Source organism: Saccharopolyspora sp. NPDC002376 (genome assembly GCF_053593195.1).
Genome location: NZ_JBSFBZ010000015.1, coordinates 56,759 through 113,352, shown reverse-complemented (window position 1 = coordinate 113,352; position 56,594 = coordinate 56,759). Strand labels below are relative to the sequence as shown.

Here is a 56,594-nt window from a genome sequence, read left to right as displayed (position 1 = left end):
TCCCGCAGAAAACCCGTTCCCACCTGCGCCACTCCCGATCGCCTCCCGAGCCTCGCGTGCCCGGTCAGGATCCCGGAGCCGGTGATCCGCTAGGTGACCAGCTGCGCAACGGTGCGCCAACACTTCCTCACGGGAGCCGGCGCCCGGTGAACATCGAGATTCCGGCCGCGACGATCGCGGTCAGCGTGCCCAGCACCAGCCATGGCTTGCTTGCATCGGTGTGCTTGGTCTCGTAGCCGATCTGCTCGCCCAGCGTGTCGTAGACCTCGCGGAGCTGCTCGGCGCTGGCCGCCTTGTGGAACTCGCCGCCGGAGAGCTTCGCGATCTCCTGCATGGCCTCGTCGTCGACCTCGACCAGCTCCTGCTGGCCCTGGATCTCGATGCTGCCGTGCCTGGTGCCGAAGGAGATCGTGGAGATCGGCACGCCGGCCTGCCGCGCTTCCTTCGCCTTCGTATAGGCGCCGCGCGGGGCGTCCATGTCGCGCGGGATGGTCTGACCGCCGTCAGCCATCAGCACGATCCGCGCAGGCGGCGCCCCGGCCGGACCGCCGACCATCTTGCCGAACGAGTCGATCGCCTGCATCGAGGCGTTGATCCCGTCACCGGTGGCGGTGGCCTCGGCCAGCTTCAGGCTGTCGATGGCCTGCTTGACGCCGGTCCGGTCGGTCGTGGGCATCACCAGCACGGTCGCAGTGCCCGCGAAGGACACCAGCCCCAGGTTGATGCCCGGGGTGAGCTTGTCGGCGAACTCCTTGGCCGCGACCTTCGCCGCCTCCAGCCGGCTAGGCTCGACGTCGGTGGCCTTCATCGACAACGACACGTCGATGGTCAGCATCACCGTGGCCCGGTTGCGCGGAATGCGCTGCTCAGCGGTGGGTCCCATCAGCGCGACGGTGAGCATGATCAGTGCCACGCCCAGCAGCGCTGGCGGCACGTGCTTCCACCAGCCCTGGCGCTTGGCCGCCACCCGGTCCAGCACCTCCAGGTTGCTGAACCGGATCGTGTCCTGGCGGCGCTTCCGCATCGCCCACACGTAGCCGCCGACCAGCGCGGCGACCACCAACAGCAGCAGGAACCACCACGGCGCGGTGAATCCCGACAAACTCAACATCAAGCTGCTCCTCCGGACCAACCGCGCTTGCGGGCCACCACGAACCGCACGACGTCGGCGATCCAGTCCGAATCCGTCCGCAACACCAAGTGCGCGCAACCGGCGCGGCGCAGCACCGCCGCCACCTCCTCGCGGTGCGCCGCGGCAGCCGCGGCGAACTCCTTGCGCAGCACAGGACTGGTGTGCACCTCACGCTGCTTGCCGGTTTCCGGGTCCGACAGCAGCACCGTGCCCACGTCGGGCAACTCCACATCGCGCGGGTCCAGCACCTCGATGGCCAGCAGCGAGTGCCGGGCGCCCAAGCCTCGCAGCGCGCGCTGCCAGTCCGTCGGGCCCAGGAAGTCCGAGACCACCACCGCTAACCCGCGCCGCCGCGGCGGACGCCGCAGGGACTCCAGCAACCCGCTGAGATCACCGCGCGTTCCTTCTTCCGCGCGCGGCGTTCCGGCAGCTTTTCGCAGCAACGACCGCGCGTGCGCAGCGCCGCCGCGTGCGGGCACCCGCACCGGGCCGGTGCCGTTGTCCAGAACGGCACCGATCCGGTTGCCGCCACCGCTGGTCAAGAACACCACCGCGGCCAGGGCGGCGACGGCCAGTTCACGCTTCTCGCAGGCCGCCGAACCGAAGTCCAGACTCGGCGAGAGATCCATCGCGACCCAGGTCTCCAGCTCCCGGTCGGCGACCGTCTGCCGGATGTGCGGCTCGGACATGCGGGCGGTGACCGCCCAGTCCATCCGCCGCACGTCGTCGCCGGGCTGGTAGACCCGCGCCTCCCCCGGCTCGGTGCCCGGACCGGGCACCAGGCCGAGGTGGTTGCCCTGCAGCAGGCCGTCCAACCGGCCCCGCACGCTCAGCTCCAGCGACCGCAGCGCGGCTTCCAACCGGCCGGTGTCCAGGGACGGGGGCGCCCAGTTCGGGCGGTCCCCATCCGGCTGTTGATCGGTTGCCGACACGCCCTCGCCCCTCACTGGTGCGGGTTGGGCGCGTGCGGCGGCTGCGCGTAACCGCCAGGGCCGCCGACCGGCGCGGGCGCGGGCGGACCGCCCTGCGGACGGGCCGAGACCTGCGGCAGCGGCACGGTCTGCAGCACCCGGTTGACGATGTGCTCCACCGGGATGCCGTCGGCCAGCGCGTCGTAGGACAGCACCAGCCGGTGCCGCAGCACGTCCGGAACCACGTCCACCACGTCCTGCGGCAGCACGTAGTCGCGCCCGCGCACCAGCGCCAGGGCACGCGAGGCGGCGATGATGCCCAAGCTGGCACGCGGCGAGGCACCGTAGGAGACCCAACTCGCGATGTCGGACAGCCCGTGGTCGTTGGGCAGCCGAGTGGCCACCACCAAGCGCACCACGTAGTCGACCAGCGCGTGGTGCACGAACACCGAGGCGGCGACCTTCTGCAGCCGGATCAGCTCGTCCGGGTTGAGCACCGGGTTCGGCTCCGGAGCCGCGACGCCCATCCGGTAGATGATCTCGCGCTCCTCCTCCGCGGTGGGGTACTCCACCGGGAGCTTGAACAGGAACCGGTCGCGCTGCGCCTCCGGCAGCGGGTAGACGCCCTCGTTCTCGATCGGGTTCTGGGTGGCCAGCACCAGGAACGGGGCGGGCATCGGGTAGCTCTCGCCGCCGATGGAGACGTGCCGCTCGGCCATCACCTCCAGCAGCGCCGACTGGACCTTCGCCGGAGCTCGGTTGATCTCGTCGGCCAGCACGAAGTTGGCCAGCACCGGACCGAGCTCGACGTCGAAGCGCTCGCTGCCCTGCCGGTAGATGCGGGTGCCGAGGATGTCCGCGGGCACCAGGTCGGGGGTGAACTGAAGTCGCGAGAAGCTGCCGCCGACGACCCGCGCGAAGGTCTCGACCGCGAGGGTCTTGGCCACGCCGGGCACGCCTTCCAGCAGGATGTGGCCCTTGGCCAGCAATCCGGTCAGCACCCGCTCCACGAGCCGGTCCTGGCCGACGATCACCCGCTTGACCTCGAACACGGTGCGTTCCAGCAGCTGCGCATCGCGCGCCGGGGTGCTCACCTGGTCCGCCGGACGCGCGGCGCCCCCGCTCTCACCGTTGCCGGCCTCGGTCAATTCTCCCAGCCTCCTGTCGTCGGTCCGGCCTACCCAGCCGCTCAAGATCCTGGCACGCCCCCACTGCGCAACGCCGAGGGGGCACTACCCCGAGCCCACCCAACCTCAGTCGCGGTGTGACCCCGGTAAAGCCGCCGGATCGAGGATTAGTTTCACTCAGCACTGAACATATCGAGCATGTTGACTAGATGTGGCGTTTTCAACCGAACAAGTCGGTCGAAAACCACTACCCCTGCGCGGTGCGGGCGTTGCGGAGGTCGTCCGGCGTATCCACATCGGATGCTTCGGACTCGATCGCCGGGATGCGCACCGGCGTGAGCGGGGCGAGAACAGCGCGGAGCGGGCGGTTGTGGACGTCGGCGGGCATCGCCTCGCGCAGCGCGCCCATGTCCCACACCCCCACCAGCCATTGTGGACGGTCCTGCGCATCGACGAGCACCGCTCCAGCGGACTCGGGTGTTTCACGCAGAGCGGTGAGCAGTCGGGCGATCGTGGCCGTCGTCAGGTACGGGTGGTCTCCGGCGAGGACTGCGACCGTGCGCGTTTCCGCCGGGAGTTGCGCCAGGCCGGCCCGGAGGCCCGCGAGCGGACCGCCGTCCGGCGGTTCTTCCGCGGTCCAGCGCACCGTCCGAGCCGTGGTGCGCGGCGGGCCGACCACGACCAGCGGGTCAGCCTCGGCCACCGCGTCCAGCGTGCGGTTCAGCAAAGTGCGCCCGCCGATGGGCAGCAGGACCTTGTCCACCCCGCCGAGTCGACGCGCCCGACCACCGGCCAGCACCACTGCCGCGAATTCCGCCACACCGCAATGCTTCCAGCCGCCCACTTCCCCGCTCCACCCAGTCCTCCGAACAGGACTGCGCCCCTGCCGCACAGGATGCGGCAGGGGCGCTGGAGCTGGTGGGTCAGAGCATGCGGACCGCGTACGGGGCGATGCCGCCGTAGCGGACCGAGGTCACGCGGACCCGGGAACCCGAGTACGGGGCTTCCACCATCCGGCCGTTGCCGAGGTAGAGGGCGACGTGGTGGATGCTGCCGCTGCTCTGCCAGAACAGCATGTCGCCGCGGCGCATCTGCGACAGCGGCACCCGGCGCCCGGACTGGTACTGGTAGCCGCTGTAGTGGTCGAGCTGGACGCCCGCGCCAGCGAACGCGTAGAGCATCAGCCCCGAGCAGTCGAAGCCGGTCTTGGCGTAGTCACCGTAGGAGTCGGCCACTCCCCCGTCGCGGATACCCCGCGTCGCCCCGCGCGAGTTGCCGCCGCCCCAGGCGTACTGCACGCCCAGCTGGGACAACGCCCGGCTGATCACGACCTCGACCGACCGGCCGCTGGGTGCCGGCGCCGACTGCTGCACAGGGACCCGGGAGCCCGTCGACTGCGACGCAGCCTGGGCTGCAGCCTGAGCAGCGGCTTGCGCGGCGGCCGCCTCCTCGCGCTGCTTCTCGTCCAGCCAGTCCTCGTACTGACCGCGCCGCTGCTCCAGGCCGGACACGTGCGAGCGGGCCTCGGCCAGCTGCGCCTCGACGCCGGACTTGTCCGATTCCAGCTGCCGCGCCTGGTCGGCCTGGGTGTTCTGGGCCGCGACCGCTGCCTGCTGGGCGGACTCTGCCGCGCGGCGTGCTTCGCCGGCAGCTTGCTGCTTGGCTTCGGCCGCCTCGAGCGCAGCCCGGGCCAGCGAGTCCTTGTTGACCTTCTCCACGCGGGCGCGCTCGAGGTCGTCCATGACGTCGAGCTCGGACTTGCTGATCACGTCCAGGAACAGCGCGCGGTCGAGCACGTCCTGAGGGTTCTTGGAACCGACGAACGCGGTGGCCGAACCGACCTGGCTGCCCTGCCGGTAGCTGCCCGCCACGAACCGGTCCAGGCGCTGGCGCTGCTGATCGATCCGCTGGCCGGCGACGTCGGAGGCGACCCTGGCCGCGTCCGCGACGCGGCGGGCGTCGTCGTAGGCGCCCTCGGCCCGGGCCAGGTCGACGCGCGCCTTGTTCGCGTCCTCCATCTTGACCTCGACCTGCGCCTGCAGGTCGATCAGCTTGGACTCCGCCTCGGCCAGCTGGTTCGCCAGCTCGCCGACCTGCCCGGCCACCTGCTGCGACTTGGCGCGACCGGCCTGGATCTCGGCGTCGCTGGGGTTCGGCGGTGGCGCCGGCACGGCCGAACCGACACCCGGCGTGGCCAGGCCTATGGCGACGAGCAGCGTGATAGCGGCGGCCCCACGCACACCACGACTTCCCGGCATGACCGTCACCTCCGCTGATACGCCCATTCGGCGGCCATTACTTGGGCCGAATGGAGTCACACGACGACTCCGGATCCTGCCACTTTCGTCCCGATCGCACCATTGATCTCAATCACGACATGCGCAACATCGACCACATGGGTCACAAAATTCCCAACGAATGGGACGACGAGGCGCAAACGGGATGATCAGGACCAGGTGCTCGGGTCGCCCCAGGTGTGCAGCGGGCGGGTCGGCTCGCTGAGCGGAGCGGCGACCAGGTCCGGCAGCACCTCGTCCAGCGGATCTCGCAAGACCGCGGCGGCCAGCTCGTCGTAGGGCGTCGGCTCGGCGTTGCAGATGATCAGCGTGGCGCCGGCCTTGACGGCCAGCTCGGCGAGACCCGCCGCCGGGTGGACCGTCAGCGAAGTGCCCGCAGCGAGGAACAGGTCGCAGTCCAGCGCGGCCCGCTGCGCCTCCCGGATCACACCGGGATCCAGGGGCTGCCCGAAGGAGACGGTGGCCGACTTCAGGATGCCGCCGCAGGAACGGCACGGCGGATCGGACTCCCCCGCGGCCACCCGCTCCAGCGCTGCGCTCATCTGACCGGTCGCACCGCAGTCCAGGCACACCGTCCGGTGGATCGTGCCGTGCAGCTCCAGCACTCGATCCCGGGCCAAGCCGGCGCGCTGGTGCAGCTCGTCGATGTTCTGGGTCAGCAACGAGCGGAGCCGCTCCGAACGGTCGAGGTCGACGAAAGCGCGGTGCGCCGCACTGGGCTCGGCCTTCCAGGCCGGGTGCTCGGCGCGGCTGCGCCAGGCCTGCTCGCGGACCTGCGGGTCGGCGACGTAGCTGTCGATGTCGCTGAGGCGCTGGGCCGCGGGGTTCTTGGTCCACAGCCCGTTGGGCCCGCGGAAGTCGGGGATGCCCGACGACGTCGACACCCCGGCCCCGGTCAAGGCGGTGATCCGGCGCGCTCCGCCGAACAGCTCTCGGGCCTGCTGCCAGTCGTCCATGCCTCGTTGCACCACGCCCACACGGTCCCACGAATCCCCGGACCGCCACGCCATCGCCCACCATGTAGCAGCTCACACCGCTCCGGTCCAGGTTCGTGAGGGCGGGTTTGCGGCGCGGTAACGCGGAACGCGTCCTGGTGAAACACCTGGTTCCTACGTTCGGTCCAACCGACGGAAGGAGCCGGGTTGACCGCGAGAACGCCCGCCGGCCGGGGCCGCTGGATCGAGGGGTGGAACCCCGAGGACGAGCAGTTCTAGGAGTCCACAGGCGAGCGCGTGGCGCGGCGGAACCTGTTCTTCTCGATCGTCTCGGAGCACATCGGTTTCTCCGTGTGAAACATCTGGTCGGTGCTGGTGCTGTTCATGTCACCGGAGATCGGCCTGCCGTTCACCGCGGCCGAGAAGTTCCTGCTGGTGATAACGCCGAACCTGGTGGGCGCCGCGCTGCGGCTGCAGCCCGCGCCCAGCACCGATCTGGCGCTGGTGCTGGGCCTGGTGCACATCGCGGTCGTCGACGGCTGGGCGGACGACGACTACGTCGACACCCGCACCACCGGATTCGAAGCGGCGTGGCAGCGGGCGATGACCTGGTGGCCGGAGTGGCCGAGCCGATCGGCGACCACCCGGCCGTGGTGGAGCTGATCGCACGCCGCTACCGGCTGGCCCTGCGCGAAGTGACCGCTGCTGGAAAACTGGCCTCCGCGTGATTCCTGGGAGTCCAACGGGGTACCCCCATTGCTACGGGATCGCGTACGAGGCCGCGACAACGCTTGGTCGCGGGTGTGTCAAGGGGGTTGTCCAGATGTCCAGCACGACGAGTTCCAGCACCACGCACCGCACCCGTCGCCAGCCCGCCAGCAAGGGCGGCCAAGCCGGTCCGACGATCCCCGTGCCCTACGTGACGGCGGAGCTGCACACCGCCAAGATCCCGCTCCCCGGCGGCAAGGACGTCTCGGCCGCGGTCGACACCGTGCGCGGCCAGCTGCCCTCGGCGGACCAGCTGCTGTTCTACGGCGGGTTGACCGCAGCCGCTGCCTTCAGCGTCATCGAATGGCCGGTGGCAGCGGCGATCGGCATCGGGAACGCACTCGTCCAGCGCAGCGTGCACAAGGAGGGCAGCGAGGCCTGATCACGAGGGAACCCCGATGCCACTGGGCTGGCTGCTCGCCAAAGCAGCCGAAGTCGCCGAACTGGTACTGCACGCTGCCCGCACCAAGGCGGCCGCTCCCGCCGGCCGACGGGTGTGGGCCGGTAGACGCCGCAGCCACCTGGAGATCCGCGGCATGCACGAGCCCGGCTCCGAGGCCACCGCACGCGCAGTCGAAGCCAGGGTCGGCGCCGTCGAGGGTGTGCGCAGCGCCGAGGTCAACGGCGTGCTCGGACGCGTGGTTGTCGAACACGATCCGGACGTCGTGGACATCGCGGCGTTGTCGCACCTGATCTCCGAGATTGAGCGCGAGCACGGCCTTGACGACGCGGCGATGTCCCCACGCAGCACCGCCCACCCCGCCAACACCGAGCCGGTGCTCCGCGACGCGGCGGCGCTGGTCATCAGCCTGGCCGGGCTCGGCTACTCCACAGCGGCCGCGCTGCTGCCGGTGCGCACCGTGCCGCCGCTGTTCCCGACCGTGGTGTCGCTGGTCGACTCCGTGCCGTGGATGCGCAGCGGTCTGGAGCGCAAGCTCGGCCGCGCAAAGGCGGACAATTTGCTCGCGCTCGGCGGTTCCGTCTCGCACGGGTTGTCCCGGAGCCCGCTCGGCGTGTTCACCCACTTGTGCGGCCGATTCTGCGCCTCGCGGGAGACGATCGCCCGGCAGCAAGCCTGGTTCGAGTGGGAACGGGGTTCGGTGCACCGCTGCGATCCGGTGGTCGTCGAGCCGCGTCCACAACCGGTTCCGGGCGGACCTGTCGAGCGGGTCGCGAGCGTCTCCGGCGGGGCAGCGCTGGCTGGTTACGGCACCGTGCTCACAGCCTCGCGCAACCCGCAGCGCGCGCTGGCCATGCTGGCGGCCGGGGTGCCGCGTCCGGCCAAGGCCGGGCGCGAGGCCTTCGCCACCCACCTCACCACCGCGGTCTCAGCACGCGGTGGGCTCGTCCTGGAGCCCGGCGCGCTACGCCGCCTCGACCGCGTCGACACCGTCGTGTTCGACGCCCCGGTGCTGCTCACCGGCCGTCGCGCGCTGGATGCCGTGGTCCCGCTGGACACCGAGGCCGACGCCGCGGAGCTATTCGCCCGTGCGAGCCAGCTCATCGATCCGCAGGACCCGACAGCTGAGCAGGTCCTCGGCGACTGGTCGACCGGTCCGGCGCCGGAACACCTCCCGGACGCTGCTCGCGGAGCCGCTGCGGAAGCATCCGCGCGCGGTGCGGCGGTGGTGCTGCGGCACCACGGCGATGTCGTGGCCCTGGCCAACGTCGTCGAGGAACTCGATCCGCTCGCCGAAGCGCTGGTCGAGACGGCACGGGCGAACGGGACGGCGGTGGTGGCCGGAGTCGGCAGCCACCTGGACCACCGGCTCCCGCTGGACCAGGTCGTGGCCGGGGGAAACCGGCTGGCCAGCTCGGTGCGGGAGCTGCAGGCCGACGGCGCGGTGGTCGCGGTGGTCTCCTCTCGGGCCAACGCCGCGTTGTCGGCTGCGGACGTCGGTCTCGGACTGTCCACAACGGACCACACCCCGTGGGGTGCCGATGTCCTGTGCCCGCGGGCCGATGTCGTCCACCTGCTGTTGGCCGCCGCCGAGAACGCCCGCTCCGCCAGCCGCAACGCGGTGCTGCTGTCGGTCGCCGGATCCTGCCTGGGAGCGCTGTTCGCCGCATTCGGCCCAGCTCTCGGCGCGCCGGCGCGCGCTTCCATGCCGGTGCGAGCGGCGACCCTGACAGCCCTGCTCACCGGCACCTGGGCGGGGATGTGCGCAGCCAACCGCCCTACCCCGGTCCCGCAGGAGCGAACGCCCTGGCACGCCATGCCGCCGGATGCGGCACTGTCCACATTGGCCAGCTCAGAACGGGGGCTGAGCGAATCGATCGCCGCCGGCCGGCGCCAGCACCGCGACCGCGGTCGCGTCCAGACCGGAGTGACCCGGGCGACCGTGGAAGGCCTGATCACTCCGATCACGCCGGTGCTCGGGGCCGGGGCGGTCATCTCCGCCGGGCTGGGGTCGGTGATCGACGCTGCTCTGATCGTCGGAGTGCTGCTAGCCAGTGCGCTGGTCGACGGCATCCAGCGGGTCGCCACCGACCGGGAGCTGACCCGGCTGCTCGACGCCGGGCAGATGCCCGCGCGGCGCAAGCGCGAGGGCACCGTCGACGTGGTCCCGGCCGACCAGCTCGTGCCCGGCGACGTCATCGAGCTGCGATCCGGCGACGGAGTACCGGCCGACTGCCGCCTGTTGTCCGTGGACAGCCTGGAAGTCGACGAGTCCAGCCTCACCGGCGAATCGCAGCTGGTCGTCAAGGACATCGCGGTCAGCACCGCGCCCGAGGTCGCCGACCGCACCTGCATGCTCTACCAGGGAACGGCCGTCGCCAGCGGGACCGGCACCGCCGTCGTCGTCGCGGTCGGCACGCACACCGAGCTCGGGCGAACGGCGCAGACCAGCGCACCGGAGACCGGCAACGGCGTCGAAGCCCGACTGGGCGAGCTGACGAAGAAGATCCTGCCGATCTCCATCGGCGCGGGCGGCGTGCTGTTCGTCGCCGACCTGCTGCGCGGTGTGCCGCTGGGCCGGACCGTCGCCCGTTCCGTGGGGCTCGCGGTGGCCGCCGTCCCCGAAGGGGTGCCCTTCGTCGCGACGCTCGCCGAGCTCGCCGCAGCCCGCCGCCTGGCCGGACGCGGCGTGCTCGTGCGCAGTCCCGCCACGATCGAGGCGCTGGGCCGGGTCGATGCGCTGTGCTTCGACAAGACCGGCACCCTCACCCAGGGCCGGATCGCGCTCGGGCAGGTCTCCGATGGCCGAAGCAGTCAGTCCACAGCGGACCTCGACGAGCAGCACCGGGAAGTCGTGGCCGCCGGTGTGCGGGCCACGCCCCGGCAGAACGACGAGCACCCGCTCCCCCACCTCACCGACCAGGCGGTGCTCGACGGGGCGCGCGCCGCTGGCGTAGCGGCGGACGGAACCGTGCTCGCAGAGCTGCCTTTCGAGCCGTCGCGAGGTTTCCACGCGGCGCGCATCGACGGCCTGATGTCGGTCAAGGGCGCCCCGGAGGTCGTGCTCGACCGGTGCGTCCGCTGGCGGCGTCCGGAGGGCACCGAGGTGTTCGACGCCGAAGCGCGGGCGGACGTCGAGAGCGAGGTCGAGCGGCTGGCGATGGACGGCTACCGGCTGCTGGCGGTGGCCGAACGCGCTGCGCCCGCCGCCACCGAGCTCACAGAGTCCGATGTGGACGACCTGGAGTTCGTCGGCCTGCTGGGGCTGGCCGATCCGGTGCACCCAGCCGCCGCCGAGGCCGTCTCGCAGCTGAGCCGCTCGGGCGTCGACGTGATCATGATCACTGGTGATCACCCCAGCACCGCCGAAGCCATCGCCGCCGAACTCGGCATGCTCGGCGAGAAGCGGGTGCTCACCGGCGCGGAGCTGGACCAGCTCGACGACGAGCAGCTGACCGGCGAGCTGCCGAAGATCTCGGTGTTCGCCCGGGTCAGCCCCGCGCAGAAGGCGCGTATCGTGCGCCAGATGCGGGCCTGCGGCCGGGTGGTGGCGATGACCGGCGACGGCGCCAACGACGTCCCGGCGATCAACCTGGCCCAGGTGGGGATCGCGTTCGGCTCCCGGGCCACCCCGGCCGCGCGCGAGGCCGCAGACCTGGTCGTCGCCGAGGACCGCATCGAGACGTTGACCGATGGCATCGTCGAAGGCCGCGGGATGTGGACGTCGGTGCGCGACGCGCTGTCGATCCTGCTGGGCGGCAATCTCGGCGAGATCGGCTACGCGCTGAGCACCGGACTGATCAGCCCCGCGGCCGGGCTCAACGCCCGCCAGCTGCTGGTGGTCAACATGCTCACCGACATCATGCCCGCGATCGCGATCGCGGTACGACCACCGCCGCACGCCACCCCGGAGAAGCTGCTCGCCGAGGGGCCGGAGGCTTCGCTCGGCACGGCGCTGGCGCGCGACGTCTACGCCCGCGCCGCGGCCACGGCCGGCGCAGCCGGACTCGCGTGGCTGCTCGCCCGACCGCTGTCCACCGCCGCACAAGCCCGTACCACCGGACTGGTCGCGCTGGTCTCCGCGCAGTTGGCGCAGACCCTGGCGGTGCGGGGCCGCACGCCGCTGGTCCTCGCCGCGGGAGCGGGTTCGCTGGTGGTGCTGTTCGGTCTGGTGCAGCTGCCCGGTGTCAGCCAGTTCTTCGGCAGCAGCCCCTTGCTCCCGCACCACTGGGGCATCGCGGCAGGCACGTCGATCGCCGCGACACTGGCGGTGCTGGCGTGGCAGAAGTGGTCGCGCAACACCGCCTGAACTGCACTGTTACCGCCCGGTTCACCTCGTCGCCAACTCCGGCTGGCCGCCAGCTAACCAGGATGGCGCACAGTCGAAGGCGGAAAACGATGCGGCAACACCGGGAGAAGCAGCACGATGCCCCAGTTCCTCACCACCGTCCTGACCGGCGTGGCCATCGCCCTCCTCGAGCGCTTGGTGGTCCACCTGCTCGGGTCGGCTGTCCGCCCCGCCTGACTCACACCCCGGCCAGCTCGGACTCCTGGGTCTTCGTCGGCACGGAGCGCTGGGCGACGTAGGCGCCGGCGAGGATCAGCGCACCGCCGAGCAGCTGGATCGGGACCAGCGCCTCGGACAGCAGTACCCAGGCCAGCACGGTGGCCACCACCGGTTCCAGGAACGCGACCGCTCCGGCCACCTGCGGCGACAACCGGCGAACCGCGATGATGCCGGTCAGGTACGCCGCCACCGTGCTGATCACGACGATCCAGGCCACCGCCACCAGCGTCGGGAATTGGCTGCCTGCCAGCTCGACGTCGCCGAGCAGCAGCGACCAGTCCATGTCCCACGGCTGCGCGATCAAGGTCACTACCACCGCGCCGAGCAGCAGACCGAAACCGGCAAGGGCGAACGGGTCAACCTCGGGCCCGCTGTCGGAGAGCAAGAAGTAGGCCATCTGGCAGCCCGCGGCGCCCAGCGCCAGCAGCAGGCCGATCGGGTCGAAGCCCAGCCCGGACCACAGCTCCACCACGCACGCCAGACCGACCAGCGCGATCGCCACGCCGATCGCCGCCGAGCGGCTCACCGGGCTGCGGCGCACGAACCGGATCCAGCCCAGCACCAGCACCGGTCCGAGGAACTCGATCAGCAGCGCCACCCCGACCGGCACGGTGGCGATCGCCGCGAAGTAGAAGACCTGGACCCCGGCGACGGCGAACAACCCGTACGCGATGAGCAGTTTGGGCACCTGCTTCACAGCCGCCGCGTGGCGGAGGGCGAACGGCAGCATCAGCAACGCGCCACCGGCCAACCGCAACCACGCCACCTGAAGCGGGCTGAACCCCGCGGTGAGCAGAGGTTTGGCGAACGGTCCGGATCCGCCGAAGCAGAACGCGGAGGCGATCGCGACGGCCACCCCGGCGGATTTCGCATTGCTGGTCAGGTTGCGCACCCGCCAATCGAAGCACGAGCCCCGGCCGCCTTGAAGCCAATTCCGGTACCGACGTCCCAATCCGTGGGAACCCCGGAAAAACAGCGGTTTTGCACGGAGTGACACATGTGATCGAGAGTTTGCCAACCCTTAGTTGAGGGCCATTACAGGACAAGCGTACTGTTAGCGACGAAGAAGGCGGGTTCTGCGCGCACGCTCGGCCGACGTGCGCGAGACTCGCAATCGTTCCCGAACTTGCGCCCGTCGCGAGATGGAGTTGAACGTGACTGCACCTGCGAGCAAGGACAGCTTCAGCGCCCGCGGCACGCTGAACGTCGGCGACGCCTCTTACGAGGTGTTCCGACTCAGCGCCGTCGACGGGGCCCAGCGGCTGCCCTACAGCCTCAAAATCCTCCTGGAAAACCTTCTGCGAACCGAGGACGGCGCGAACATCACCGCCGACCACGTGCGCGCGCTGGCCAGCTGGGACGCCAAGGCCGAGCCGTCCACCGAGATCCAGTTCACCCCGGCCCGGGTGATCATGCAGGATTTCACCGGTGTGCCGTGCGTGGTCGACCTCGCCACCATGCGCGAGGCCGTCGCCGACCTCGGCGGCGACACCTCCAAGGTCAACCCGCTGGCTCCGGCTGAGCTGGTCATCGACCACTCGGTGATCATCGACGTGTTCGGCAAGCCGGACGCCTTCGAGCGCAACGTCGAGTTCGAGTACGGCCGCAACAAGGAGCGCTACCAGTTCCTGCGCTGGGGCCAGGGCGCCTTCGACGAGTTCAAGGTCGTCCCCCCGGGCACTGGCATCGTGCACCAGGTCAACATCGAGCACCTGGCCCGCACCGTCATGTCCCGCAACGGCCAGGCCTACCCGGACAGCTGCGTCGGCACCGACTCGCACACCACCATGGTCAACGGCCTGGGCGTGCTGGGCTGGGGCGTCGGCGGCATCGAGGCCGAGGCCGCGATGCTCGGCCAGCCGGTGTCGATGCTGATCCCGCGCGTGGTCGGCTTCAAGCTGACCGGCGAGATCCCGGCCGGTGCCACCGCCACCGACGTGGTCCTCACGATCACCGAGATGCTGCGCAAGCACGGCGTCGTCGGCAAGTTCGTCGAGTTCTACGGCTCCGGCGTGGCTTCGGTGCCGCTGGCCAACCGCGCCACCATCGGCAACATGAGCCCGGAGTTCGGCTCCACCGCGGCGATCTTCCCGATCGACGAGGAGACCGTCCGCTACCTCAAGCTCACCGGCCGTCCGGCCGACCAGGTCGCCCTGGTCGAGACCTACGCCAAGGAGCAGGGCCTGTGGCACGACCCGAGCCACGAGCCGGAGTACTCCGAGTACCTCGAGCTGGACCTGTCCACCGTGGTCCCGTCCATCGCCGGCCCGAAGCGGCCGCAGGACCGGATCGTGGTCTCCGAGGCCAAGCAGTCGTTCCGCACCACGCTGACCGACTACGCCAAGGTCGAGACCGCTGACGACCGCGCCGTGGACGAGGCCGGCGAGGAGTCCTTCCCGGCCAGCGACGCCCCGGCGGTCACCCACCACGAGTCCGCGCCGGCCGTCGTCTCGGCCGCCAACGGCTCCAACGGCCGGATCTCCAACCCGGTCAAGGTGTCCTCCGACGAGCTGGGCGAGTTCGAACTCGACCACGGTGCCGTGGTGATCGCCTCGATCACCTCCTGCACCAACACCTCGAACCCGTCGGTGATGCTGGGTGCGGCGCTGCTCGCCCGCAACGCGGTGGACAAGGGCCTGACCCGCAAGCCGTGGGTGAAGACCTCGATGGCCCCGGGCTCGCAGGTCGTCACCGACTACTACGAGAAGGCCGGTCTCTGGCCGTACCTGGAGAAGCTGGGCTTCCACCTGGTCGGCTACGGCTGCACCACCTGCATCGGCAACTCCGGCCCGCTGCCGGAGGAGATCTCCGCCGCGGTGCAGGACAACGACATGTCGGTCGTCTCGGTGCTGTCGGGCAACCGGAACTTCGAAGGCCGGATCAACCCCGACGTCAAGATGAACTACCTGGCCTCGCCGCCGCTGGTCATCGCCTACGCGCTCGCGGGTTCGATGGACTTCGACTTCGAGAACGACCCGCTGGGCACCGACACCGAGGGCAAGCCGGTCTACCTGCGCGACATCTGGCCGTCGCCGCAGGAGGTCCAGCAGACCATCGACTCGGCGATCACCAACGAGATGTTCGCCAAGTCCTACAAGGACGTCTTCAAGGGCGACGAGCGCTGGCGTTCGCTGCCCACCCCGGAGGGTCAGACCTTCGAGTGGGACGCGGAGTCGACCTACGTGCGCAAGCCCCCGTACTTCGAGGGCATGGCGATGGACCCGGCGCCGGTCACCGACATTTCCGGTGCCCGCGTGCTTGCGCTGCTCGGCGACTCGGTCACCACCGACCACATCTCCCCGGCCGGTGCGATCAAGCCGGACTCGCCGGCGGGCCAGTACCTCACCGAGCACGGCATCGACCGCAAGGACTTCAACTCCTACGGTTCCCGCCGCGGCAACCACGAGGTGATGATCCGGGGCACCTTCGCCAACATCCGGCTGCGCAACCTGCTGCTGGACGACGTGCAGGGCGGCTACACCCGGGACTTCACCCAGGAGGGCGCCCCGCAAGCGTTCATCTACGACGCCGCGCAGAACTACGCCGCGCAGGGCACCCCGCTGGTGGTGCTCGGTGGCAAGGAGTACGGCTCCGGTTCCTCGCGCGACTGGGCTGCCAAGGGCACCAGCCTGCTCGGGGTCCGCGCCGTCATCACCGAGTCCTTCGAGCGCATCCACCGCTCGAACCTGATCGGCATGGGCGTCATCCCGCTGCAGTTCCCGGAGGGCGAGTCGGCCAAGTCGCTGGGCTTGGACGGCACCGAGACCTTCGACTTCGCGGGCATCACCAAGCTCAACGACGGTGAGACCCCGGAGACGGTGCACGTGACCGCGACCAAGACCGACGGCTCCAAGGTGGAGTTCGACGCCAAGGTCCGCATCGACACCCCCGGTGAGGCGGACTACTTCCGCAACGGCGGCATCCTGCAGTACGTCCTGCGCAAGATGATCCGCTCCTGATCCCCTGCCGATCCGGCGGGTGCAGTACTGAACGGGCCCGGTGCGCCACAAGCGCACCGGGCCCGTTCCCGTCGGTCAGCGTTGAGCACGAGCGCTGCGGTTGACGAGGTGGTCCGTGAGTCTTTCGGGCTGCTATGACAGCTCGAAGTACTCACGGGGCCAAGTCGGCAGCTGTCGGTCGTCAGTCCTGGTTGGGGCGGCGGCAGACGTAGATCCGGGCTGGGGGGACGTTTCTCCAGACCGTGTGGGTCGTCAGGACTTCGTCGAAGGCCAGGTCCAGGCGGCGGCGGAACTGGCGGGCTCCGGACATGCCCAGGGCGTGCACGTAGGCGAAGGTCGTGAAGGCGCCGCCGGGGGCGAGCACCGAGCCGACCTGGTGCAGGATGTTGTGCTGCAGCTCCGCGGGGAAGATCGACCACGGGAGACCGCTCACCACCGCGTCGACCTTGTCGATGCCGATCCCGGCGAGCAGGTCGCCGAGCCGCGCCGCGTCACCCTGGACGACCTCGAGCCAGGGCAGCTCGGTGCGTAGGTACTCGACCATGCCGCCGTCCAGCTCGATGGCGACCTGGCGGCCGCTCTCGGGGAGCCGCTCGGCGATCGCGCCGCTGAGCGCCCCGGTGCCCGGTCCGAGCTCCACCACCACCGGCGTGCCCGAGGTCGGCACCACTGACGCCATCTCGCGAGCGAGGCTCGGCGAACTGGGGGCGACCGCGCCCACCAGGTTTGGCTTGCGCACCGCGCGTTCGATGAAGGCCCGGTAGTTGGCCAACGTCGATCCGGCGCCGGCCCGGGACAGCGCAGCAGCGCTCCGCTGCCGACTGCGGGTCTGTTCGGCTGGAGTCACGGAAGCCCTTCCCGATAGGTGGTTCAACCTCGTTCAGGCCACCCTATCGGGCACCGCAGCGCAGAGCTCGACCATGTGCGACATCACATGTCGAACGCTTCGACACTGTCCGCATTCGAACCATTACGGACCGAATGGATCATGCCCGGGAAACGGGGAATCGGGGCGTGTCGAATAGTGCGGGAAATCCGCGAGAAATTGTGTAACGAAAAGTGGCCGGCCAACGATTGAAACAGTTTCCGTCGACCACCGGTTCGAAGGACTACGGGCCCGAGCGGAACCGACCGCCGAGCCCGCGCGCGCGTCCGCTCAGGCGATCTGCTCGACCACCGGGCCGACCGGCTCGATCGCCTGGTCAGGGGCACCCGACTGGGACCGGTTCACCCACCTGACCATCGCTCCCGCCACCGCCAGCAGAACAACCGCCTCAGCCGCCAGGGCCACCCACACCGTTGTCACTTCTTGCCTCCCTTCTGCGAACCTCCCCGTCTTCCGCACGCGCGCGCAAGAGCACCCGACCGCAACAGCGGGCAGGACGAACGGAAGAAGGTTTGGGGAACCGTGCTTGCAAGAACAATCGTAGGCCTTTGTTTCGGCCGAATTAAAGAGACCCCGGGGTGTCTTCCGTCTCCCCCTCTTGGCCGTATCCGCCAAAAGTGCTACGCGGTGGCTCAGACCACTTCGAGCGCGGGAAGAATCCGGCTCGCGAGCTGTTCTGCCGGGTGTGGAACTCATCGACGTCGTGGTGATCGGAGCCGGCCAGGCCGGGCTGACCGCCTCGTACCACCTGCAGCGGAGCGGAATCGGCCACGTCCTGCTCGACCGCGGCACCCGCCCGGGCGGCGCTTGGCGGGAACGCTGGCCGTCGCTGCGCCTCGGCGGCGTGCACGGCATCCATTCCCTACCGGGCAGTGCGTTGTCGGAGACCGACGGCGCGCGTCCCGCCTCGGAGGTCGTCCCGGAGTACTTCGGGCGGTACGAGCAGGAGCTCGACCTCCCCGTGCTGCGTCCGGTGAAGGTGCGTGCGGTCCGCGACGGCGGCGAGCGGCTGCTGGTGGAGAGCTCGGCGGGGACGTGGGCAGCGCGCGCGGTGATCAACGCGACGGGCACCTGGGAGAACCCCTTCTGGCCGCACTACCCCGGTCAGCACCTGTTCACCGGGCGGCAGCTGCACACCGCCGGCTACCGCGGCCCAGAAGAGTTCCGCAGTCAGCACGGGTCGGGTACGGACGTCGGCGAGCACGATCGGTGCCAACCGCGCGGGGCGGGCTGCTTCCCACGGGGTGCGCACGCTGCTTGCGGAACGGAGATCAAGATTGGCTTAAGTGACGCTGTCCAGGGACCAAATCCCCTGTGAACCCCGCGCGGCGACCAGCAAGCTGCCCAATGGCGACTCAACGACGCCAAAGCGGCGCCATCTCCAGGAGAGGGGGAGGTGGCGCCGCTTCTACGTGCGTGCGGGTCAGGGCCTGCGGGCGACTCCGCCGGGCCCGGCGACGAGTGGGGCGTCCTGCCACTTCTCCCCGGGGTCGGGGCGCCACTCGAGCAGATCCACCAGGCCGGGTTCGATCAGCTCCAGGCCGGCGAACATCGGGGCGACCTCCGCGCGGGACCGCAGGAAGAACCCGCCGATGCGCTCGCTGTAAAGCGCGGAGGCCTGCTTGACCGACTCCTCGACGCCGTCGCTGCCCGCGTGCGAGAGCGCCACGTAGCTGCCGGAGCACAGCTGCTCGGCGTAGCGCGCCACGATGCCCGCCGGGTCGTCGCTGTCCGGCACGAAGTGCAGCACGGCGAAGAACAGCACCGCGATCGGCTCGTCGAAGTACAGCATCGAGCGGACCTCGTCGTTGCCGAGCACCTCGTCGACGTCCCGGAAGTCTGCGCGGATCGCCACCGCCCGGTCGTTGTCGCGCAGGATCGCCTGGCTGTGCGCCACCGCGACCAGATCGCTGTCGACGTAGACGACCCGGCTGTTCGGGTCGACCCGCTGGGCGATCTCGTGCACGTTGCCGACGGTCGGGATGCCCGAGCCCAGGTCCAGGAACTGGCGCACCCCGAGCTCGGCGAGGTGCTGCACCGCCCGGCGCAGGAACGACCGGTTGGACCGCAGCACCGCGGGCAGCGTCGGCATCATCAGCGCTGCCTGCTCGGCCAGTTCCCGGTCCACCTGGAAGTTGTGCGAGCCACCCAGGTGCACGTCGTAGACACGGGCCGAACTGGGTTTGCAGATGTCCACGCCCTTCGCCCACCACGACTGCGCGTCCACGTAATACCTCCAATGGTGGCGTTTTTTACACCACACCGGATGAACGTCGCGATCGCAAGACCTTGATCGATTACCGCTGGTGGTTAGTCATTGGTCTACCAGGGTGAGCGCACGGGACGGGCACACGCGGATGGCTTCGCGCACCTCCTCCGCACCGCTCTCCGCCACTTCGGGGTCCAGCACGAGCACCCGGCCGTCCTCCTGGTTCTGGTCGAACCGGTCCGGTGCGCTCAGCACGCACTGCCCGGCTCCGGCACAGCGGTCCAGATCCGCTTCGATCCGCATGGCCACTCCTCTCACCACGTCACCGGCAGCTCGTAGAGGCCGAACACGGCCGCCTCGGACTTCACCGGCAGGTCCGCGACCGGGACGGCCAACCGCAGGTCCGGCATCCGACGTAACAGCGCGTCGAAGACGATCTGCAGCTCCATCCGCGCCAGGTTCTGCCCGAGGCACTGGTGCGAACCGAACCCGAAAGCCACGTGGTGGCGGGCTTTTCGGTCGATGTCGAGCTCGTCGGGACGCTCGAACGCATCCGGGTCCCGGTTGGCCGCGGATGCCAGCGCCATCACGCCCTCCCCCGCGCGGATCAGGACGCCACCGATCTCCAGGTCCTCCACCGCGACCCGCGAGGTCGCGCCCTCGACGATGCTGAAGTAGCGCAGCAGCTCCTCGACCGCGGGCAGCGTCTTGGCCGGATCCGCGACGATCTCCGCCCGCTGCTCGGGGTTCTCCAGCAGCGCGAGGGTGCTCAGCGAGATCATGTTCGCGGTCGTCTCGTGCCCGGCGAGCAACAGCAGGAACGCCGAGCTGACCAGAGCCGGGTGGTCGATCTCGCCGGATTCGCGCTGCTTCCGGGCCTGCCGACCGAGCAGGTCGTCCGGCAGGTCGCGCTCCTTGGCCGACACCAGTTCTTCCAAGTAGGCCCGCAATTCCCGGGCCGCGCTGCTCCGCTCCTCGAGCGGTGTCGTGCGGTGCACCAGCCGCGAGCTGCGCTGCTGGAAGAAGTCGTGGTCGTCGTAGGGCACGCCGAGCAGTTCGCAGATCACCAGCGACGGCACCGGCAACGACAGCGTCGACACCAGGTCGACCAGGCGGGGTCCCGCGAGGATCCCGTCGATGCACTCGTCGACGATCTGCTGGATCCGCGGCCGCATCGCCTCGATGCGCCGCACGGTGAACTCGCCGAGCACCGCGCGGCGAGCTGCGGTGTGCTCCGGCGCGTCCATACCGACCATCGCCGGCGGCAGGTCGCGGAAGACGCTCTGCTGGCTCGCTGAGAACTGCGGGAATCCGGGTCGGCGCCGGTCTGAGCTCAGTCGCGGGTCGCCGAGCACCTGACGGACCAGGTCGTGGCGGGTGACCAGCCAGGCGTGGTTGCCACCCATCATCGGGACCTTCGCGACAGGCCGGTCCGCGCGCAGCTGGGCGTACTCCGGATCGACGGAGAACGGGCAGGTGCGCGGCTTCGGGTAGGCGGTTGTCGGATTGGCAGCCGGTTCGGCCATCGTGACCCCCTGATCACCGAGCGAACAACTGGACGATTCTCCTCCAGTTATAGTGAATCGGAAGGAATTCGTCCAGATAGTTCTCGGGTGAACATGCGACAATTCGCCCCAACCAGCCTCCGGCACCACGAGCGAGGACCATGAGCACCAACACCACGCCGCAACTCCGGGCCGACGCGCGCCGCAACCGCGACCGGATCATCAACACCGCGCGGGTCGTGTTCGCCGAGCGCGGCCCCGAAGTGCCGATGGAGGAGATCGCGCGGGCAGCGGGGGTCGGTACCGGCACGCTCTACCGGCGCTTCCCGGACCGCGACTCGCTGATCCGGGCGGTCGGCCAGGACGTCTTCCGCCGGGTGCTCGAGGAAGCGCGGGCCATCGCCGAACGGGAATCCGATCCGTGGCGCGCGCTGACGGAATTCCTGCTCACCGCCACCGACATGCACACCGTGCTGCGGCTGTCGATGCACTCACCGCGCGCTCGCGAGGTCTTGGGCGCCGACCCGGAACTGACCCAGGTCCGCGGCGAAATGCTGTCCATCCTGGATTCGATGGTGCGGGCCGCGCAGGAGTCCGGCGCACTACGCCCGGACATCAGCAGCGGCGACATCGCGATGATCCTGTCGATCGTGCTGCAAGGCGTGCGCGACGTCCCCGACGACGTCCGCCACGACGCCCCGGCCCGCTACCTGACCCTGATGCTCGACGGTTTGCAGGCCCGACCGGGCACCCAGCTTCCGGGGCGCCCGGTCACCGCCGACGACATCGCGATGGCGCGGGTCTACGCCGCCGACTGATCGCGCTGGTCCGGCACCAGCAGCCGCAGCACGTGGTAGCCGACCAGCGTCACGATGGTGCCCAGCGCGATGCCGTTGAGGCTGAACTGCGGAGTGATCTCCAGCGACACTCCCCCGATGCCCATCACCAGGCCGGCCGCCAGCGGCAGCAGGTTGACCGGGTTGCCGAAGTCCACCTTGTTCTGCACCCAGATCTTGGCGCCCAGCAGGCCGATCATGCCGTAGAGCACGACGGTGATGCCGCCGAGCACGCCGCCTGGGGTCGCCGCGATGACGACGCCGAACTTGGGGCACAGACCGAACAGGATCGCCACGAACGCCGCCACCCAGTAGGCCGCGGTGGAGTACACGCGGGTGGCCGCCATGACCCCGATGTTCTCCGCATAGGTGGTGGTGGGCGGGCCGCCGACGGCGGTGGACAGGGTGCTGGCGAAGCCGTCGGCGAAGATCGCGCGGCCCATGCTGCCGTCCAGCTTCGTGCCGGTCATCTCCTCGACCGCCTTGACGTGCCCGGCGTTTTCGGCGATCAGCGCGATCACCACGGGCAGCACCACGATGACGGCGGCCAGGTCGAACGTCGGACCGTGCAACGTGGGCAGCCCGAACCAGGGCGCGTCCGCGACCGCGCTGAGGTCGACCCGAAGGTGCGTGCCGACCTCACCGCTGGCGTTCGGCGCGGTGATCGGGCCGAAGCCCAAGTCGAACAGCCAGGACAGGACGTAGCCGAAGACCAGCCCGATGAACACCGCGATGCGCGACCAGAATCCGCGCAGCAGCGCGCTGCAGCCGAGCACGACCAGCATCGTCAGCAGCGCGATCCACTGGTCCTGCGGCCAGTAGGTGGAGGCGACCACCGGGGCGAGGTTGAAGCCGATCAGCATCACCACGGCGCCGGAGACTGCGGGCGGCAGCATCCGGTGCACCAGCTGCGCGCCGACGAAGTGGATCAGCAGACCCACGGCCGAGAGCACCAAGGCGAGCACCAGCAGCGCGCCGGTGACCGTCGAGCTGTCCCCTCCCCCGGCGCGGATCACCGTGACCACGCCGACGAAGGAGGCGCTGCTGCCGAGGTAGCTGGGGATCTTGCCCTGCACGATCAGCAGGAACAGGATCGTGGCCACCCCGGAGATCATGATCGCCAGGTTGGGGTCCAGGCCCATCAGCACCGGGAACACGAACGTCGCACCGAACATCGCGACGACGTGCTGGGCGCCGAGCCCGATGGTGCGTCCCCACGACAACCGCTCGTCCGGGGCCACCGCCTCGCCGGGTCGTGGTGTGCTGCCGTCTCCGTGCAGCCGCCAGCCAATGCCGAGCTTGGCGCCGAGTCCCTGCCGCATGGCGTGCCTTCCTGCTCCACCCCGCCGCGCGGGCTCGTTGTGTCGCGCGGAACTCTACAAAGCCGATGCGCTGTGATCGACATCGCAACGGCATTGTCACCAGGAGTTGACCAGCGGTAGCGGACCGCAGCGGCTCAACTCACGGCCGGGATGATCTGCTCGCCATAAGCGTCCATCGTGGTGTCGATGGCATCGTGCATCGCGTAGATCGCCAGCTGGTCGACTCCGGCTTCGCGGAGTTCATACAGCTTCGCGACGTGCTGATCGGGTGGGCCGAGCAGACAGAACCGGTCCACGATCTCGTCGGGCACGAACTCGGTGCTTCGGTTGCCAGCCCGACCGTGGTGCGAGTAGTCGTAGCCCTCCCTTCCCTTGATGTAGTCGGTCAGCGCGGTGGGCACCGCCGCTGCAGTGTCGCCGTAGCGGGCGACCAGGTCGGCCACGTGGTTGCCGACCATGCCGCCGAACCAGCGGCACTGCTCGCGGGCGTGCGCGAGGTCGTCGCCGACGTAGGCCGGGGCGGCCACGCACACGGTGATCGAAGCCGGATCACGTCCCGCGTCGCGGGCTGCCTGCCGAACGTGGTCGACCATCCAGCGGGTCAGGTACGGGTCGGCCAGCTGCAGGATGAACCCGTCCGCCTGGCGTCCGACCAGCTCCAACGCCTTGGGCCCGTAGGCGCCCATCCAGATCGGCAGCTGCCCGTCGCGCACCCACGGCAGCTGCACCGAAGTGCCGTCCACCGGCACCTCTCGCCCCTCGGCGAGCTCCTTGATCACGTGCATGGCGTGTTCCAGGGTGGCCAGCGTAGTCGGACGCCCACCGATCACCCGCACCGCCGAGTCGCCGCGGCCGATGCCGCACACCGTGCGCGGCCCGAACATGTCGTTGAGCGTGGCGAAGGCCGATGCCGTGACCGTCCAGTCCCGGGTGATCGGGTTGGTCACCATCGTGCCGACCCGCAGCCGCTCGGTGGCGGACAGGATCTGGCTGTGGATGACGAACGGCTCCTGCCACAGCACGCAGGAGTCGAACGTCCAGCCGTGGCTGAAGCCGAGTTCTTCCGCTCGGCGCATCCGGTCCACGACCGACCAGGCGGGCGGATCTGTCTGCAGGACGAGTCCGAAGTCCATCGTGGACCCCTTTCCGAGCTCAGATCAGGTACTGGCAGGTGTCTCGGCGCTGGAAGCGGCCGTGACCGGCCTGGCCGAGGTACTCGTCGTCGTCGACGACGACGCGGCCCCGGGACAGCACCGTGCGCACCGCGCCGGTGACCGGTTTGCCCTCGTAGGCGTTGTAGTCGACGTTCATGTGGTGGGTCTGCGCCGACAGGACGTGCTCGCGGTCCGGGTCGTAGATGACGATGTCGGCGTCGGCGCCGGGCGCGATGGTCCCCTTGCGGGGGTGCAGGCCGAACATCCGCGCCGGGGTGGTGCAGGCGAGTTCGATCCACCGGCGACGGCTGATGTGGCCGTCGACCACCGCCTGGTGCAGCAGGTCGATCCGGTTCTCCACGCCCGGTATCCCGTTGGGGATCTTGGAGAAGTCGCCGCGCCCCAACTCCTTCTGGTCCTTGAAGCAGAACGGGCAGTGATCGGTGGAGACCACCGACAGGTCGTTGGTGCGCAGTGCTCGCCACAGGTCGGCCTGGTGCTCGGCGGGGCGCAATGGTGTTGAGCAGACGTACTTCGCGCCCTCGAACTCCGGCCGGGCCAGGTCGTCGAAGCTGAGGAACAGGTACTGCGGGCAGGTCTCGCCGAAGACGTTGAGCCCGTCGTCGCGCGCCCGGGAGAGTTCGGCGACCGCTTCGGCCGCCGAGACGTGTACGACGTAGAGCGGCGCACCGGCTACCCGCGACAGCTGGATCGCCCGGTGGGTGGCTTCTGCTTCCAGCAGCGGGTGGCGGACCTGACCGTGGTGCTTCGGATCGGCGCGGCCCGCAGCCAAGGCCTGCTGCACGAGAACGTCGATGGCGATGCCGTTCTCGGCGTGCATCATCGTCAGCGCGCCGTTGTCGGCGGCCTGCTGCATGGCGCGCAGGATCTGCCCGTCGTCGCTGAAGAACACGCCGGGGTAGGCCATGAACATCTTGAAGCTGGTGATCCCCTCAGCAACCAGCGCGTCCATCTCCTTGAGCGCGTCGTCGCCGACGTCGGAGAGGATCATGTGGAAGCCGTAGTCGATCGCGCACTGCCCCTCGGCCTTGGCGTGCCAGGCGTCCAACCCCTCGCGCAGCGAACCGCCCACCGGCTGGATCGCGAAGTCCACGATCGTGGTGGTGCCGCCCCACGCCGCCGCCCTGGTCCCGGTTTCGAAGGTGTCGGAGGCGAACGTGCCGCCGAAGGGCATCTGCATGTGGGTGTGCCCGTCGACTCCCCCCGGGATCACGTAGTGGCCGTCGGCGTCGAGCACGGTGTCTGCTGCGGACACCCACTGCTCGGCGACCTCGGGTGCGGCTATCGCGGCGACCCGCTCGTCCTCGACGAGCACGTCCGCGCGGATCTCCTCGGTCGCGGTGATCACCAGGCCACCGCGGATGACCGTCCGGCTCATCGCTGCCCCGCTTTCTCCAGTGCTGCCAGCAGAATCCGAACGCCTTCCCGCGCTTCCGATTCGGTGAGACTCAGCGGCGGCGCGATGCGCAGCACATTGCCGTCCAACCCGCCCTTGCCGATCAGCACACCGCCGCGGCGTGCCTCTTCGAGCACTTCGCTCGCCAGTTCCGGGGCGGGCGTGCCGTCGGCGTGCACGAGCTCGACGCCGATCATCAGCCCCTTACCCCGCACGTCCGCCACCGCCGGGATCCGCCCCACCGCACCGTCGAGCTGTGCGCGCAGGACCGCGCCGATGCGCGCGGCGTTGTCTGGGAGGTCGTTCGCGATCAGGTGGTCGAGGTTGGCCAGCGCGCCAGCCGCGGTGATCGGGCTGCCGCCGAAGGTCGAGATCGAATTGGCCTGAACGCTGTTCATGACCTCGGCCCGGGCGATGACGCCACCGATCGACAGGCCGTTGCCGATGCCCTTGGCGAAGGTGACGATGTCCGGCGGACCAGCGGCGTCGTGCGCCTGCCAGCCCCAGAAGTGCTCACCGGTGCGGCCCCAACCGGTCTGCACCTCGTCGCTGATCCACAGGATGCCGTGCCGGTCGAGCACCTCCTTGAACTGCGCGAACAACCCGTCGGGCGGCACCGCGAACCCGCCGATGCCCTGGATCGGCTCGGCGATCAGGCACGCGACGTTGCCGTGCAACTGCCCGAGCACGTCCTCCAGGTCGGCCACGCAGGCGGCGGTGAACTCCTCGTCGGGCAGGCCGGTGAGCGGGGTGCCGCGCCGACGGCTGCCGTGCACGTAAGCGGTCTGGACGGGAGACAGACTCGTCGTCGACCAGCCTCGGTTGCCGGTCACAGCCATCGCTGAGAAGGAACGGCCGTGGTAGCTGTTGCGCAGCGCCAGCACCTGGTTCGAGCCGCGGTAACCGGTGGCCAGCAGCAACGCGGTGTCGTTGGCCTCGGTGCCGCTGGTCGTGAAGAACACCCGAGGGTCGTCGATGCCGGACAGCTCCGCGACCCGTTCGGCCAGCTCGACCATCGGCCGGTTGAGGTAGAGCGTCGAAGTGTGCAGGACCTTGCGCGCCTGCTCGCTGACCGCGGCGGTGACCTCCGGGAGCGCGTGCGCGGTCATCGTGGTGAGGATGCCGCCGAAGAAGTCCAGGTACCGGTTCCCCTCGGCGTCCCAGACGTGCCGTCCCTCGCCGCGTTCGACGTCGATGGGTTCGTCGTAGTACAGCGCCAGCCACTCCGGCAGCACCGCGCGGTGCCGTTTGGCCAGCTCTGCGTGCGTGCTCGTCATCTGCTCCCCCTCACGGTTCGGTCAGCGGCTGGTAGGCGTCGGGGCGCCGGTCGCGGTAGAACGCCCACTTCTGGCGGACCTCTTCGATCAGGTCGAAGTCGAGGTCGCGCACCAGCAGTTCCTCGTCGGTGCCGCTGGCCGGTTCACCAACGAACTGCCCGTAGGGGTCGACGAAGTAGCTGGTGCCGTAGAAGTCGTTGTCGCCGTACTCCTCCACGCCGACCCGGTTGATGGCCGCGATGAAGTACTCGTTGGCCACCGCCGCGGCGGGCTGCTCCAGCTTCCACAGGTAGGACGACAGCCCGCGGCTGGTCGCCGACGGGTTGTAGACCAGCCGCGCGCCGGCCAGGCCGAGCGCTCGCCAGCCCTCCGGGAAGTGCCGGTCGTAGCAGATGTAGACGCCGATCCGGCCGACCGCGGTGTCGAACACCGGCCAGCCGAGGTTGCCGGGCCGGAAGTAGTACTTCTCCCAGAACCCGGGCAGGTGCGGCAGATGGTGCTTACGGTACTTGCCGAGGTAGCTGCCGTCGGCGTCGATCACCGCGGCGGTGTTGTAGTAGAAGCCGGGCCCGTCGACCTCGTAGACCGGGACGACCAGCACCATGCCGAGTTCCCGTGCCAGCGAGCACATCCGCTGCACGGTCGGCCCGTCCGGCACCGCCTCGGCCCACTGGTAGTGCTCGGTCTCCTGCACCTGGCAGAAGTACGGAGCGTTGAAGACCTCCTGGAAGCCGATGATCTTGGCGCCCTGCGCGGCGGCGGCGCGGGCGTGCGCCTCGTGCTGGTCGACCATCGACTCGGTGTGCCCGGTCCACTTCGCCTGGACCAGCGCTGCACGAACGATGTTGGACATGGTTGCGCTGCACCCCTTCGGTAGGGAAGACACCCCAGACGAGCCGATCGGCCCGTTCATCGAAGGTATGACCAGCGCTGAACACTCGCAATGATCAAACGCTCACGCGGAGTTCCCATTCGGACCAACGGCGCCCGTCGCACGCCCCGGGCATGCACCGATGCCGGGAACGCTCCGACGCCCCGCCGCTCGAATTCCTTCGAACAGGCGAAGCGTCGGCATGTCGGACAGGCGACCGCCTGGCAGCCCGAACGAACCGCCGGTACCGCTGACCGCGCCAGGAAGCCATCCGATCTCTGCGCGGTTCCACCAAGGATCCACTGTGGATGCAGTGTCAGAGCGGTGGCTCCCGGTGCGCCCAGGGGTGTTCGGATTCGAGCTGGGCGGCCAGGGACAGCAACGTCGGTTCGCTGCCGAGGCCGCCGACGAACTGCACGCCCAGCGGCAGGCCGTCCGGGGTCGTGTGCAGCGGCACGCTCATGGCCGGTCGGCCGGTGATGTTCGCCAGCTGGGTGAAGGGGACCTTCTCCAGGTTCTTCAGCACCAGGTCGTTGACCGGCTTGGTCCGCGCCAGCTTGCCCGCCAGCCGCACCTTCAGCAGCAGCTCGATCGCCTTGCCGAGGGCTGGAGGCGTGTCGAGTTCCCCGATCCTCGTGGGCGGGTGGGCCAGCGTCGGGGTCAGCAGCAGGTCGTACCGGTCGTGGAAGTCAGCGAGCGCGCGGTTGTAGCTGTTCCACCGGGCGAGCACCTCGACGTACTCGGTCGCCTTCGTCTCCCGTCCCGCGGCGGCGAGCAGCCTGGTGTCGAGTTCGAACTCATCGGCCGCCGCCCCGAGGTCGCGCTGCGCACAGTCCACCGCGTGTGCCAGTTGGACGTACCAGACCGAGAGGAAGTCGCGGGACAGCTGGCGGCCGTCGATGTCGGGCTCGGCCTCCTCGACGTCGTGCCCCAGTCCGGCCAACAAGGTCGCGGCGTCCTTGACAGCCGTGACCGCGTGCGGGCTCACCGGGAAGCCCAGCGGCGAGCGGTACGTGAAGCCGATCCGCAGCCGCCCCGGAGAACGTCGGGCGTGCTCGGCGTAGGGCAGGTCCGGCCGAGCTGCGAGGTAGGGACCGCCAGGGTCCGGGCGGGCGGTGAGCACGTCGAGCATGACGGCCGAGTCGCGCACCGTTCGGGAGATCACCCCGTCCGTGGCCCCGCCGTTCATGAGCTCGGCGTGGTCCGGACCGGCGGGCACCAGCCCGCGGCCCGGTTTCAGCCCGAAGAGGCCGCAGCTGGCAGCCGGGATGCGGATCGAGCCGCCGCCGTCGCTGGCCCCGGCCACCGGCACCACACCGGCCGCGACCGCGGCGGCGGTACCGCCGGACGAGCCCCCGGGTGTGTGGCCGGTGTGCCACGGGTTGCGGGCCGGTCCGTTCGCCTCGGGTTCGGTGATCCCCTTCGCCCCGAACTCGGGTGTGTTGGTCCGGCCGAAGATCACCAGTCCGGCGTCGAGCCAACACTGGACGGTGGCGCTGTGGCGGGTCGCCGTGAAGTTCCAGGTGGACCGGGATCCGCTGCCGGTGCGGACTCCGGCGTAGTCCTGGTGCAGGTCCTTGATCAGGAAGGGCACTCCGGCCAGCGGTCCGGTCAGCTGCTGCGCCGCCCGTTCGCGCGCGATGTCGAACATCGGTCGCACGATCGCGTTGAGCCGACCGTTGACCTGCTCGGCACGTTCGATCGCCGTCTCGAGCAGTTCACCTGGCGCGACCTCACCGCTGCCGACGAGTTCGGCCAACCCCACGGCGTCGAAACACCGGTACTCCGCGTAGTCCATGCCACCACGCTTGCACGGATGACGTTGTTTATGAACCCGCTTCAGCTGCCCAGGCCGATGCCGCGGCGGTCGAGGAAGGTCAGCCAGCGACCAGCTCGGGGCGGCGCTGCTTGGCCTGGATCGCCGCCCACAGCCCGGTGAACCCACCGCCGACCACCACCACGTCCGCGCGGTCGTCATCGGCCAGGGGTTCGCGCAGGGGCGGTTGATCGGCACCATCAGTCCAGTGCGCGGCGATCTCGGCGTCGGCTAACGCGGCCTCGAGCGGTGCTTCGCACATCCGGCGCTACTCCCACCAGGGGCGGTACCCGATGCCGTGCCGGGCTGCGCGCTGGACGTCCCGGCGCAGTTCCCGGGTCTCGCGCGCCACTCCCGGCGGGAACCCGTGCTTGATGGCCCGGTGCTCGGCGGTCTCCCCCATGTAGCAGAGCGAGTAGAACAGGCCGACCATCAGACCGAGCACGATCGCGCTCACCCTGATGTCCAGCGGGCCGGGCAGCAACACCAGCAAGCAGAACGGTGCCAGCTGGGTCAGCGCGCGCAGGACGTGGCGCAGCACCCAGGTGCGGCAGGTGACGTCGTGCAGCACCCACTCGGCGCAGCGGTCCGGCAACCTGCCACCGAAGGCGTACCAGACCCATTGCGCTGGATTGGGTCGATTGGTCGCCATGTTCTCCAGGCTAGTCTTCGCGGGGTTCGACCGGATCCGCCGTTTCGCGGCCCGTGCTCGCCGCCGAATCCTAACCACCCCGCCTCGAACGCCCAGCGATCGCCTCCGCCGGATCCGCGTCACACTTCGCGCCGAGGTGCGTCACACCGGTAACGAAAGCGGTCGGGGACCGATGTACATGGCAGAAGGGGTGAGTGACGTGTTCGTGGTCGTGGTGGCGCTGCTGTTGGTCGTGATCTTGGGTGCGGTGATGTTCACCGACGAGTTCGACGGGAAGGGTTCGGCGGAGCGCCGGAACTTCAAGGACGTGGTGGCCCAGCTGAAGCAGGCGGTGCGGACTCCCAGCCATCGCTGAGGTGTCCGAAGTGGACGGAGGCCCGGCCGGGAGTTCCCGGCCGGGCCTCCGCCGTCACAGCAGGCCGCGCCGGGCGAGGTTGGCGATCAGCGCCCGCACCCCGAACGTCCACTGCGGACAGTCCTCAGAACGGGCCACCCGGTTGACCAGGGTGCCCAACCTGGGAGCTGAGATGCGGACCACGTCGCCGATGCGATGGGTGAAGCCCGCGCCGGCCGCACCGCGATCCTCGGTAGGCGCGAACATCGTGCCTGTGTAGAGGATCAGACCGTCCGGGTACTGGTGGTGAGGTCCGACCGCAGCGCGGGCCAGGTGCTCCGGATCGCGGCTGATCTCGCGCATCGAACTGACCCCGTCGAGTACGAAATCGTCCTCGCCGACGACTTCCAGGCGCACATCCAGGGCGCGCACGTCGTTGAGCCCGAACGAGACGTCGAACAGCCGCAGGAACGGTCCGAGCGCGGCTGAGGCGTTGTTGTCCTTCGCCTTGGGCAGCAGCAGGGCGCTGCGCCCCTCCACGTCGCGGAGGTTGACGTCGTTGCCGAGGGTCGCGCCGACGATGCGACCGTCGGAGCGGACCGCCAGCGCCACCTCGGGCTCCGGGTTGTTCCACTCCGAACCCGCCGCGATACCGACCTCGGCGCCGACGCCGACCGCGGCCAGCAGCGGCGCCTTGGTGAAGATCTCCGGGTCCGGGCCGAGGCCGACCTCCAGGTACTGCGACCACAGCCCGTCGCGGATCAGCACCTCCTTGACCGCTCGCGCCCCCTCGGAGCCGGGGACGACCGTGGCGAGCGCACCTCCGAGGGCCTGCTCGACCTGAACCCGGGTTTCGGCTGCACGCGCTGCATCACCACCGGCGCGCTCTTCGATGACCCGTTCCAGCATGCTCTTGACGAACGTCACCCCGGCGGCCTTGAGCACCTGCAGATCGGCCGGTGCCAGCAGTCGTGCCCCGCTGCCACCGCTGAGGGCTTCGGCGAGCACTCGGGCTAGCGGCCAGCTCTTGCGACCCGGCGCCGATCGGGCCAGGTCCACCGCGTCGCGGCGTTCCAGCAGGTCGGAGAGAGTCGGGGCCACAGCGGTGAGATCCACGAGTTCGTCCCCGCGGACCGCGACCACGGCGGGTCCGTCCTCGTCGGGATCGTGGAGCCGTCCGACCAGCGTGGCCGCGGCGTGGTCGGCGGGCAGGACGTCGAGGGCGTTTTCGAGCAGTTCCACGCGCACCTCTCACGGTCGTCGATGATCGGCAACATACCCGACCGAACGCCCCTTCCGAGCGGCTGACCAGTGACGATCTTGACCGGGGGCTGGCGATGCCGATCAGCGGTCACGTATGGTGCGACCCATCGCATCACCCATTCGGGTGATACGATGGGATCGTGTCGACCGACCAGTTGGGGTGACAACCAGTGGGCAGTTCGTCGTTGCCTCCGATTCGCGGGCGAGGGCGTCACCGGCGGGCGCAGGCCAAGACGTGGTACCGCGGGATTCCTCCGCGCTTGCTCGGCTACGCCGTCGCGGTGTTCGTGACCGCGATCGCGGTCAGCAGCGCGCACCACGGCACCGCCGCCACCCCGGTCCCAGCACCAGCCCCGCAGCCGGCCGCCCAGTTCCTGCCCGCCGAGGCCACCTCGACCGCGCCGAAACTGCACATCGCGAAGCCCGAGCCGGCCGCGACCGTCGAAGCCGCGCCGCGCGCCCCGGAGACCACCAGCCGGCCCACCCTCACCGCCGATCCGGAGCCCGAGCCGGTCCGGACGACCGAGGTCCCCAAGACCGAGGTGGAGACGACGACCAGGTCGGCGCCCGCGGTGACCTCGACTCCGACCGAGACCACTCCCCCCGCGGAGACCAGCGAACCGTCGGAGACCGCACCGCCGTCGGAGACGCAGCCGCCGGCCAGCTCCAGGCCCGAGCGCCCGCGCATCGGCGAGGTCATCGACGGCATCACCCGGCCGCTGCGGGACCGCTAAACATCGCGATCCGCGGCACCCGGTGGGACAGTCGATCCCGGGGGTGTCGCCATGGACGTAATCGCGATCACCGGTGGGACCGGGCACCTCGGGCGTGAACTGGTGCGTCGGCTCAAGCCCGAGCACCGGGTTCGGATCCTCACCCGCCGCCCCGGCACCGATCCCGAGGTGGAGTGGGTGCAGGGCGACCTGGCCACCGGTGCGGGCGTGTCCGAACTGGTGGCCGGTGTGCAGACCGTCGTGCACGCGGCCACCTCCTCCCCCGCCGCGCAGCGCGGCTTCCTGCACCCGGTCGACTTCTGGCGCAGTCCGCCCGATGTGGACGTCGACGGCACCAGCCGGCTGCTGGAGGAATCGGCGTCGGCCGGCGTGCGCCACTTCCTCTACGTCTCCATCGTCGGCGTGGACCGCCCGGCCCTGCCGTACCTCCGGTTGAAGCACACCGCGGAGGAGCTGGTGAGCGTCTCCGACGTGCCCTGGTCCACGGTGCGCGCCACCCAGTTCCACTGGCTGCTCGATCGGATGCTCAACCGCGCCGCGCGGATGCCGCTCCTGCCGCTGCCCGCCGCCCTGCCCACGCAGCCGGTGGACGTCGGAGACTTCGCGGAGTACCTCACCGAGTGCATCGGGCAGGGGCCCGGTGGTCGGCGGGAGGACTTCGGCGGCCCCGAGGTGCTCACGCTCGGTGATGCGCTGCGCACCTGGCAAGACGCCCGCGACAAGCACCGCAAGGTCTTCGAGGTACCCGCGCCGCGGCGGTGGCGGCGGATCGCCACCGACATGACCTGCCCGGATGCGCGACGCGGCCGGATCACCTGGGGCGACTGGCTGCGCAGCCATCCCGGCGAATGACCCACCGTCCACATCGGATGCACGCGGGGGCCGTGCCGGAAGCCCCGCCGCGCACTCCTACGATTCAGGCGTACGGAGTACGGAGGCGGGTGCGATGGCGACCGAGTACAGCGGTGGTGGCGATCCGGTGCGCAGCCTGGCGCTGCTGTGGCGGACCCAGGACGGGCCGAGCAGCGGCCGCCGGGGTCGCTCCGACCTGGGCGTGGACCGGATCGTGCGCGCCGGGATCGAGATCGCCGACGCAGACGGGCTCGCGGCGCTGTCCATGCGCAAGGTGGCCGACCACCTCGGCGTCGGCACCATGTCGCTCTACACCTACGTGCCGGGCAAGGCTGAGCTGATCGACGTCATGCTCGACACCGCCTACGGCGAAACGGCGCGCCCCGAACCCGGCGCGACCGGCTGGCGGGACCGGCTCACCCAGATCGCGCAGGAGAACTGGGCGCTCTACCACCGGCATCCGTGGATGCTGCAGGTAGCGACCGGGCGCGCGGGGCTGGGCCCGAACGCCATCGCGAAGTACGACTACGAGCTCAACGCGCTCACCGACCTCGGTCTCACCGACGTCGAGGTGGACGCCACGTTGAGCCTGGTGCTCGGCCACGCCGAGGCGGCGGCCCGCCGGGCGGTGGAGGCGACGCAGACCGAGCAGCGCAGCGGGATGACCGATGAGCAGTGGTGGAGCACGCACGCACCATTGCTCGGTCAGCTGATGGACCCGCAGCGTTACCCGACTGCTTCTCGCGTCGGCTCGGCCGCTGGCGAAGCGCACGGCTCGGCGCACAATCCCGAGCACGCCTTCGATTTCGGCCTGGAACTCATCCTCGACGGGATCGAAGCGCTCATCGCCAGCCGGTGATCCAGTTCAGGAGATCTTCACCAGCATCTTGCCGGTGTTCTCGCCGCGGAGCATGCCCAGGAAGGCGTCCGGCGCGTTGCGCAGACCCTCCACCACGGTCTCGCGGTAGGTGATCTTGCCGTCGCGCAACCAGCCGCCGACCTCAGCGAAGAACTGCTCCTTGAGGTGTGCGCGGTCGCCGACGATGAAGCCCTCCAGGCGCAGGCGCTTGGAGACCAGCTTGAACATGTTGTTCGGGCCGGCCTGCGGCTCGGTGTTGTTGTACTGCGAGATCATGCCGCACTCGGCGACGCGGCCGAAGTCGTTGAGCACGTCGATCGCGGCCTCCAGGTGCTCACCGCCGACGTTGTCGAAGTAGACGTCGATGCCGTCGGGAGCGGCCTCTCGCAGCCGCTCGACGACCGGTCCGTCGTGGTAGTTGAACGCCGCGTCGAAGCCGACCTCCTCGGTGAGGTAGCGGACCTTCTCCGCCGACCCGGCGCTGCCGATCACCTTCGCCGCGCCGCGCAGCTTGGCGATCTGCCCGACCAGCGAGCCGACCGCGCCCGCCGCACCGGAGACGAACACGACGTCGCCTTCCTTCTGCTTCGCCACGTCGACCAGACCGACGTAGGCGGTCATGCCCGGCATGCCGAGGGCGTAGAGGTAGGCACTCGGCGGGGCCGCCTGCGGGTCGACCTTGACCGCGCGCTTGGCGTTGACGACCGCGTAGTCGCGCCAGCCGAGGTCGTGCAGAACGTAGTCACCGGGCTGGAAGCCCTCGGCGTTGGCGGCGACGACCTCGCCCACCGCGCCGCCCTGCATCGCCTTGCCCACTTCGAAGGGCGGCACGTAGGACTTGCCCTCGTTCATCCGTCCCCGCATGTAGGGGTCGACGCTCATCACCACGTTGCGCACCAGCAGCTGGCCGTCGCCGGGCTGCTGCGGCGCCTCGACCTCGACGACGTCGAAGTTGTCCGGGGTCGGCCAGCCCTTCGGGCGCGACGCGAGGCGGACTTCCAGGCCCTTGCTCATCGTTGTCCTCCACGAAACGGAATCGCCACCGACGCTACCGATCTACGGCAACTCGAGCCCGTGGAATCCGGGTGGCTGGTGATTATGATCAACGATCAGTAGACGGGAGGAGCGCTGTGGGCGAGATCGTGAGCTTGGCGGACATCCAGGACGCGGCCGATCGGCTGAACGGCATCGCGCACCGCACCCCGGTGCTCACCTCCAGCACGCTGAACGAGCTGGTCGGCGCCGAGGTCTTCCTCAAGTGCGAGAACTTCCAGCGGATGGGCGCGTTCAAGTTCCGCGGCGCCTACAACGCGATCTCCCGGCTGAGCCAGGAGCAGCTGCGGCGCGGAGTCGTGGCCTACTCGTCCGGCAACCACGCGCAAGCGGTCGCCCTGGCGTGCCGGTTGCTCGGCGCGAACGCGGTGATCCTGATGCCGGCGGACGCTCCGGCCGCGAAGCTGGACGCCACGCGCGGCTACGGCGCGGAAGTCGTCACCTTCGACCGCTACACCGAGAACCGCGAGGAACTCGGCCGGAAGCTCGCCGAGGAGCGCGGGCTCGCACTGATCCCGCCCTACGAGCACCCGCACATCATGGCCGGGCAGGGCACCACGGCGCTGGAGCTGCTGACCGAGACCGGACCGCTGGACGCGCTGGTGGTGCCGGTCGGTGGCGGCGGGCTGATCGCCGGGTGTGCCACGGCGGCCAAGGCGCTGCACCCGGAGATCCGCGTGATCGGCGTCGAGCCCGAAACCGCCGACGACACGAGGCAATCGCTCGCGGCCGGTGAGCGGGTGACGATTCCGGTGCCGCGCAGCATCGCAGACGGTCTGACCGCCGCTGTTCCGGGGGAGCTGACGTTCTCCGTCAACCGGCGGCTGGTCGACGAGATCGCTGTCGTCTCCGAGGACGAGATCCGCGCGGCGATGCGGCTGGCCTTCGAGCGACTGAAGCTGGTGGTCGAACCCAGCGGTGCGGTGGCCATCGCGGCGCTGCTCGCCGGGCGGATCACCGCACCGCGGGTGGGCGTGGTGATCTCCGGCGGCAACGTCGGGGTCGACCGCTTCGTCGAGCTGATGAGCTAATCACAGCCGCGGCCAGGATCGCTGCGGCTGGCGCAGCTGCTCGTAAGTCCGGGCCAGGCGGAGCACGCCGAGGTCGTCGAAGCGCCGCCCCGCGATCTGCAAGCCGATCGGCAGGCCGTCCGCGGTCCAGCCGCAGTTGACCGATGCCGCGGGCTGCCCGGACATGTTGTAGGGCAACGTGAACGCGATGTGCTCCAGGCCGCGCAACGGGTCGTCGGTCGGGTACGCCTGCTCCGCCGGAAAGGCTGGGATCGGCGCGACCGGGGACAGCACGTAGTCGAAGTCGCGGACCACCCGGTTGGCGGCCACCGAGATCGCGTCCATCTGGCTGAAGCCGTGGAACACCTGCGCGGCCGTGGCGTCGCGGGCGCTGGTGGCCCACTGCGCGATGCCCGGCAGGACCCGCGCGCGTCGTTCGGCGGGCAGCGCCGAGATGTCCGTCCAGGACCGGAAGCGCCAGAACAGGTCCATGCCGTCGAGCATCTCGCGGGACAGGAACGGGTCGATCGGCTCCACCGACGCACCGGCCGACTCGAACACCTGGGCCGCGGTCACGATCCCCGCAGTGACCTCGGGCTCGACGGGCAGACCCACGCAGTGGTCCAGGAGCAGGGCGATGCGCAGTCCGCGCACCTCGCCGTCCAGGGCCAGCCAGTCGATGTCGGCCGGCGGCAGCGCCGTGTGGTCGCGGGCATCCGGTGCCGCCAGCACCGAGGACAGCAGCGCGGTGTCGGTGACGGTGCGGGTCATCGGCCCGATCACGCGCCCGGCGTAGGGCGGGTCGACCGGGATCCGGCCGAAGCTGGGTTTGAGCCCGACGACCCCGCACCACCCGGCGGGCAGCCGGATCGAGCCGCCGATGTCAGTACCCACGTGCAGCGGCCCGTAACCGGCTGCGGCCGCAGCGCCCGCCCCGGCGCTGGATCCGCCTGGTGTGCGGCTGAGATCCCACGGGTTCCGGGCCAGGTGGTGGAAGCTGGACGCGCCGGAGGACAGCATGCCGTAGTCGGGCATGGTGGTCTTGGTGAAGATCACGGCGCCGCTTTCGCGCAGTCGAGCGACTGCTGGTGCGTCGTTCCGCGCCGGGACGAGTTCGGTGGCCGCGGTGCCCTGCGGTACTGGGGTGCCCTTGGTGGCGATGTTCTCCTTGACCGTCACCGGCACGCCGTCGATCGGCCCGGCCGGTGCACCGCTGCGCCAGCGCTGCTGCGAGGTCAGGGCATCGGCGCGCGCTGCGTCCGCGTCGAGCGCGTAGGTCGCGCACAGCTTCGGCTCGCAGACCTCGACGCGTTCCAGCACCGCGTCGAGGACCTCCACCGGCGAGGTCTCCCCCGACCGGTAGGCCGAAACCAGGTCCACCGCCGAGAGATCAGCCAACTCCGCCATACCCGGTCTCCCCTCACTCGCGGCCAAAGAACCGAGTCTCGACCACCGCGCCCCGCGAGGAAAGTTGGCAAGGTGCCCGCGCCGGGCGACAACACCGAGCACCTCGTCCGTTGACAGCCGATCAACCTGGCGGGGCGACCGCCGCGGACACGGGAAGTTCGGCGTCGACCAGCACCTGCACACCCAGCCGCTCCCCGCGACCGCGATCGTCGGGATCGCGCCACCGGCACCAGATCTGCTCGTCATGCGGTGAAACCCGCTGCCGCAGAACGGGGTTGCGCCCACTCGGCAGATCCAACGGGAGCCGAACGCGGCAGCGCGCATCCACCACAGCCAGGACCTGCGCCGATGCGGTGGGACGGAACCGGCCGATCCCGCGCACCAGCGGAACCAGCACCCCGGTGGCCAGCTCGGCAGCGAAGCGCACCGGCAGCACGTGGTCGAACTGCCACGGATGAACCGGAACCGGCAGGTGGTCCCCGGTGACCGCGTCCGCGCACCGCCGCACCTCGGACAGCAGGCTCCGGGCCGTGCGGTCGAGGAGGAGTTCCGGGATCCGGCCCGAATCGGGATCGGCACAGAAGTGCAGCCGGTCCCGGTGCACCGCCACCCAGTCCAAGCCGAGCGGTCGACCGCGCTTCGGCCCGTAGCGGGCCAGGGTGTCGGCAGCCACGTCCCTCCTCAACCAGGCAACAGGACGACACCCGAACGGTAACAAAGGTTAGGCTAACTTAATACGACTGATCCGGGAGATGCTGATCACGGGTCAACTCGGTTTGCGGGTCCGCCCGTGAGCGCGGAGCTCGGCGTTGGGCAGCGCCGGGGCGGGCAGCGCGGGCTCGGGGTAGCCGTGCACGACGCCGAAGCGCCCGTCCGGATCTCCGGAAGTGCGGCCCCGCTCCCAGTCCTCCCGCGCTCGGGCCACTTCGTCGTGCGAGCGGCCGACGAAGTTCCACCACATGACGATCTGCTCCTCGAACGGAACACCGCCCAGCAGCAGCGCCCGCCCCGCCACGTCGGCCCGCAGCTCGACCTGCTGCCGCCCCCGCCCGAGGTAGAGCATGTCGCCGACCTGGACCGGTCGTCCGTCGACGGAGATCCCGTCGGACATCGCCAGTACGGCGTTCTCGAAGTCGGTCTCCAGCGGCAGCCGCATCGCACGACCTGCACGGATCGACGCCTCGGCGCCCAGCAGCGGCGTGTAGGTGCGCGCCGGCGAAACCGCGTCGGCGAGCCCGCCCATCAGCACGGTCACCGAGCCGTCCGCCGTGGACACCACTGGCAGGTCGCCGTGGTGCTCGAAGTGCGGCGCGACGTCGCGCTGATCGCCGGGCAGCGCGACCCACAGCTGCAATCCGTGCAGCACCGGACCGTGCCCCTCCGGGGATTCCTCGGAATGCGAGATGCCCCGGCCCGCGGTCATCAGGTTCAGCTCGCCCGGCCGCACCAACTGCTCGTTGGCGAGGCAGTCTCGGTGCAGCACCTCGCCCTCGAGCAGCCAGCTGACCGTCTGCAACCCGGTGTGCGGGTGCGGCGGGACCTGCATGCCCGGCTGGTCGGTGATGTCGGCCGGACCGTAGAAGTCAGCGAAGCACCAGGCACCGACCATCCGCCGATCGCGGTTGGGCAGGGTGCGCCCGACCATCATCGCCCGCGGACCGCCCAGCGGGACGGTGCGCGGTTCCAGCAGCTCGGAATCCGGTTCGGCTGCGGTCGCCAAGCCACCGCAGCACAGTTCGGCCGGATCCTGTTCCACATTGCTCACTCGGTCAGCTTCCCCCACCGCGCGCATGGGGCACAATCGATCGGATTGCTGCCGATGCCGTGGGAGGCCCGAAGGTGACCGATCAGCCCGAGGTCGTCGACAACCCGGACGCCAACCGCTTCGAGATCCGCGCCGACGGTGAACTGGCCGGGTTCGCCGAGTACAAGCTGCGGCCGACGTCGATCGCGTTCGTGCACACCGAGATCGACCCGCGCTTCGGCGGCCGTGGGCTGGGCAGCGTCCTGGTGCGCGCGGCCCTGGATGCCGTCCGCGAACGCGGTCTCGCGGTGCTGCCCTACTGCCCCTTCGTGCGCCGCTGGATCAGCACTCACGCCGACTACCTGGACCTGGTCCCCGCCGACAAGCGCGCCAAGTTCGAACTCGACGGGTCCACTTCGGACTGATCAGCCGATGGTCGCGCCGAACACCAGGCCGAGCACGTAGGTGACCGCCGCTGCACCAGCGCCGATGCCGAGCTGCCGCAGCGCGCGGGGCAGCGGCGCAGCACCGGAGAGCACCCCGACGGTCGCTCCGGTGAGCATCAGTGCGAGACCGACGAGCACGACGGCGACCAGCACCGCCGGTCCGCCGGACATGCCGAACAGGAACGGCAGCACCGGGATCAGTGCGCCGGAAGCGAAGAACACGAAGCTGGACGTGGCCGCCGAGATCCCGGTTCCGATGATCTCGTGATCGGGAGCCTTCTCATCGGCCGGCGGCACCGGCGGTTTCAGGTCGCGCAGCAAGGCGTCGGCACGGCGGTGCGCCTCGTCCTCGGACATGCCCCTGGCCCGGTAGACCAGCGCCAGCTCGTTGGCGTCGACGTCGAGGTAGGGCACCACGGCGCGGGTTTCCGGGTTCGGCGAGGCCGCGGCCAGCAGCTCCCGCTGGGAACGCACCGAGATGTACTCCCCCGCGCCCATCGACAGCGCGCCCGCTAGCAGACCGGCCAAACCGGTCAGCAGGACCGTGTGGGGCGGCACGTTGCCGCCGATCACGCCGAGCACGAGCGCCAGGTTGCTCACCAGGCCGTCGTTCGCGCCGAACACCGCGGCGCGGAAGGTTCCCGACACGCGGGCCCGGCCACGAGCGGCGAGCGCGCGCACGACCTCCTCGTGGATCTGCTCGTCAGCGGCCATCGCCCGGGAGGCATCGCGGTCGGATTCGTACGGCGAGCGGCTCTCCGCGCGCTGGGCTAGGGCGAGAACGAAGACCGAACCGAAGCGGCGGGCCAGGAACACCAGCAGCCGCATCCGGAACTGGCCGCGGCGCTTCGGCCCGGCCGCGGCGCCGAGCAGTTTCTCCCAGTGCGCGGCGTGGCGCTCCTCCGCTTCGGCCAGGCCGAGCAGGATCTCGCGCTCCTCGCCGGCGCGGCGGGCCGCGAGCTCGCGGTAGACCGCGGCCTCCTCCCGCTCGTCGGCGAGCCTGCGCCGCCAACGGCGCACCGACCTCGCATCGGCTTTGGGGGATCTTCCGCTCTCACGCACGCGTCAAGCCTCGCAGCCGATCACCACGACTACCAGTCGACGGACAGCGAACGAGCAGGTCAGCCCTCGAAGGTCGGTTTGCGCTTCTCCAGGAAGGCCTGCATCTGCTCGCGGGCGTCCGCGGACTGCGAAGTCCCCGCCATCACCTCGGTGGCGATCGCGTAGGCGTCAGCCTCGGGCCGGTCCAGCTGGGCATAGATGGTCTGCTTGCCGACCGCCTTCGCCTGCTGGCTTCCCCGCGTGGCGCGCGCCAGCAGGTCATCCACCGCGGCGTCCAGTTCCGCATCCGGCACCACGCGGTTGATCAGGCCCCAGCGCTCGGCCGTCGCGGCGTCGATCGGGTCGCCGGTGAGCGCCATCTCCATCAGCCGCTTGCGCCCGATCGAACGGGCCACCGGCACCGCCGGGGTGTGGCAGAACCAACCGCCCTTGCCGCCGGGCAGCGCGAATCCCGCGGACTCGGCGGCCACCGCCAGATCACAGGAAGCGACCAGCTGGCATCCGGCCGCCATCGCCAACGCGTGCACGCGGGCGATCACCACCTGCGGGACGGCGTGGATGGTGCGCATCAACGACTCGCACAGCCGCAGCATCTCCCGCATCCCGGCCAGGTCCCGCTCCGCCATGTCGCCGAAGTCGTGCCCGGAGCTGAACACCGGACCGGCCCCGGCCAGCACGATCCCGGTCGCCTTGGTCTCGGCGGCCGCTTCGAAGGCCTGCTTGAGCTCGGCCAAGTGCGCTATCGACAGCGAATTGCGCCGCTGCGGCCGGTTCATGGTGATCCGGACGGTCGCACCGTCTTGCTCGGTCAGCAGGTGCTGGTACTGCGGGCTGCTCATCGGCGCTCCAAGACCTCGACCACGTCGTCACCCCGAGCCTGGCACGGCGGACTGCGGTTGACCAGGCTCTGTCCGGGCGCGACGCGCCGTGGCGGAGTCTGGTGGGACCTCGCGCGCGCTCGCCGGGTAGGGTTTGGCGTCGCTGCGCGGGTGGTCCGACGACGGGGAGGCTGATCCGATGAACCGCAAGCCGGTGATCGTGGTCGTGGTGCTGGTCGCCATCGTCTGCGTCTTCCTGCTGGTTCGCGATCCGGTGGGTGCGGCCTCCGCCGTCCACGCCGCCTGGGACGTGGTGATCACCGCGATCAGCACCGTGATCACCTCGCTGACGACCTTCTTCCAGCACCTTTTTCACGGCAGCTGACCGGCTCGGAAATTCTTTCACCGGGATATCCGCGCGCAATTAATCAACAGGCGCCCGGATCCGCTTCGTAGGCGTGAAATCGAAGCCAGCGGAACAAACGATCAGCGCCCTCGTTACCCAATTCGAACAGCGCGAAAACAAGTCGAACGAAAGAGCAGGGACTTAATACCCGGATTCGTGCGGGAAGGCAAAAAAACCCGTCGCCGAATTGCCGAAGTCAGCTTGTCCTGCACCTGACGACCGCTTAGTGTGGGAGGCGGTCACGTCGAGGAAAGCGAATAACCTCGGAGCCAACAGAGCTCTGGGAACTGGGGAAGTCCGGTTCGCCCCGCGAAGTGACCCGATGCGAGGGGGAAATTCCGGAACGGCCGCGAGCCTTGAGCTCCCACCGAGCGGCAGTTCGATCCACTGGGCCCAGATCGATTTCCGCCCGGAATACGGTTCGCGGTACCGACTTGAATTCACCTCGCGTCGCGTGCAAGCGCACGCCGGATGGCACGACGGTCCGGCAAGCGACGTGCATCGACTGAGAAAAGAGTGATCGGAATGCAGATCAAGGACACCTTCAAGTTCGACGGCCTTAACCGCAGCTGGGGCGGCTGGGGCGGCTGGGGCGGCTGGGGCTGGGGCTCCGGCTGGGGCGGCGGCTGGGGCTGGGGCTCCGGCTGGGGCTGGGGTGGCTGGGGTGGCTGGGGCTGCTGGTGAGCCCGAGTCAGTCCTGACCTGAGCAAGTCCTGACGTTCCATCCATCTGATTGGCGTGGCTCCCGCTCCCCCGGAGCGGGAGCCACGTCCCTGCCTGGAGGTGAGGCGGTTGCCGGGGTTGGTGAACTGGCTGTTCCGGCCGGCGGAGCGGGACACCGAGGGGCTGGTCGAGCACGCACCGGTGATGCGGGTGCGTGCCGTCATCCGGCGGTTCTGGCCGGACGCCCGGTCGTTCCGCGGCTGGATGCTGCTCAGCCTGCTGCTCGTGCTGATCTCGCCACTGTTGGACACAGCGGCGATCTGGCTGTTCAAGGTGCTCATCGACGAGGTGTTGACACCGCACAACTTCGCCGCCTTCCCGATGATCGCGGCCGCCTACGCGGTGCTCACCCTGCTGTCCGGGGTGATCGACTTCTGCGGCCACTACCTCGCGGTGTGGATCGGCGAGAACTTCCTGCACCTGATGCGCACCAGGGTGTTCAGGCACCTGCACACGCTGTCGGTCGGGTTCTTCGACCGCAGGCGCCTCGGCGACACCCTGTCCCGCCTCACCAACGACGTGGGCGCCATCGAGAGCCTCGTGCTGTCCGGCATCGTGCAGACCTTCTCCTCGGTGGTGAAGGTCCTGCTGTTCGCCGGTGTGCTGTTCTACCTGAACTGGCAGCTGGCGCTGGTGGCGCTGGTGGCGGTCCCGCTGTTCTGGATGGTCGCCAAGTTCTTCGCCCGCCGGATCAAGGACGCCTCCCGCGAGGCGCGCGGGCGCAGCGGCTCGATCGCCACCGTCGCCGAGGAGAGCCTCGGCAACGCGCCGCTGATCCAGGCCTACGGCCGTGAGGGCGCCGAGGTCGACCGCTTCGCCCGGCAGAGCCGCGGCAACGTCAACGCCGAGCTCTCCTCCGCCCGCATCGGCGCCCTGTTCTCGCCGCTGGTGGACCTGTTGCAGGTCTTCGGCGTGCTGGCGATCGTCGGGGTCGGCATCTGGGAGCTGTCGGAAGGCCGGATCAGCCTCGGTGGCCTGCTGGCGTTCCTGGTCTACCTCTCCCAGCTCTACACCCCGGTGCAGAGCCTCGGTCAGCTGTCCAACACGGTGTTCTCCGCGGCGGCCAGCGCCGAGCGCATCGTCGAACTGCTCGACCAGCAGCCGCTGGTGCACAGCCCGAAGAACCCGGTACCGCTGCGGCGGGTCACCGGGCGGCTCGACGTCGACCGGGTCGACTTCCGCTACCCGGACACCCCGGCCGACGTGCTGCACAGCGTGAGCTTCTGCGCCCCGCCCGGCCAGACCACTGCGGTGGTCGGCGCCAGCGGTGCGGGCAAGTCGACGCTGACCAAGCTGCTGCTGCGCTTCTACGACCCGACGCGGGGCCGGATCCTGCTGGACGGCGTCGACCTGTGCAAGCTCGACATCGCCGAACTGCGCGCCAACATCGCGATCGTGCTGCAGGAAACGCTGCTGCTGGACGGCACCATCGCGGACAACATCCGGGCCGGACGCCCGGACGCCGACGATCGCCAGCTCGTCGAAGCCGCTGAGGCCGCCGACGCCCACGAGTTCATCCAAACCCTGCCGGAGGGCTACGAAACGCGGGTCGGGCAGCGCGGTCGACTGCTCTCGGGTGGGCAGCGGCAACGCATCGCCATCGCCCGCGCGATGATCCGCGACGCGCCGATCCTGCTGCTCGACGAGCCGACGGCGAGCCTGGATGCCGATGCCACGCGCCGGATCCTCGCTCCGCTGCGGCGTTTGATGGCCGGGCGCACCACCATCGTCATCTCGCACAACCTGCTCACGGTCCGCGACGCGCAGCAGATCGTCTACCTGGACCAAGGCCGCATCACCGAGCTGGGCACGCACCAGGAGCTGCTGGCCAACAACAACGGTTACGCCCACCTCTACCGGCTGCACCACCCGGAGCGCGGGCAGGTCGTGCCCGAGCAACAGGCCGGGTCGACGACTCCGACCCGGCCTGTTGACGGACAGCTGCCGAACTGACTAGCGCCAGGGCTCGCCGCGGCGGCGGGCCCTGAGCCACCGCTGCCCGTTGCCGACCAGTCGCAACGCCTTGCGCGCCACCAGGTTCTGCTGAACCAGGTGGCGCTGGTACTGCCAGGGACGCTGCACGCCGTGCCTACCGGCCATCGAGTAGCAGAACTCCACCGCGCTCCGGTCGGTGTAGCGGTCGGCCCGCTCGAACCAGGCCATGCTGGTGCGCGCGGCGATCTGCGCGGGCCGCATCGCCGCGTGGCCCGCCTCGTCGAACTCCTTGACCGCCAAGGCCGTTTCCTGTTGCTCGAAGAGGCTCTGCGCGAGCACGATGCCGTCCATGATGGCCAGCTTGGTGCCCGATCCCAGCGTGAAGTGCGTGGTGTGCGCGGCATCGCCGATCAGCACCGCGTTGTCGTAGCGCCAGGTCTGGTTGAACACCTGCGTGAAGCGCTGCCAGGACGCCGGATTGCCGCGCGACTGGCTGATCAGCGGGTGCCCGCGCAGCGGACCGGCGAAGATCTGCTCCAGCAGCCGGCGCATCTCGGCGTCATCGGCCCGGTCCAGCCCCAGTGCCCGCCACGTGGATTCCGTGCACTCCACGATGAACGTGCTGATCCCGTCGGCGGACGGGTAGGCGTGGAACCAGATCCACCCGGCCGGGGTCTGTTCGAAGTCGACGGTGAACTTGTCGAAGACCCGCTCCGTGCCCAGCCAGATGTAGGGGTTGTTCCCGTGGTCCACGCGGGTGCCGAACTGCTCCTGGTAGCGCTGCCGGGTGCGGCTGTTGGCGCCGTCGGCCACCACCACCAGGTCGGCGTCGGCGAACTCGGCCAAGTCCTCCACCGCGGTCTCGTACTGGATCCGAACGCCCAGCTCAGCGGCCCGCTCGGCGAGGATCGCCAGCAACGGGGCGCGGTTGACGCTGTAGCCGTAGCCGGGGAGGTAGGCCTTGTCGGCGCCGTGCAGCCCGATGACCTGCTCCTGCCAGAGCTTCGACTCCGCGCGGATGCGGCGGGCGCTCTCCCGGTCGTTGCGGTAGAGCGTGTCCAGCAGGTCCTCCCCGTACACGACCCCCCAGCCGTAGGTGGCACCGGGCGGGTCCCGCTCGATCACCGTGATGTCGTGGCCGCCATCGCGCAGCTTCGCCGAGATGGCGAAGTACAGACCCCCGGGCCCGGCCCCGATGCACACGATTTTCACAGCAGCACCTCCTGAACGACAGGCGGGCAGCTGCGCAGGCGTTCCGGGCGGAGCGCCAATGTCCGCATGAGAAGTCGAATACGCCCTTGTTGTACCCGGCAGCCCGCATGGTCGCACCTGCGCCGTGTCCCCAGGCGAAGTTCGCGGTGGTGCAACGGAAAGCGGACACCAGTTCGACTGCTGGCGACCTGCCGAAGCAGTACTCTCGAAGCCGCGCATCGTCGTTTCGCCCAGCCACGCGCGGGGAATTCGGCAGCAAGCGGTCCCCGCGGTCTCGGGGCGCGGCAGCCGGGAGTCGACATGAGCAGGTTGACCCAACCCACCAAACCGGAGAGCAGGTTCGCCACCTCGCTGCGGCGCCAGGCCGACGAGGTGGACCTGCGGTTTCGCCTGGCCGCTGGAGTGCGGCGGCAGGTCAACAAGGTCTTCCCGTCGAACTGGGGATTCCTGCTCGGCGAGATCGCGCTGTACAGCTTCGTGGTGCTGCTGGTGACCGGCACCTACCTCGCCTGGTTCTTCGACCCGTCGATGACCGAGGTGACCTACAACGGCGTGTTCACCAACCTGCGCGGCATCGACATGTCGCGGGCGTTCGAAAGCACCCTGGACATCTCGTTCAACGTCCGCGGCGGGTTGTTCGCCCGGCAGCTGCACCACTGGGCGGCACTGGTCTTCATGGCCGCGATCGTCACGCACATGTTCCGGATCTTCTTCACCGGCGCGTTCCGCCGCCCGCGCGAGGTCAACTGGACGATCGGCATCCTGCTGTTCATCACCGGCATGTTCGAGGGGTTCATCGGCTACTCGCTGCCCGACGACCTGCTGTCCGGCACGGGGATGCGGATCGCCTCCGGGATCGTGCTGTCGATCCCGGTGATCGGCACCTGGGTGCACTGGATCCTGTTCGGCGGGGAGTTCCCGGGCACCGAGATCATCCCGCGTTTCTACATGATCCACATCTTCCTGCTGCCCGGGATCATCGTGGGCCTGATCGCGGTGCACCTGGCCGTCGTCTGGTACCAGAAGCACACCCAGTACCCCGGCCGGGGCCGCACCGAGTCCAACGTGGAGGGCGTGCGGATCATGCCCGCGTTCGCGGTGAAGAGCAGCGGGCTGTTCTTCTTGGTCACCGGCGTGCTGGCGATCATGAGCGGGGTCTTCCAGATCAACGCGATCTGGAACTTCGGCCCGTACAACGCCTCGATGATCTCCGCTGCCTCCCAGCCGGACTGGTACATGATCTGGACCGACGGGATGGGCCGGTTGTGGCCGCCGTGGGAGCTCTACCTCGGGCCGTACACCGTGCCCGCGGTGTTCTTCCCGCTGATCCTGGGACTCGGTCTGGTTTTCACCATCGCGATCGCCTACCCGCTGCTGGAGCGCAAGCTCTCCGGCGACGACGCCCACCACAACCTGATTCAGCGCCCGCGCGACGCGCCGGTGCGCACCTCGCTGGGCATGATGGGGATCACGTTCTTCCTGGTCGTGCTGCTCTCCGGGGTCAACGACGTCATCGCCTTCGTGTTCAGCCTGTCGCTGAACATGACGACCTGGGCGGGGCGGATCGGCGTGCTGCTGGCGCCGCCGATCGCCTACTACGTCACCTACCGGATCTGCCTGAGCCTGCAGCGCTCGGACCGCGAGGTGCTGGAGCACGGGGTGGAGACCGGCATCATCAAGCGGCTGCCGCACGGCGAGTTCATCGAGGTGCACCAGGGACTGGGGCCGGTGGACGAGCACGGCCACCCGCAGCCGCTGCCCTACCAGGCCACGCCGGTGCCCAAGAAGATGAACAAGCTCGGCGCGGGCGGGCACTCGGTGCCGGGCAGCCTGCTGATCCCGGACCCTCGGGAGGAGACCGAAGCGCTGGAACAGGCGCGGCGCGAGCAAGCCGAGCAGGAGCAAGCCGCGCGAGCAGGCCGCGAGCCCGAGGTCCGCACACCGCCGCCCGAACAGTGAGACTGCCTAGAATTCACCGGTGTCCACTAGGGAATTGGTGGTGCTCGGTACCGCGAGCCAAGCGCCTACGCGCACCCGCAACCACAACGGCTACCTGCTGCGCTGGGACGGCGTCGGGTTCCTGTTCGACCCCGGCGAGGGGACGCAGCGGCAGATGATCCACGCGGGCGTCAGCTCGCACGACATCGACCACATCTGCATCAGCCACTTCCACGGCGACCACTGCCTCGGGCTGCCAGGCGTGCTGCAACGGCTCTCGTTGGACCGGATGCCACGCCCGGTGCACGCGCACTTCCCCGCCGCCGGCGTCGACTTCTTCCGGCGGATGCACCACGCCTCGGCCTTCGAAGAGGTCGCGGAGGTGCGGGAACGACCGATCGAGCGCGGCGGCACGGTGTTCACCGGCACCTTCGGTGCGCTGGAGGCGGTACCGCTGGACCACCGCATCGAGACGTTCGGCTACCGGCTGGTTGAACCTGACGGACTGCGGATGCTGCCCGAGCAGCTGGACCGCTTCGGCGTGCGCGGCCCGGACGTCGGCCGGTTGCAACGGGAGGGCTCGCTGCGAGTCGACGACCGGACGGTGACGTTGAAGCAGGTCAGCGAGTCGCGGCCGGGTCAGCGGTTCGCGTTCGTGATGGACACCCGGCTGTGCGACGGGGTGTTCGAGCTCGCCGACGGCGCGGACGTGCTGGTGATCGAGTCGACGTTCCTGGACCAGGACGCCCGGCTGGCCGACGAGTACGGGCACCTCACCGCGACGCAGGCCGCGCGGGTCGCCGCCGAGTGCGGTGTCCGGACCCTGGTGCTCACGCACTTCTCCCAGCGCTACCCCGATCTGCGCCAATTCCGCGACGAGGCGAGGGCGGTGTTCGACGGGGAGCTCGTGGTCGCCGAGGACCTGATGCGGGTGCCGGTGCCGCCGCGGCGGTGAATATGCTTTCGGGCGGCTATCGATCCGTCGGAGGCATTGTGGTTCGGCAACCGATCCCGGTCATCATCGTCGCCGGGTTCCTCGGCTCCGGGAAGACGAGTCTGCTCAACCACCTGCTGCGCAACCCGCAGGGCGCGCGGATCGGTGTGGTGGTCAACGATTTCGGGAAGATCAACATCGACGCGCTGAGCGTCGCCGGGCAGGTCGACTCGACCGTCTCGCTGGGCAACGGATGCCTGTGCTGCGCGGTGGACGCCAGCGGCCTGGACGACCTCCTAGCTCGGCTGGCGCGCCCGAGCAGCGACATCGACGTGATCGTGATCGAGTCCAGCGGGCTGGCCGATCCGCGCGGCATGGTCCGGCTGCTGCTCAACAGCACCAACCCCCGGCTCGGCTACGGCGGCCTGGTCGAGGTCGTCGACGCCGCCGAGTTCGAGAGCACCCGGCAGCGCCACCCCGAGCTGGACCAGCACCTGCGCTTCGCCGACCTGGTGCTGGTGAACAAGACCGACCGCGTCACCGACACTGATCGCGCCCGGCTGCTGGACCTCGTCCGCGAGCTCTCCGGCGGCAAACCCGTGCTGCCGACCACGCACGGCCGCCTGGACCCGACGCTGCTGTTCGACCGGGAGTCGGTGCGGCAGCGCCGGAAGACCGTCCAGCAGCTGTCCTTCGACGACCTGCTCGCCGACTCCCACGACGACTGCGACGAGCACCTGCACACGGCTTACGAGAGCGTCGAGTTCGCCTCCGCCGAGCCGGTCGACCCGCGTGCGCTGATGCGGTTCCTGGACTCCCGCCCGGCCGGGATCTACCGGATGAAGGGCCAGATCCACTTCGGGGTGCCCGGCCACGAGCAGAAGTTCACCCTGCACACCGTCGGCGACTTCCTGCGCTTCCACCGCTCCCGCTGGGCCCGCGGCGAGCCGCGCCGCACCCAGCTGGTGGTGATCGGTTCCGGGCTGGACCGCGACCACGTGCGCGAGGGTCTGCACGCGTGCCTGGGCGGACCGGACGAGTCCGATGAGCACAGCATGCTGGACGTGCTGAAGTTCACCCGGTCCTGATCCGCCTTGCCTTCCCCGCGCCCGGCGGGCATCCTGCGGGACGATCAACGTGTGGGGAGGCACTATGCGGGGACATCCTGGGCAGGATCCGGCCGGGGCGGAGCTGTTCGCGACGCTGGCCGGGGTTGACCGCACCAAACCGAACCCGGCGCGGATGTACGACTACTACCTGGGCGGGGTGCACAACTTCGAGGCGGACCGCGAAGCCGCCGACGCGGTGCTGGCGATGCTGCCGGAGACGCGCACCTTCGCCCGGGAGAACCGCGCGTTCCTGCAGCGGGTGGTGCGGTACCTGGTCGACGAGGTGGGCATCGACCAGTTCCTCGACCTCGGGTCCGGCATCCCGACCGTCGGCAACGTACACGAGATCGCTCAGAAAGCGCACCCGGACGCGCGGGTGGTCTACGTCGACCACGAGCCGGTGGCCGTGGCCCAGTCCCAGCGGATGCTGGCCGGCACCGACCAGGCAGCCATCATCCGCGGCGACCTGCGCCACCCCGACCTCGTGCTGCAGCACCCCGACGTGGCGCGCCTGCTGGACCTGTCCCGGCCGGTGGCGGTGCTGATGGTCTCGGTGTTCCCGTTCATCTCCGACGCCGACGACCCGAAGGGCATCATCGCCGCCTACCGGCAGGCCTGCGCCCCCGGCAGCTACCTGGCCCTGTCGCACAGCCTCACTACGGACTACTGGCCAGGGGACGCCTCGCGGGCCATCGAGCTCTACAAGTCCAGCACCCACCCGCTGTACCCGCGCACCCCTGAGCAGGTCGAGGCGCTGTTCACCGGGTACGAGCTGATCGATCCGGGAGTGGTGTTCACCTCCGCGTGGCGGCCGGACGCGCCGATCACCGCGGAACAGGCCGCGGGGAGCCGCGCCATGGCCGGACTCGGCGTGCTGCGCGCCTGAACACCTGCCGATCGCCAGTGGCCGTCGTACGGTGGCGCCGACCGGTTTTCCCGGCAACGAGGGGGCGTACCCGATGACCAGCGCTGATGTGCTCGTCGATGCGTTCGGCCGGATCCAGGAGGTGGTGCACGACGCCGTCACCGGACTGGATCCGGACCAGCTGGCGGCCCGCCTGGACCCGGCGGCGAACTCGATCGGCTGGCTGGTCTGGCACCTGAGCCGGGTGCAGGACGACCACGTCTCCGACGTCGCCGAGGTCGAGCAGGTGTGGACCGCGCAGGGCTGGGCGGGGCGCTTCGGACTGCCGTTCGCCGTCGAGGACATCGGCTACGGCCACGAATCGGACGACGTCGCGGCGGTCCGCGTCGACTCCGGCAAGCTGCTCACCGGCTACTACGACGCGGTGCACGCGCAGACCCTCGAGTTCGTGCGGAACCTGACCGACGACGACCTGGTCGAGGTGGTCGACGCCGCGTGGCAGCCGCCGGTCACGCTGGGCGTGCGGCTGGTGAGCGTGATCGGCGACGATCTCCAGCACGCCGGTCAGGCCGCGTTCGTCCGCGGCATCCTGGAACGCGCCGACTAGAGGGTGGCACCGCGGGCGCGGCGTGGCGGACAATCGGGCCATGACCGAGCGGAAGCCACCCGGCACCACGTTCGAATCGTGGGTGGACCGGCAGATCCGGACGGCTCAGGAGCGCGGCGACTTCGACGACCTGGCCGGTGCGGGCAAGCCGCTGCCCGGCGCGGGCGCACCGGTCGAGGAGCAGTGGTGGCTCAAGGACTACCTCCGCCGCGAGGGGCTGTCCGGCGAAGCGCTGCTGCCGACTCCGCTGCAGCTGCGCAGGGAGGTCGAGCGGCTGCCGGACACCGTTCGCGAGCTGACCAGCGAGCAGGCCGTGCGCGACGCCGCTGGCGACCTCAACCGGCGGATCGTCGAGTACATGCGCGCGCCGTCCGGCCCGCAGGTGGCGATCGGTTTGGTCGACGTCGACGAACTGGTGGCCGACTGGCGCTCCGCCCGTGAGCGGGCATCCCAGCAGACCGAGCCCGAATCTGCTCCGGTGGCCCCGAAACCCCGCTGGTGGCACCGTTTTCGGCGGTGATTCGTCCCACCTTTTGAGCGGCTTTGACGTCGTTGTCGTTGCGATGCTTTGATCCGGTCATGGCACCGGGACCGCTGCTCGTGCAGCGCGCGCACCCCTCACCGGTCCACAGTGGATTTCCAGCCCGCATCGGACGCACCCCGGCTGCGATCGATCCCCGCCCCGGTGGAGCCGGCGCCGCGAATCCTGGTGGCACCGCGGCGCATCTTCCGCGCCGACGGCACCGCCGTGGAGCTGCCCCGACTGGAGTTCGACCTGCTGCTGTTCCTGCGCGAGAACCCCGTCCGGGTGCACCAGCGCGCCTCGCTGCTCAACGCGGTGTGGCAGTTCAACAGCACCCCGAGCACCCGCACCGTGGACGTCCACGTCCGCCGCATCCGCAGCAAGATCGGCACCGACCTGGACCTGATCACCACGGTGCGCGGAGTCGGTTACCGGATGGACCGGCCCGACGCCGTGCACATCGTCCGGGACTGACGCACGGGCGTGACCACGCGCCCTGCGGGTAGCCCAGGGGCATGCCGAAGCGCAGGCGTGAGGACTACGAACGAGGGCTGCCCGGCTACCACGACCCGATGGCGGGTGTCGGCGGCGCGCCCTACGCGCGCAGCGCGCTGACCCTGCGGTTGTGGCTGGCCGGGTTCGGGCTGGTGTTCTGCACGGGCGCGGCGGTGCTGGTGTTCCTGGCGGTTCCCGAGCTGGCCTGGCTCGCCTGGGCGCTCGTGGTGCTGGCGGTGATCGCCGCCGTCGACTTCGCATGGGTCGCGCACCGCAAGCGCCGCGGCGAGCCGGGCTGAACGCCGCTGGTCGCACAGCACGATCGCCGCTCGCTGCAGGACCGGCGTGTCGTGGACGGCGGCGGTGGGTACTGCAGGGGCGTGGAGCTCGTCGAGGAGACGCCCTTCCGATTCCGGATCGAACCGCACGGTCCGATGCGGGTGCCCGGTGTGGTGTTCGCATCGAGACAGCTGCTGCCGCCGAAGAGCGACGGCTCGCTGGACCAGGTGGTGAACGTGGCCGCCCTGCCGGGCATAGTCGGAGCTTCCTACGCGATGCCCGACATGCACTGGGGCTACGGCTTCCCGATCGGCGGGGTCGCCGCCACCGACGTCGAGGCCGGCGGGGTGGTCTCGCCGGGCGGGGTCGGGTTCGACATCTCGTGCGGGGTGCGGCTGCTGGCCGCCGACCTGGAGCGCTCGGAGTTCCACCGCGTGGCAGAGAAGGTCATGAACGGACTCAGCCGGGCCACTCCACGCGGAGCGGGCCGAGGCGCCGTGTGGCAGCTGTCCCGCGACGGCCTCGACCGGTTGCTCGAAGAGGGCTCCCGCTACGCGGTCGAGCGGGGCTGGGGAACGCAGCGAGACCTGGATCGCTGCGAGGACGGCGGGGCAGTCTCCGACGCCCAGCCCGGCCGGGTCAGTGTCCGCGCGCAGGACCGCGGGCTCGGCCAAGTCGGCAGCCTCGGGTCGGGCAACCACTTCCTGGAGGTGCAGGCCGTCGACGAGATCTACGACGAGGGCATCGCCGGGGCTTTCGGCCTCCACCCCGACCAGGTGTGCGTGATGATCCACTGCGGTTCGCGCGGGCTGGGCCACCAGGTCTGCACCGACCACGTGCGGCGGATGGACGAGACCATGGCCGATCGCGGGCTCACGGTGCCGGACCGACAGCTGGCGTGCGCGCCCGTCGACTGCTCGGCGGGCCGGGCCTACCTGGGCGCGATGGCCGCGGCGGCGAACTACGCCCGCGCGAACCGGCACGTGCTCGGCGTGGCCGCCGGCGAGGTCCTGCGGGAGGTGACCGGTCGCGGTCTCGACCTGGTCTACGACATCTCGCACAACCTCGCAAAGCTCGAATCGCACGAGGTCGCCGGACACCGCCGGACGCTGTGCGTGCACCGCAAGGGCGCGACCCGCGCGCTGCCGCCCGGCCACGCGGAACTCCCTCCGGGTCTGCGAGAAGCCGGGCAACCGGTGCTCATCCCCGGCTCGATGGGCACCGCTTCCTACGTGCTCGCCGGGGTTTCCGGCGGCGATGCGTTCCACTCGACCTGCCACGGGGCCGGCCGTTTGCAGAGCCGTCACCAGGCCGTTCGCACGACCGATCCACGGCAGCTGCGGCGGGAGCTGGAGCACAACGGCATCGTGGTGCGCGGGAGTTCCGCGCGCGGCCTGGCCGAGGAAGCACCGACCGCCTACAAGGACGTCGATGCGGTGGTGGCCGTGGCCGAGGGTGCCGGGCTGTGCCGGAAGGTGGCCCGGCTGGTGCCGCTGGGCGTGGTGAAGGGGTGAGCGGCGAGTTCCGGTTCCTGCCGCACACCGCCGACATCCGGTTCGAGGCGTGGGGAACCACCCGAGACGAGTGCCTTGAGCAAGCTGCCCGCGCGCTGGTGGATTCCTTCGTCGACAGTTCCGCCGCAGTCCCAGCTCGAACCGCGACTGTCGAACTGGACGGTGGGGATGAGCAGGTGCTGCTCGCCGTGCTGGACGAGATCATCTACCGGCTCGACGCCGAAGGCACCGTCCCCCGGGCTGTCGACGTCCGAACCACACCAGCCGGCATCGCGCTCACGTTGTCTGAAGTGGACACCGACCAGGTGGAGTTCACCGGCGCGACGCCGAAAGCGATCTCCCTGCACGGATTCTCGTTCATCCACGACGACAACGGCTGGCGCTGCACCGTCACCGTGGACGTGTGATCACTGCTCATCCCCGACGAAGCGCAGGTAGCGGGCGGCGGAGCGCTGAACGATCTGATCCGCACCGGTCGGGATCACCGCGTCCCACCAAGCACCGTAGAGCGCCTCGAAGCGGTACTGCTCCAGAATCCCCGCAGCCCGGCGAACCACGCTCGGCCGCTCGGGGATGAGATTCGGGTAGCTGTACATGAAGGCCACGTGCGTGCGGTCCGGGATGACCTGCACGATGTCGCCGCTGAACAACGCACCGTCGCCGCGGTCCCAGTGCAGCACCGTGCCGCCCGCGAAGTGCACGCCGAGGTTGATCAGCGTCAGCCCCGGCGCGAGCTGCTTGGTGGCGCCCTCCCACAGCTGGATCGCCGGGTCGGGGCGACCGATCCACTGCTGGTCGCCGGCGTGCAGGTGCACCGGCACGTCGAAGACGTGGGCCCACTCGACCATCGTGGTGTAGTAGTGCGGGTGGCTGATCGCGATCCCGTCCAGGCCGCCGAGTTCACCGATGGTCTTGATGATCTCGTCGTCCAAGTAGGACACGCAATCCCACAGGAAGTTCCCGGCCTCCGTGCGCAGCAGCAGCGCGCGCTGACCGATGGCGAACCGCGGCTCGCAGCCGATGCCCAGCACCTCGCCCTGCTCGCGGATCAACGCGGCGTGCTCCCCCGCCCGCACGGCCTCCAGGTCGGTCCACTGCTGGCCGTCCAACGGCACGTACTGGCGTTCGTCCTCGCAGATCGGGCAGTCGGATCGCGGCTGGGAGTACTGCATGCCGCAGGTCGCGCAGATCGGCAGCGAAGTCGCTGACATGGCGGTGGGTCCTCTCGCACAAGTCGCAGACCGCCAGCCTAACGTCCGCTCCTCCCCCCGCAACCGTGGAAAATTCGCGGTGCGCACCCACGCCACGTCGGACGTGCACCGCGATTTCATCCGGCCACGTTTGCCGGACGCCGTCGTTAGCATGGCCGTGCGACCCACGCACCGGTCATCCAGCTCGGAAAACCCCAGGAAGCGCCCATGTGCCGCAGCATCAAGACCCTTCGCCCGCCCTACGCCGACGAGGTCACCGAGGGTGACGTCCGCGCGGCGGCGTTGCAGTACGTCCGCAAGATCTCCGGCTTCCGGCAGCCCGCCGCGCACAACGCCGAGGCCTTCGAACAGGCGGTCGACGAGATCGAGCAGGCCACCGCGAAGCTGCTCGCGTCGTTGCAGGTCCGAGGCCAGAGCCGCGCCGGGTGAGCAGCACCTTCAGCGTGTCCTTCTCCACCGCGGGGGCGATCCTGGGCATCACCCGGCAGGGCGTGCACGACCTGGTCAGCCGCGGCAAACTCGATCGCCACCCGGACGGCGGCGTGCGCACCACGTCGATCCGCGCGCGACTTGACCTGATCTCCGGAGACACCAGGTGAACGACGTCCTGATCGATTCCGCGGCTCCGCGGATCACCGCCCGCGCTCGACGTCGAGCACTGGATCGAGCTGACCCGCCGCGGCTGGCAGATCCACGACGGCCGGACGTGGGTGCGGCCAGGCCCGGAACTGCTCGAATCGCTGCGCCAAGCCCCGGAATTCGTCGACGCGCTCCCGGTGTTCGGCAAGCTCAGCAGCCCGTTCCTGCTAGTCCTGGCCACGCAGGTCGCCGGATTCCCGCCTGAGTTCACCGACCTGGTGCAGGCATTGCAGGACGGCCTTCGCCGCGACCTCGCCCGGCTCGTCGCCGAACAGCCCGCATTGGAGGTCCACGAGGTCGACGTCAGCCACGGCATGGTCTTCGAAACGCCCGACGAGATCGCCGAGATCGTCCTGGCGTTCATGCACGACCACCGCTGATCACCATTCCCGAACGCGGCGGCAACTGGCCGAGCACTGGACCGGAGCGGTCGCGGAACGCAGAATCGATCACAGCAACCGACACCGGGAGTTGATCGAGCTTGCATACCGCGACGGCCACGCTGAACGGCATCCAGACGCACTACAGCGCAGGCGGCTCGGGACCAGCCGTGGTGTTCGTGCACGGCCTGGGCCAGGACC

The 56,594-nt window shown here is 69.9% G+C and carries 57 protein-coding genes and 2 pseudogenes (2 of these 59 running past the window's edge); 29 read left to right on the top strand and 30 right to left on the bottom strand.

The annotated features are described in order from the left end of the window. The 7 genes from ACWCO2_RS13320 to ACWCO2_RS13290 form a co-directional block, all read right to left on the bottom strand. Positions 1–23, bottom strand: the start of a protein-coding gene (locus ACWCO2_RS13320; RefSeq protein ID WP_450127993.1) for a class I SAM-dependent methyltransferase. The gene continues 559 nt to the left of window position 1, outside the view; only the first 23 of its 582 coding nucleotides appear in the window; the start codon lies at positions 21–23; its stop codon lies beyond the left edge, outside the window. A gap of 104 nt (positions 24–127) precedes the next feature. After that, positions 128–1,108, bottom strand: a complete 981-nt coding sequence (locus tag ACWCO2_RS13315) for a VWA domain-containing protein (RefSeq protein ID WP_450128001.1) — start codon at positions 1,106–1,108, stop codon at positions 128–130. Positions 1,109–1,110: 2 nt separating this feature from the next. Then, positions 1,111–2,064, bottom strand: coding sequence for a DUF58 domain-containing protein (locus ACWCO2_RS13310; RefSeq protein WP_450127992.1), 954 nt, complete (start codon positions 2,062–2,064; stop codon positions 1,111–1,113). A gap of 11 nt (positions 2,065–2,075) precedes the next feature. After that, complete coding sequence (locus ACWCO2_RS13305) at positions 2,076–3,191, bottom strand: AAA family ATPase (protein WP_450127991.1); 1,116 nt, start codon at positions 3,189–3,191, stop codon at positions 2,076–2,078. 226 nt (positions 3,192–3,417) lie between these two features. Then, positions 3,418–3,990 (bottom strand): molybdenum cofactor guanylyltransferase, encoded by a 573-nt coding sequence (gene mobA / locus ACWCO2_RS13300; protein ID WP_450127990.1) that lies wholly within the window; start codon positions 3,988–3,990, stop codon positions 3,418–3,420. A 103-nt stretch (positions 3,991–4,093) separates the two neighbouring features. Continuing rightward, a complete protein-coding gene (locus tag ACWCO2_RS13295; RefSeq protein ID WP_450127989.1) occupies positions 4,094–5,428 on the bottom strand; it encodes an NlpC/P60 family protein in 1,335 nt (444 codons plus the stop codon). A 188-nt stretch (positions 5,429–5,616) separates the two neighbouring features. Further along, a complete protein-coding gene (locus ACWCO2_RS13290; protein WP_450128000.1) occupies positions 5,617–6,423 on the bottom strand; it encodes an SIR2 family NAD-dependent protein deacylase in 807 nt (268 codons plus the stop codon). Positions 6,424–6,609: 186 nt separating this feature from the next. Between ACWCO2_RS13290 and ACWCO2_RS13285 the strand changes: the two are divergent. The 3 genes and pseudogenes from ACWCO2_RS13285 to ACWCO2_RS13275 form a co-directional block, all read left to right on the top strand. Next, positions 6,610–6,876, top strand: a pseudogene (locus tag ACWCO2_RS13285) (MFS transporter); the annotation flags it as partial. A 349-nt stretch (positions 6,877–7,225) separates the two neighbouring features. Beyond that, the gene (locus ACWCO2_RS13280; protein WP_450127988.1) at positions 7,226–7,552 is read left to right on the top strand and encodes a hypothetical protein; all 327 of its coding nucleotides are present in this window, start codon (positions 7,226–7,228) and stop codon (positions 7,550–7,552) included. A 16-nt stretch (positions 7,553–7,568) separates the two neighbouring features. Beyond that, a complete protein-coding gene (locus ACWCO2_RS13275) occupies positions 7,569–11,879 on the top strand; it encodes an HAD-IC family P-type ATPase (RefSeq protein WP_450127987.1) in 4,311 nt (1,436 codons plus the stop codon). A 217-nt stretch (positions 11,880–12,096) separates the two neighbouring features. On the opposite strand, the gene ACWCO2_RS13270 is transcribed toward ACWCO2_RS13275, so the two are convergent. Then, on the bottom strand, positions 12,097–13,029 hold the full coding sequence (locus tag ACWCO2_RS13270; RefSeq protein ID WP_450127986.1) for an EamA family transporter: 933 nt from the start codon (positions 13,027–13,029) through the stop codon (positions 12,097–12,099). Positions 13,030–13,291: 262 nt separating this feature from the next. Here ACWCO2_RS13270 and acnA point away from each other — a divergent pair, with 262 nt between their 5' ends. Further along, the gene (gene acnA, locus ACWCO2_RS13265; RefSeq protein ID WP_450127985.1) at positions 13,292–16,096 is read left to right on the top strand and encodes an aconitate hydratase AcnA; all 2,805 of its coding nucleotides are present in this window, start codon (positions 13,292–13,294) and stop codon (positions 16,094–16,096) included. 181 nt (positions 16,097–16,277) lie between these two features. On the opposite strand, the gene ACWCO2_RS13260 is transcribed toward acnA, so the two are convergent. Both ACWCO2_RS13260 and ACWCO2_RS13255 read right to left on the bottom strand, forming a co-directional pair. Further along, a complete protein-coding gene (locus ACWCO2_RS13260; protein WP_450127999.1) occupies positions 16,278–16,835 on the bottom strand; it encodes a class I SAM-dependent methyltransferase in 558 nt (185 codons plus the stop codon). A 417-nt stretch (positions 16,836–17,252) separates the two neighbouring features. After that, the gene (locus ACWCO2_RS13255; protein WP_450127984.1) at positions 17,253–17,402 is read right to left on the bottom strand and encodes a hypothetical protein; all 150 of its coding nucleotides are present in this window, start codon (positions 17,400–17,402) and stop codon (positions 17,253–17,255) included. 265 nt (positions 17,403–17,667) lie between these two features. On the opposite strand from ACWCO2_RS13255, the pseudogene ACWCO2_RS13250 reads away from it, so the two are divergent. After that, positions 17,668–18,156: pseudogene (locus ACWCO2_RS13250) on the top strand (NAD(P)-binding domain-containing protein); the annotation flags it as partial. A gap of 249 nt (positions 18,157–18,405) precedes the next feature. On the opposite strand, the gene ACWCO2_RS13245 reads toward ACWCO2_RS13250, so the two are convergent. From ACWCO2_RS13245 to ACWCO2_RS13235, 3 genes are all read right to left on the bottom strand, one after another. Further along, the gene (locus ACWCO2_RS13245; protein ID WP_450127983.1) at positions 18,406–19,209 is read right to left on the bottom strand and encodes an SAM-dependent methyltransferase; all 804 of its coding nucleotides are present in this window, start codon (positions 19,207–19,209) and stop codon (positions 18,406–18,408) included. 87 nt (positions 19,210–19,296) lie between these two features. Then, a complete protein-coding gene (locus tag ACWCO2_RS13240; RefSeq protein ID WP_450127982.1) occupies positions 19,297–19,494 on the bottom strand; it encodes a ferredoxin in 198 nt (65 codons plus the stop codon). An 11-nt stretch (positions 19,495–19,505) separates the two neighbouring features. Next, positions 19,506–20,717 (bottom strand): cytochrome P450, encoded by a 1,212-nt coding sequence (locus ACWCO2_RS13235; protein WP_450127981.1) that lies wholly within the window; start codon positions 20,715–20,717, stop codon positions 19,506–19,508. Positions 20,718–20,857: 140 nt separating this feature from the next. Between ACWCO2_RS13235 and ACWCO2_RS13230 the strand changes: the two genes are divergently transcribed. Further along, positions 20,858–21,514 carry a TetR/AcrR family transcriptional regulator gene (locus ACWCO2_RS13230; RefSeq protein WP_450127980.1) on the top strand — a complete coding sequence of 219 codons (657 nt, stop codon included), beginning with the start codon at positions 20,858–20,860 and terminating at the stop codon, positions 21,512–21,514. Here the strand turns inward: ACWCO2_RS13230 and ACWCO2_RS13225 are convergent. The 8 genes from ACWCO2_RS13225 to ACWCO2_RS13190 all read right to left on the bottom strand — a co-directional run bounded on the left by ACWCO2_RS13225 (position 21,499) and on the right by ACWCO2_RS13190 (position 30,041). Then, positions 21,499–22,854 (bottom strand): uracil-xanthine permease family protein, encoded by a 1,356-nt coding sequence (locus ACWCO2_RS13225; protein ID WP_450127979.1) that lies wholly within the window; start codon positions 22,852–22,854, stop codon positions 21,499–21,501. The genes ACWCO2_RS13230 and ACWCO2_RS13225 overlap by 16 nt on opposite strands. Before the next feature lie 134 nt (positions 22,855–22,988). Beyond that, positions 22,989–23,987 (bottom strand): TIGR03842 family LLM class F420-dependent oxidoreductase, encoded by a 999-nt coding sequence (locus ACWCO2_RS13220; protein WP_450127978.1) that lies wholly within the window; start codon positions 23,985–23,987, stop codon positions 22,989–22,991. A 19-nt stretch (positions 23,988–24,006) separates the two neighbouring features. Continuing rightward, a complete protein-coding gene (gene hydA / locus ACWCO2_RS13215; RefSeq protein WP_450127977.1) occupies positions 24,007–25,407 on the bottom strand; it encodes a dihydropyrimidinase in 1,401 nt (466 codons plus the stop codon). Next, the gene (locus ACWCO2_RS13210) at positions 25,404–26,702 is read right to left on the bottom strand and encodes an aspartate aminotransferase family protein (RefSeq protein WP_450127976.1); all 1,299 of its coding nucleotides are present in this window, start codon (positions 26,700–26,702) and stop codon (positions 25,404–25,406) included. The genes hydA and ACWCO2_RS13210 overlap by 4 nt, the downstream gene beginning before the upstream one ends. A 10-nt stretch (positions 26,703–26,712) precedes the next feature. After that, complete coding sequence (locus ACWCO2_RS13205) at positions 26,713–27,555, bottom strand: nitrilase-related carbon-nitrogen hydrolase (RefSeq protein WP_450127975.1); 843 nt, start codon at positions 27,553–27,555, stop codon at positions 26,713–26,715. Positions 27,556–27,889: 334 nt separating this feature from the next. Next, entirely contained in the window at positions 27,890–29,371 is a 1,482-nt protein-coding gene (locus tag ACWCO2_RS13200) for an amidase (RefSeq protein WP_450127974.1), read from the bottom strand. A gap of 79 nt (positions 29,372–29,450) precedes the next feature. Then, positions 29,451–29,651, bottom strand: a complete 201-nt coding sequence (locus tag ACWCO2_RS13195; protein WP_450127973.1) for a hypothetical protein — start codon at positions 29,649–29,651, stop codon at positions 29,451–29,453. A 6-nt stretch (positions 29,652–29,657) separates the two neighbouring features. Further along, complete coding sequence (locus ACWCO2_RS13190; RefSeq protein ID WP_450127972.1) at positions 29,658–30,041, bottom strand: DUF5313 family protein; 384 nt, start codon at positions 30,039–30,041, stop codon at positions 29,658–29,660. Between the two features lie 178 nt (positions 30,042–30,219). Between ACWCO2_RS13190 and ACWCO2_RS13185 the strand changes: the two genes are divergently transcribed. Next, on the top strand, positions 30,220–30,396 hold the full coding sequence (locus ACWCO2_RS13185; protein WP_450127971.1) for a hypothetical protein: 177 nt from the start codon (positions 30,220–30,222) through the stop codon (positions 30,394–30,396). Positions 30,397–30,450: 54 nt separating this feature from the next. On the opposite strand, the gene ACWCO2_RS13180 is transcribed toward ACWCO2_RS13185, so the two are convergent. Continuing rightward, entirely contained in the window at positions 30,451–31,617 is a 1,167-nt protein-coding gene (locus ACWCO2_RS13180) for a fumarylacetoacetate hydrolase family protein (RefSeq protein ID WP_450127970.1), read from the bottom strand. A 206-nt stretch (positions 31,618–31,823) separates the two neighbouring features. On the opposite strand from ACWCO2_RS13180, the gene ACWCO2_RS13175 reads away from it, so the two are divergent. The 3 genes from ACWCO2_RS13175 (at position 31,824) to ACWCO2_RS13165 (ending at position 34,083) form a co-directional block, all read left to right on the top strand. Beyond that, complete coding sequence (locus ACWCO2_RS13175; RefSeq protein WP_450127969.1) at positions 31,824–32,372, top strand: hypothetical protein; 549 nt, start codon at positions 31,824–31,826, stop codon at positions 32,370–32,372. 51 nt (positions 32,373–32,423) lie between these two features. Next, complete coding sequence (locus ACWCO2_RS13170; protein ID WP_450127968.1) at positions 32,424–33,224, top strand: SDR family oxidoreductase; 801 nt, start codon at positions 32,424–32,426, stop codon at positions 33,222–33,224. Positions 33,225–33,318: 94 nt separating this feature from the next. Next, positions 33,319–34,083 carry a TetR/AcrR family transcriptional regulator gene (locus ACWCO2_RS13165; RefSeq protein ID WP_450127967.1) on the top strand — a complete coding sequence of 255 codons (765 nt, stop codon included), beginning with the start codon at positions 33,319–33,321 and terminating at the stop codon, positions 34,081–34,083. A 6-nt stretch (positions 34,084–34,089) separates the two neighbouring features. On the opposite strand, the gene ACWCO2_RS13160 is transcribed toward ACWCO2_RS13165, so the two are convergent. Beyond that, positions 34,090–35,097, bottom strand: coding sequence for an NADP-dependent oxidoreductase (locus ACWCO2_RS13160; protein WP_450127966.1), 1,008 nt, complete (start codon positions 35,095–35,097; stop codon positions 34,090–34,092). Positions 35,098–35,213: 116 nt separating this feature from the next. Between ACWCO2_RS13160 and ACWCO2_RS13155 the strand changes: the two genes are divergently transcribed. Then, positions 35,214–36,167, top strand: a complete 954-nt coding sequence (locus ACWCO2_RS13155; protein WP_450127965.1) for a threo-3-hydroxy-L-aspartate ammonia-lyase — start codon at positions 35,214–35,216, stop codon at positions 36,165–36,167. On the opposite strand, the gene ACWCO2_RS13150 is transcribed toward ACWCO2_RS13155, so the two are convergent. The 3 genes from ACWCO2_RS13150 to ACWCO2_RS13140 form a co-directional block, all read right to left on the bottom strand. Beyond that, on the bottom strand, positions 36,168–37,553 hold the full coding sequence (locus tag ACWCO2_RS13150; RefSeq protein ID WP_450127964.1) for an amidase: 1,386 nt from the start codon (positions 37,551–37,553) through the stop codon (positions 36,168–36,170). A gap of 121 nt (positions 37,554–37,674) precedes the next feature. After that, the gene (locus tag ACWCO2_RS13145) at positions 37,675–38,238 is read right to left on the bottom strand and encodes an IucA/IucC family protein (RefSeq protein WP_450127963.1); all 564 of its coding nucleotides are present in this window, start codon (positions 38,236–38,238) and stop codon (positions 37,675–37,677) included. 81 nt (positions 38,239–38,319) lie between these two features. Continuing rightward, complete coding sequence (locus ACWCO2_RS13140) at positions 38,320–39,318, bottom strand: pirin family protein (protein WP_450127962.1); 999 nt, start codon at positions 39,316–39,318, stop codon at positions 38,320–38,322. 74 nt (positions 39,319–39,392) lie between these two features. Between ACWCO2_RS13140 and ACWCO2_RS13135 the strand changes: the two genes are divergently transcribed. Beyond that, on the top strand, positions 39,393–39,722 hold the full coding sequence (locus ACWCO2_RS13135; RefSeq protein WP_450127961.1) for a GNAT family N-acetyltransferase: 330 nt from the start codon (positions 39,393–39,395) through the stop codon (positions 39,720–39,722). Here ACWCO2_RS13135 and ACWCO2_RS13130 read toward each other — a convergent pair whose 3' ends face one another. Continuing rightward, entirely contained in the window at positions 39,723–40,805 is a 1,083-nt protein-coding gene (locus tag ACWCO2_RS13130; protein ID WP_450127960.1) for a VIT1/CCC1 transporter family protein, read from the bottom strand. Between the two features lie 59 nt (positions 40,806–40,864). Continuing rightward, positions 40,865–41,644 carry an enoyl-CoA hydratase-related protein gene (locus ACWCO2_RS13125; protein WP_450127959.1) on the bottom strand — a complete coding sequence of 260 codons (780 nt, stop codon included), beginning with the start codon at positions 41,642–41,644 and terminating at the stop codon, positions 40,865–40,867. 178 nt (positions 41,645–41,822) lie between these two features. Between ACWCO2_RS13125 and ACWCO2_RS13120 the strand changes: the two genes are divergently transcribed. From ACWCO2_RS13120 to ACWCO2_RS13110, 3 genes are all read left to right on the top strand, one after another. Continuing rightward, positions 41,823–42,008 carry a hypothetical protein gene (locus tag ACWCO2_RS13120; protein WP_450127958.1) on the top strand — a complete coding sequence of 62 codons (186 nt, stop codon included), beginning with the start codon at positions 41,823–41,825 and terminating at the stop codon, positions 42,006–42,008. A gap of 546 nt (positions 42,009–42,554) precedes the next feature. After that, the gene (locus ACWCO2_RS13115) at positions 42,555–42,713 is read left to right on the top strand and encodes a hypothetical protein (protein WP_450127957.1); all 159 of its coding nucleotides are present in this window, start codon (positions 42,555–42,557) and stop codon (positions 42,711–42,713) included. A 108-nt stretch (positions 42,714–42,821) separates the two neighbouring features. Then, positions 42,822–44,705: an ABC transporter ATP-binding protein gene (locus ACWCO2_RS13110; RefSeq protein WP_450127956.1), complete on the top strand. Its 1,884-nt coding sequence runs from the start codon at positions 42,822–42,824 to the stop codon at positions 44,703–44,705. On the opposite strand, the gene ACWCO2_RS13105 is transcribed toward ACWCO2_RS13110, so the two are convergent. Continuing rightward, positions 44,706–45,899 carry an FAD-dependent monooxygenase gene (locus ACWCO2_RS13105; protein WP_450127955.1) on the bottom strand — a complete coding sequence of 398 codons (1,194 nt, stop codon included), beginning with the start codon at positions 45,897–45,899 and terminating at the stop codon, positions 44,706–44,708. Between the two features lie 300 nt (positions 45,900–46,199). Here ACWCO2_RS13105 and qcrB point away from each other — a divergent pair, with 300 nt between their 5' ends. From qcrB to ACWCO2_RS13055, 10 genes are all read left to right on the top strand, one after another. After that, a complete protein-coding gene (gene qcrB / locus ACWCO2_RS13100) occupies positions 46,200–47,858 on the top strand; it encodes a cytochrome bc1 complex cytochrome b subunit (RefSeq protein ID WP_450127954.1) in 1,659 nt (552 codons plus the stop codon). Positions 47,859–47,877: 19 nt separating this feature from the next. Further along, complete coding sequence (locus ACWCO2_RS13095) at positions 47,878–48,792, top strand: ribonuclease Z (protein WP_450127953.1); 915 nt, start codon at positions 47,878–47,880, stop codon at positions 48,790–48,792. A gap of 38 nt (positions 48,793–48,830) precedes the next feature. Further along, a complete protein-coding gene (locus ACWCO2_RS13090) occupies positions 48,831–49,859 on the top strand; it encodes a CobW family GTP-binding protein (protein ID WP_450127952.1) in 1,029 nt (342 codons plus the stop codon). Positions 49,860–49,923: 64 nt separating this feature from the next. Then, entirely contained in the window at positions 49,924–50,766 is an 843-nt protein-coding gene (locus tag ACWCO2_RS13085) for an SAM-dependent methyltransferase (RefSeq protein WP_450127951.1), read from the top strand. Positions 50,767–50,839: 73 nt separating this feature from the next. Further along, entirely contained in the window at positions 50,840–51,352 is a 513-nt protein-coding gene (locus ACWCO2_RS13080) for a mycothiol transferase (RefSeq protein WP_450127950.1), read from the top strand. A 40-nt stretch (positions 51,353–51,392) separates the two neighbouring features. Beyond that, positions 51,393–51,872, top strand: a complete 480-nt coding sequence (locus tag ACWCO2_RS13075; RefSeq protein WP_450127949.1) for a DnaJ family domain-containing protein — start codon at positions 51,393–51,395, stop codon at positions 51,870–51,872. 165 nt (positions 51,873–52,037) lie between these two features. Further along, positions 52,038–52,349, top strand: coding sequence for a winged helix-turn-helix domain-containing protein (locus ACWCO2_RS13070; RefSeq protein WP_450127948.1), 312 nt, complete (start codon positions 52,038–52,040; stop codon positions 52,347–52,349). Between the two features lie 41 nt (positions 52,350–52,390). Next, positions 52,391–52,669 (top strand): DUF6343 family protein, encoded by a 279-nt coding sequence (locus tag ACWCO2_RS13065; RefSeq protein ID WP_450127947.1) that lies wholly within the window; start codon positions 52,391–52,393, stop codon positions 52,667–52,669. Positions 52,670–52,750: 81 nt separating this feature from the next. Continuing rightward, the gene (locus ACWCO2_RS13060; protein ID WP_450127946.1) at positions 52,751–54,163 is read left to right on the top strand and encodes an RtcB family protein; all 1,413 of its coding nucleotides are present in this window, start codon (positions 52,751–52,753) and stop codon (positions 54,161–54,163) included. After that, positions 54,160–54,570: an archease gene (locus ACWCO2_RS13055; protein WP_450127945.1), complete on the top strand. Its 411-nt coding sequence runs from the start codon at positions 54,160–54,162 to the stop codon at positions 54,568–54,570. The genes ACWCO2_RS13060 and ACWCO2_RS13055 overlap by 4 nt, the downstream gene beginning before the upstream one ends. Here the strand turns inward: ACWCO2_RS13055 and ACWCO2_RS13050 are convergent, their stop codons facing one another. Continuing rightward, positions 54,571–55,374: an MBL fold metallo-hydrolase gene (locus ACWCO2_RS13050; protein WP_450127944.1), complete on the bottom strand. Its 804-nt coding sequence runs from the start codon at positions 55,372–55,374 to the stop codon at positions 54,571–54,573. 207 nt (positions 55,375–55,581) lie between these two features. Here ACWCO2_RS13050 and ACWCO2_RS13045 point away from each other — a divergent pair, with 207 nt between their 5' ends. From ACWCO2_RS13045 to ACWCO2_RS13030, 4 genes are all read left to right on the top strand, one after another. Next, the gene (locus tag ACWCO2_RS13045) at positions 55,582–55,803 is read left to right on the top strand and encodes a DUF2277 domain-containing protein (RefSeq protein WP_450127943.1); all 222 of its coding nucleotides are present in this window, start codon (positions 55,582–55,584) and stop codon (positions 55,801–55,803) included. Beyond that, positions 55,800–55,973, top strand: a complete 174-nt coding sequence (locus tag ACWCO2_RS13040; protein ID WP_450127942.1) for a hypothetical protein — start codon at positions 55,800–55,802, stop codon at positions 55,971–55,973. Before ACWCO2_RS13045 ends, ACWCO2_RS13040 begins: the two co-directional genes overlap by 4 nt. Positions 55,974–56,084: 111 nt before the next feature. Next, on the top strand, positions 56,085–56,393 hold the full coding sequence (locus ACWCO2_RS13035; RefSeq protein WP_450127941.1) for a hypothetical protein: 309 nt from the start codon (positions 56,085–56,087) through the stop codon (positions 56,391–56,393). 101 nt (positions 56,394–56,494) lie between these two features. Next, on the top strand, positions 56,495–56,594 hold the 5' end (the start) of the coding sequence (locus ACWCO2_RS13030; RefSeq protein WP_450127940.1) for an alpha/beta fold hydrolase. 686 nt of this gene lie beyond the right edge of the window; the window shows 100 of its 786 coding nt (coding positions 1–100); the start codon lies at positions 56,495–56,497; its stop codon lies beyond the right edge, outside the window.

Excerpts from the sequence above, each read along its gene's own strand:
- ACWCO2_RS13295 (WP_450127989.1), bottom strand. The coding sequence starts at position 5,428 with ATGCCGGGAAGTCGTGGTGTGCGTGGGGCCGCCGCTATCACGCTGCTC.
- ACWCO2_RS13065 (WP_450127947.1), top strand. The coding sequence starts at position 52,391 with ATGCCGAAGCGCAGGCGTGAGGACTACGAACGAGGGCTGCCCGGCTAC.
- ACWCO2_RS13085 (WP_450127951.1), top strand. The coding sequence starts at position 49,924 with ATGCGGGGACATCCTGGGCAGGATCCGGCCGGGGCGGAGCTGTTCGCG.
- ACWCO2_RS13120 (WP_450127958.1), top strand. The coding sequence starts at position 41,823 with ATGAACCGCAAGCCGGTGATCGTGGTCGTGGTGCTGGTCGCCATCGTC.
- ACWCO2_RS13080 (WP_450127950.1), top strand. The coding sequence starts at position 50,840 with ATGACCAGCGCTGATGTGCTCGTCGATGCGTTCGGCCGGATCCAGGAG.
- ACWCO2_RS13220 (WP_450127978.1), bottom strand. The coding sequence starts at position 23,987 with ATGGACTTCGGACTCGTCCTGCAGACAGATCCGCCCGCCTGGTCGGTC.
- ACWCO2_RS13050 (WP_450127944.1), bottom strand. The coding sequence starts at position 55,374 with ATGTCAGCGACTTCGCTGCCGATCTGCGCGACCTGCGGCATGCAGTAC.
- ACWCO2_RS13235 (WP_450127981.1), bottom strand. The coding sequence starts at position 20,717 with ATGGCCGAACCGGCTGCCAATCCGACAACCGCCTACCCGAAGCCGCGC.
- qcrB (WP_450127954.1), top strand. The coding sequence starts at position 46,200 with ATGAGCAGGTTGACCCAACCCACCAAACCGGAGAGCAGGTTCGCCACC.
- ACWCO2_RS13200 (WP_450127974.1), bottom strand. The coding sequence starts at position 29,371 with ATGGACTACGCGGAGTACCGGTGTTTCGACGCCGTGGGGTTGGCCGAA.
- ACWCO2_RS13160 (WP_450127966.1), bottom strand. The coding sequence starts at position 35,097 with ATGAGCAAGGGCCTGGAAGTCCGCCTCGCGTCGCGCCCGAAGGGCTGG.
- ACWCO2_RS13165 (WP_450127967.1), top strand. The coding sequence starts at position 33,319 with ATGGCGACCGAGTACAGCGGTGGTGGCGATCCGGTGCGCAGCCTGGCG.
- ACWCO2_RS13185 (WP_450127971.1), top strand. The coding sequence starts at position 30,220 with ATGGCAGAAGGGGTGAGTGACGTGTTCGTGGTCGTGGTGGCGCTGCTG.
- ACWCO2_RS13280 (WP_450127988.1), top strand. The coding sequence starts at position 7,226 with ATGTCCAGCACGACGAGTTCCAGCACCACGCACCGCACCCGTCGCCAG.
- ACWCO2_RS13075 (WP_450127949.1), top strand. The coding sequence starts at position 51,393 with ATGACCGAGCGGAAGCCACCCGGCACCACGTTCGAATCGTGGGTGGAC.
- ACWCO2_RS13210 (WP_450127976.1), bottom strand. The coding sequence starts at position 26,702 with ATGACGAGCACGCACGCAGAGCTGGCCAAACGGCACCGCGCGGTGCTG.
- ACWCO2_RS13230 (WP_450127980.1), top strand. The coding sequence starts at position 20,858 with ATGAGCACCAACACCACGCCGCAACTCCGGGCCGACGCGCGCCGCAAC.
- ACWCO2_RS13205 (WP_450127975.1), bottom strand. The coding sequence starts at position 27,555 with ATGTCCAACATCGTTCGTGCAGCGCTGGTCCAGGCGAAGTGGACCGGG.
- ACWCO2_RS13115 (WP_450127957.1), top strand. The coding sequence starts at position 42,555 with ATGCAGATCAAGGACACCTTCAAGTTCGACGGCCTTAACCGCAGCTGG.
- hydA (WP_450127977.1), bottom strand. The coding sequence starts at position 25,407 with ATGAGCCGGACGGTCATCCGCGGTGGCCTGGTGATCACCGCGACCGAG.
- ACWCO2_RS13275 (WP_450127987.1), top strand. The coding sequence starts at position 7,569 with ATGCCACTGGGCTGGCTGCTCGCCAAAGCAGCCGAAGTCGCCGAACTG.
- ACWCO2_RS13170 (WP_450127968.1), top strand. The coding sequence starts at position 32,424 with ATGGACGTAATCGCGATCACCGGTGGGACCGGGCACCTCGGGCGTGAA.
- ACWCO2_RS13225 (WP_450127979.1), bottom strand. The coding sequence starts at position 22,854 with ATGCGGCAGGGACTCGGCGCCAAGCTCGGCATTGGCTGGCGGCTGCAC.
- ACWCO2_RS13045 (WP_450127943.1), top strand. The coding sequence starts at position 55,582 with ATGTGCCGCAGCATCAAGACCCTTCGCCCGCCCTACGCCGACGAGGTC.
- ACWCO2_RS13290 (WP_450128000.1), bottom strand. The coding sequence starts at position 6,423 with ATGGACGACTGGCAGCAGGCCCGAGAGCTGTTCGGCGGAGCGCGCCGG.
- ACWCO2_RS13150 (WP_450127964.1), bottom strand. The coding sequence starts at position 37,553 with ATGGCGGAGTTGGCTGATCTCTCGGCGGTGGACCTGGTTTCGGCCTAC.
- ACWCO2_RS13190 (WP_450127972.1), bottom strand. The coding sequence starts at position 30,041 with ATGGCGACCAATCGACCCAATCCAGCGCAATGGGTCTGGTACGCCTTC.
- ACWCO2_RS13125 (WP_450127959.1), bottom strand. The coding sequence starts at position 41,644 with ATGAGCAGCCCGCAGTACCAGCACCTGCTGACCGAGCAAGACGGTGCG.
- ACWCO2_RS13195 (WP_450127973.1), bottom strand. The coding sequence starts at position 29,651 with ATGTGCGAAGCACCGCTCGAGGCCGCGTTAGCCGACGCCGAGATCGCC.
- ACWCO2_RS13240 (WP_450127982.1), bottom strand. The coding sequence starts at position 19,494 with ATGCGGATCGAAGCGGATCTGGACCGCTGTGCCGGAGCCGGGCAGTGC.